48 protein-coding genes (1 of these 48 running past the window's edge) are annotated in these 57,671 nt (G+C 34.8%); 3 read left to right on the forward strand and 45 right to left on the reverse strand.

The genetic code is table 11. The features are described 5' to 3' along the window. From C1Y58_RS20170 to C1Y58_RS20185, 4 genes are all read right to left on the reverse strand, one after another. Positions 1-751 (reverse strand): alpha/beta hydrolase (locus tag C1Y58_RS20170; RefSeq protein WP_105618192.1); only part of this gene is annotated, 751 nt, incomplete at its 3' end. Between the two features lie 39 nt (positions 752-790). Beyond that, positions 791-2,173, reverse strand: coding sequence for a family 4 glycosyl hydrolase (locus C1Y58_RS20175; RefSeq protein ID WP_105618193.1), 1,383 nt, complete (start codon positions 2,171-2,173; stop codon positions 791-793). An 11-nt stretch (positions 2,174-2,184) separates the two neighbouring features. After that, positions 2,185-3,120: a carbohydrate kinase family protein gene (locus C1Y58_RS20180; RefSeq protein WP_105618195.1), complete on the reverse strand. Its 936-nt coding sequence runs from the start codon at positions 3,118-3,120 to the stop codon at positions 2,185-2,187. Positions 3,121-3,155: 35 nt separating this feature from the next. Next, a complete protein-coding gene (locus tag C1Y58_RS20185) occupies positions 3,156-6,263 on the reverse strand; it encodes an alpha-mannosidase (RefSeq protein ID WP_170311647.1) in 3,108 nt (1,035 codons plus the stop codon). Between the two features lie 315 nt (positions 6,264-6,578). Between C1Y58_RS20185 and C1Y58_RS20190 the strand changes: the two genes are divergently transcribed. Further along, on the forward strand, positions 6,579-7,703 hold the full coding sequence (locus tag C1Y58_RS20190; RefSeq protein WP_105618199.1) for a GntR family transcriptional regulator: 1,125 nt from the start codon (positions 6,579-6,581) through the stop codon (positions 7,701-7,703). Between the two features lie 193 nt (positions 7,704-7,896). Here the strand turns inward: C1Y58_RS20190 and C1Y58_RS20195 are convergent, their stop codons facing one another. The 31 genes from C1Y58_RS20195 to C1Y58_RS20345 form a co-directional block, all read right to left on the reverse strand. Beyond that, entirely contained in the window at positions 7,897-8,748 is an 852-nt protein-coding gene (locus C1Y58_RS20195; RefSeq protein ID WP_105618546.1) for an undecaprenyl-diphosphate phosphatase, read from the reverse strand. 5 nt (positions 8,749-8,753) lie between these two features. Next, positions 8,754-9,503, reverse strand: a complete 750-nt coding sequence (locus tag C1Y58_RS20200) for an ABC transporter permease (protein WP_105618201.1) — start codon at positions 9,501-9,503, stop codon at positions 8,754-8,756. Further along, on the reverse strand, positions 9,496-10,419 hold the full coding sequence (locus C1Y58_RS20205) for an ABC transporter ATP-binding protein (protein WP_105618202.1): 924 nt from the start codon (positions 10,417-10,419) through the stop codon (positions 9,496-9,498). The genes C1Y58_RS20200 and C1Y58_RS20205 overlap by 8 nt, the downstream gene beginning before the upstream one ends. A gap of 70 nt (positions 10,420-10,489) precedes the next feature. Then, positions 10,490-11,395 carry a sensor histidine kinase gene (locus C1Y58_RS20210; RefSeq protein WP_105618204.1) on the reverse strand — a complete coding sequence of 302 codons (906 nt, stop codon included), beginning with the start codon at positions 11,393-11,395 and terminating at the stop codon, positions 10,490-10,492. Continuing rightward, the gene (locus C1Y58_RS20215; RefSeq protein WP_207655791.1) at positions 11,392-12,174 is read right to left on the reverse strand and encodes a response regulator transcription factor; all 783 of its coding nucleotides are present in this window, start codon (positions 12,172-12,174) and stop codon (positions 11,392-11,394) included. The genes C1Y58_RS20210 and C1Y58_RS20215 overlap by 4 nt, the downstream gene beginning before the upstream one ends. Before the next feature lie 122 nt (positions 12,175-12,296). Beyond that, on the reverse strand, positions 12,297-13,511 hold the full coding sequence (locus C1Y58_RS20220) for an aspartate kinase (protein WP_105618206.1): 1,215 nt from the start codon (positions 13,509-13,511) through the stop codon (positions 12,297-12,299). Then, complete coding sequence (locus tag C1Y58_RS20225) at positions 13,505-14,725, reverse strand: cofactor-independent phosphoglycerate mutase (protein WP_105618208.1); 1,221 nt, start codon at positions 14,723-14,725, stop codon at positions 13,505-13,507. Before C1Y58_RS20225 ends, C1Y58_RS20220 begins: the two co-directional genes overlap by 7 nt. Before the next feature lie 15 nt (positions 14,726-14,740). Then, positions 14,741-15,979 (reverse strand): homoserine dehydrogenase, encoded by a 1,239-nt coding sequence (locus tag C1Y58_RS20230; RefSeq protein WP_105618210.1) that lies wholly within the window; start codon positions 15,977-15,979, stop codon positions 14,741-14,743. Positions 15,980-15,984: 5 nt separating this feature from the next. Next, positions 15,985-16,428 carry an ACT domain-containing protein gene (locus C1Y58_RS20235; protein ID WP_105618212.1) on the reverse strand — a complete coding sequence of 148 codons (444 nt, stop codon included), beginning with the start codon at positions 16,426-16,428 and terminating at the stop codon, positions 15,985-15,987. Positions 16,429-16,760: 332 nt separating this feature from the next. Next, positions 16,761-17,222 (reverse strand): chemotaxis protein CheW, encoded by a 462-nt coding sequence (locus C1Y58_RS20240; RefSeq protein ID WP_105618214.1) that lies wholly within the window; start codon positions 17,220-17,222, stop codon positions 16,761-16,763. A 105-nt stretch (positions 17,223-17,327) separates the two neighbouring features. Continuing rightward, positions 17,328-18,444 (reverse strand): peptide chain release factor 2 gene (prfB, locus tag C1Y58_RS20245; protein WP_170311657.1). Its coding sequence is split into 2 segments (ribosomal slippage): positions 17,328-18,368 and positions 18,370-18,444, totalling 1,116 coding nucleotides; the frame shifts between segments, so codons are not numbered across the junction. Positions 18,445-18,589: 145 nt separating this feature from the next. Further along, positions 18,590-21,166, reverse strand: a complete 2,577-nt coding sequence (gene secA / locus C1Y58_RS20250; protein WP_105618552.1) for a preprotein translocase subunit SecA — start codon at positions 21,164-21,166, stop codon at positions 18,590-18,592. A 148-nt stretch (positions 21,167-21,314) separates the two neighbouring features. Continuing rightward, positions 21,315-21,842 (reverse strand): hypothetical protein, encoded by a 528-nt coding sequence (locus tag C1Y58_RS20255; RefSeq protein ID WP_105618217.1) that lies wholly within the window; start codon positions 21,840-21,842, stop codon positions 21,315-21,317. A gap of 317 nt (positions 21,843-22,159) precedes the next feature. Continuing rightward, on the reverse strand, positions 22,160-22,696 hold the full coding sequence (hpf, locus tag C1Y58_RS20260; protein ID WP_105618219.1) for a ribosome hibernation-promoting factor, HPF/YfiA family: 537 nt from the start codon (positions 22,694-22,696) through the stop codon (positions 22,160-22,162). A 560-nt stretch (positions 22,697-23,256) separates the two neighbouring features. Further along, positions 23,257-24,741, reverse strand: a complete 1,485-nt coding sequence (locus C1Y58_RS20265; protein ID WP_207655792.1) for an alpha-L-fucosidase — start codon at positions 24,739-24,741, stop codon at positions 23,257-23,259. 274 nt (positions 24,742-25,015) lie between these two features. Next, positions 25,016-26,473, reverse strand: a complete 1,458-nt coding sequence (locus tag C1Y58_RS20270; RefSeq protein ID WP_157950215.1) for a DUF4340 domain-containing protein — start codon at positions 26,471-26,473, stop codon at positions 25,016-25,018. Further along, complete coding sequence (locus tag C1Y58_RS20275; protein ID WP_105618222.1) at positions 26,473-27,927, reverse strand: GldG family protein; 1,455 nt, start codon at positions 27,925-27,927, stop codon at positions 26,473-26,475. Before C1Y58_RS20275 ends, C1Y58_RS20270 begins: the two co-directional genes overlap by 1 nt. A 13-nt stretch (positions 27,928-27,940) precedes the next feature. After that, complete coding sequence (locus tag C1Y58_RS20280) at positions 27,941-28,807, reverse strand: ABC transporter permease (protein ID WP_105618224.1); 867 nt, start codon at positions 28,805-28,807, stop codon at positions 27,941-27,943. Next, complete coding sequence (locus C1Y58_RS20285; protein ID WP_105618226.1) at positions 28,788-29,756, reverse strand: ABC transporter ATP-binding protein; 969 nt, start codon at positions 29,754-29,756, stop codon at positions 28,788-28,790. Before C1Y58_RS20285 ends, C1Y58_RS20280 begins: the two co-directional genes overlap by 20 nt. Positions 29,757-30,122: 366 nt before the next feature. Further along, entirely contained in the window at positions 30,123-30,929 is an 807-nt protein-coding gene (locus tag C1Y58_RS20290) for a nitroreductase family protein (protein ID WP_105618228.1), read from the reverse strand. Positions 30,930-31,035: 106 nt separating this feature from the next. Beyond that, positions 31,036-31,593 carry a TetR/AcrR family transcriptional regulator gene (locus C1Y58_RS20295; RefSeq protein ID WP_105618230.1) on the reverse strand — a complete coding sequence of 186 codons (558 nt, stop codon included), beginning with the start codon at positions 31,591-31,593 and terminating at the stop codon, positions 31,036-31,038. A 123-nt stretch (positions 31,594-31,716) separates the two neighbouring features. Beyond that, positions 31,717-32,439 carry an amino acid ABC transporter ATP-binding protein gene (locus C1Y58_RS20300; RefSeq protein WP_105618232.1) on the reverse strand — a complete coding sequence of 241 codons (723 nt, stop codon included), beginning with the start codon at positions 32,437-32,439 and terminating at the stop codon, positions 31,717-31,719. Continuing rightward, entirely contained in the window at positions 32,426-33,139 is a 714-nt protein-coding gene (locus tag C1Y58_RS20305) for an amino acid ABC transporter permease (RefSeq protein WP_242985445.1), read from the reverse strand. Before C1Y58_RS20305 ends, C1Y58_RS20300 begins: the two co-directional genes overlap by 14 nt. Before the next feature lie 23 nt (positions 33,140-33,162). Next, positions 33,163-33,984 (reverse strand): basic amino acid ABC transporter substrate-binding protein, encoded by an 822-nt coding sequence (locus tag C1Y58_RS20310; RefSeq protein WP_105618234.1) that lies wholly within the window; start codon positions 33,982-33,984, stop codon positions 33,163-33,165. Positions 33,985-34,286: 302 nt separating this feature from the next. Beyond that, on the reverse strand, positions 34,287-34,925 hold the full coding sequence (locus tag C1Y58_RS20315; protein WP_105618236.1) for a lactate utilization protein: 639 nt from the start codon (positions 34,923-34,925) through the stop codon (positions 34,287-34,289). Positions 34,926-35,162: 237 nt separating this feature from the next. After that, the gene (bglB, locus tag C1Y58_RS20320) at positions 35,163-36,212 is read right to left on the reverse strand and encodes a beta-galactosidase BglB (RefSeq protein ID WP_242985446.1); all 1,050 of its coding nucleotides are present in this window, start codon (positions 36,210-36,212) and stop codon (positions 35,163-35,165) included. 5 nt (positions 36,213-36,217) lie between these two features. Further along, the gene (locus tag C1Y58_RS20325; RefSeq protein WP_157950216.1) at positions 36,218-37,159 is read right to left on the reverse strand and encodes a sugar phosphate isomerase/epimerase family protein; all 942 of its coding nucleotides are present in this window, start codon (positions 37,157-37,159) and stop codon (positions 36,218-36,220) included. A 1-nt stretch (position 37,160) separates the two neighbouring features. Then, complete coding sequence (locus tag C1Y58_RS20330) at positions 37,161-38,804, reverse strand: hypothetical protein (RefSeq protein ID WP_105618242.1); 1,644 nt, start codon at positions 38,802-38,804, stop codon at positions 37,161-37,163. Between the two features lie 116 nt (positions 38,805-38,920). Further along, positions 38,921-40,549, reverse strand: coding sequence for an extracellular solute-binding protein (locus C1Y58_RS20335; RefSeq protein WP_207655793.1), 1,629 nt, complete (start codon positions 40,547-40,549; stop codon positions 38,921-38,923). 96 nt (positions 40,550-40,645) lie between these two features. After that, positions 40,646-41,536: a carbohydrate ABC transporter permease gene (locus C1Y58_RS20340; protein WP_105618244.1), complete on the reverse strand. Its 891-nt coding sequence runs from the start codon at positions 41,534-41,536 to the stop codon at positions 40,646-40,648. 15 nt (positions 41,537-41,551) lie between these two features. Further along, complete coding sequence (locus C1Y58_RS20345) at positions 41,552-42,511, reverse strand: ABC transporter permease (protein ID WP_105618246.1); 960 nt, start codon at positions 42,509-42,511, stop codon at positions 41,552-41,554. A 271-nt stretch (positions 42,512-42,782) separates the two neighbouring features. Here C1Y58_RS20345 and C1Y58_RS20350 point away from each other — a divergent pair, with 271 nt between their 5' ends. Further along, on the forward strand, positions 42,783-45,125 hold the full coding sequence (locus tag C1Y58_RS20350; protein WP_105618248.1) for a helix-turn-helix domain-containing protein: 2,343 nt from the start codon (positions 42,783-42,785) through the stop codon (positions 45,123-45,125). A 242-nt stretch (positions 45,126-45,367) separates the two neighbouring features. On the opposite strand, the gene C1Y58_RS20355 is transcribed toward C1Y58_RS20350, so the two are convergent. From C1Y58_RS20355 to C1Y58_RS20375, 5 genes are all read right to left on the reverse strand, one after another. Then, on the reverse strand, positions 45,368-47,137 hold the full coding sequence (locus tag C1Y58_RS20355; RefSeq protein ID WP_105618250.1) for an NADH-dependent [FeFe] hydrogenase, group A6: 1,770 nt from the start codon (positions 47,135-47,137) through the stop codon (positions 45,368-45,370). A gap of 52 nt (positions 47,138-47,189) precedes the next feature. After that, positions 47,190-48,983 (reverse strand): NADH-quinone oxidoreductase subunit NuoF, encoded by a 1,794-nt coding sequence (locus tag C1Y58_RS20360; RefSeq protein WP_105618252.1) that lies wholly within the window; start codon positions 48,981-48,983, stop codon positions 47,190-47,192. 22 nt (positions 48,984-49,005) lie between these two features. After that, positions 49,006-49,404, reverse strand: a complete 399-nt coding sequence (locus tag C1Y58_RS20365; RefSeq protein WP_105618254.1) for a (2Fe-2S) ferredoxin domain-containing protein — start codon at positions 49,402-49,404, stop codon at positions 49,006-49,008. Positions 49,405-49,422: 18 nt separating this feature from the next. Continuing rightward, entirely contained in the window at positions 49,423-49,902 is a 480-nt protein-coding gene (locus C1Y58_RS20370) for an NADH-quinone oxidoreductase subunit NuoE family protein (RefSeq protein WP_170311650.1), read from the reverse strand. Positions 49,903-50,031: 129 nt separating this feature from the next. Further along, positions 50,032-50,751 carry a PHP domain-containing protein gene (locus C1Y58_RS20375; protein WP_105618256.1) on the reverse strand — a complete coding sequence of 240 codons (720 nt, stop codon included), beginning with the start codon at positions 50,749-50,751 and terminating at the stop codon, positions 50,032-50,034. A 520-nt stretch (positions 50,752-51,271) separates the two neighbouring features. Here C1Y58_RS20375 and C1Y58_RS20380 point away from each other — a divergent pair. Beyond that, the gene (locus C1Y58_RS20380) at positions 51,272-52,102 is read left to right on the forward strand and encodes a tetratricopeptide repeat protein (RefSeq protein WP_105618258.1); all 831 of its coding nucleotides are present in this window, start codon (positions 51,272-51,274) and stop codon (positions 52,100-52,102) included. A gap of 151 nt (positions 52,103-52,253) precedes the next feature. Here the strand turns inward: C1Y58_RS20380 and C1Y58_RS20385 are convergent, their stop codons facing one another. From C1Y58_RS20385 to C1Y58_RS20405, 5 genes are all read right to left on the reverse strand, one after another. Further along, a complete protein-coding gene (locus tag C1Y58_RS20385) occupies positions 52,254-53,708 on the reverse strand; it encodes a leucyl aminopeptidase (protein WP_157950217.1) in 1,455 nt (484 codons plus the stop codon). A gap of 248 nt (positions 53,709-53,956) precedes the next feature. After that, positions 53,957-54,739: a TrmH family RNA methyltransferase gene (locus tag C1Y58_RS20390; protein WP_105618262.1), complete on the reverse strand. Its 783-nt coding sequence runs from the start codon at positions 54,737-54,739 to the stop codon at positions 53,957-53,959. A gap of 10 nt (positions 54,740-54,749) precedes the next feature. Beyond that, entirely contained in the window at positions 54,750-55,424 is a 675-nt protein-coding gene (locus C1Y58_RS20395) for a potassium channel family protein (RefSeq protein ID WP_105618265.1), read from the reverse strand. A gap of 59 nt (positions 55,425-55,483) precedes the next feature. Then, entirely contained in the window at positions 55,484-56,878 is a 1,395-nt protein-coding gene (locus tag C1Y58_RS20400) for a TrkH family potassium uptake protein (protein ID WP_105618267.1), read from the reverse strand. 125 nt (positions 56,879-57,003) lie between these two features. Continuing rightward, positions 57,004-57,671, reverse strand: the final stretch of a protein-coding gene (locus C1Y58_RS20405; RefSeq protein ID WP_105618269.1) for a homocysteine S-methyltransferase family protein. The gene runs 1,705 nt beyond the window's last position; 668 of the gene's 2,373 nt are visible here — the last part of the coding sequence; its start codon lies off the right edge, out of view; the stop codon is at positions 57,004-57,006.

The raw sequence follows: 57,671 nt of genomic DNA on the forward strand, positions 1-57,671 counted from the left end.
TTTGATCCTCTTTAAATGATGTTACATCATTTGCCAAGGCAATACCATGAGGTCCTCTTTGATAGATCAATGACTCAAATGGGATCTTATGTTTATGAAGTTCTAGTCCAAAAACAAGGATGTGTTTAACCAGTGGATCATCATAGGTCCCCCACATAAAAGTTGGCACCGTATCTTTATCCACTTGTCTCTCTAAGGACACTTTATCTTTAAGCTCCTGACTAGGATTTTCACCAATAAAACGGTTGTAGAAGTAGATGAGGTCATCATCTTCCACTGTAATAACAGGATAGGCTAAAATCACTCCGTTAGGTTTGTGATTAGAATCCTTACCTACTAACTCTTTGAAGTAATCTTTATTCCAGCAAACACCTAAATTAGCTGCTAAATGCCCACCAGCAGAAAAACCGCAGACAATGATCTGATCTGGATCGGCATTAAACTCTTCAGCATGGTCTCTTACATAATTAATAGCTTTCGCTAACTCCAGCAGTTGTGTAGGGTACTGTGCTGGAATGACAGAGTAATTGAGTACAAAGGCATTAAACCCTTCAGACATGTACTTTAAAGCAATGGCTTCACGCTCTGTCTCCCATAAGACCTCATAACCACCACCTGGACAAACGATGACAGAAGGCTTTTTATAAGCTGGCTTCATCTCAATGGTATCTGGTATGTAGCAAGCTAAACTGGGTATAAAATCGGTATAATTGCATCCCTCTACAGGAATTTCTTCTACTCTATAGATCATGGATTCATCTTTCCTTTCGATTGGAATTCTTGCATCCTTTTAATGCCACTTGGCAGTATAAACTTGATATTTATCAATGAACTGATCAACAATTTCCTTCGCTAAGCTATAAGAATTCACTAATGGATGTATCGTTAAGGCTTTAATGGCTTTCTCACGTGATGTATTAGTGATTGCTTTTACAGCTGTTCTTTCGTATAACTTCATTATCTTCATCAAATTTACTTGCATAGCATGTATATCATCCACTGGTACTGGAGTAACTTTGCCTTTCTCGATGATACATGAGATTTCAACTACATCAGTATCTTCTAGCTCTTTGATTGCTCCATTATTAGGAATGGATAATACCATTTCACATGCTTTTCCACCTACAAAGGCTTTAATGAAGTTAAGTGCTACACCTGCATAGCCACCTTCATCAGGCTCATCGATAAACTGATCAATAGTCATCTTTTCTAAAAGATCAATTCTTTCAACTCCCGTCTCAATGAGACCATAGCTGTTCTCTCTTTCCATGTAATGTTCCATGTATATATCAAAGGCTTCGTCGTAGTTTTTCTCTACGTCTATCCCTTTTAACTTCTCAAACATACGTGCATTAATATCTAAAATAGTTTCTCCACGAGTGCACTTAGCAGACTTGATTTTATCTACTTTTCTCTCTCGATAGTAGTAGTATTGTAAGTAATCATTCATAAGGGTATCACCCATGATTTTAACTAATTCTCTATCAAAAGAACGCATATCTGTGCTATTGTAGACGGCCTCATCATTTAATAGCTTGTCCATGACGTCTACACCATTAACTTTAGCATCTTTGAACCAAGAAAGATGGTTAAGGCCATAGCACTTAACAGAAAACTCTTCCGCTGTTGAATCTACTGCTCTTATCATCTGCTTAATGAACTCACTTGGCGCATCACAAATACCATATACATTATTATGCCCTGCATCTCTTAAGGCTTGTGTAACAAGACCTGAAGGGTTAGTGAAATTGAATATTAATGCATTTTCTTTAGAGACCTTTTTAATTATATCACAGTACTCTAATAAAGTTGGTATAGAACGCATGGCCATACCAAAACCACCAGCTCCAGTTGTTTCTTGACCAAGCACACCTAAATCAAGACAAACCCTCTCATCATAGGTTCTGCATACATCACCACCGACACGGAGTGTGGTAATAATAAAGTCTGCGTCTTTAAGAGCTTCTTCAGCATCCGTTGTATAATCAAATTGGATGTCACTATTAATTCTTTCTGAGATGATCTTAGAAAGACCTCCAAAAATATTTAGTTTCTCACCATCATTATCCATAAAGACAACTTCTGTAATATTGGCAATATGGGCATTGGATACAATCGATTTAGCTAAGAAGGGAGAACGTACACCGCCTCCTCCAAGTACAACTAGTTTCATGGTATTCTCCTTTATATTGATATATTTTCTTTATTTAAAAATGCTTTTAACTCTTCATAAGAAGGAACGCCTGAACTACCACCATATTGTTCAACACTCTTAGAACCAACAGCGTTACCAATTATGAGACACTTACCTAAATCAAATCCTCGAAGCCATCCAAGGATGAATCCTGCATTAAAAGAATCGCCAGCTCCTGTTGTGTCTACACATGTAGTAACAAATGGACCTGCCTCTGCGAATAACCCATCTCGGTAAGCTATAGATCCGTCTTTACCTTTTTTTACGATAACTGTATTACCACTAGTTGCAAGCGCTTTCAGTGCGGCGTCAGCAGTATCTTTTCTTGTGTAATTAGTAGCTTCTTTCTCATTGGGCATGAAGATATCAACAAGTTCAACAATCTCCATGATCTTATCAGACCACTGTTCTGTATCGTCATAACCTATGTCAAAGGAAACGGTACGACCTAGTTCCTTGACACGCTTGAAGAATTCCACATAATCGCCATGTTTATCAGGCGTATAGCATAGCGCATGTACATGCCCTGCTGACTTAATCACCTCATCAGGAACATCTTTAACATCAAATAATTCATTCGTACCATTATAGGTAATAAAAGCTCTATCTTCACTATTCGTTAGTGCAACAGAAAAACCAGTATTGATATCATTTCTAATAGTTATATGCTCTGTGTGAACACCAGTCTTCTCCAGTTTTCGCACCATCATCTCTCCAAACATATCACTTCCTAAGAAACCATAAACAGCAACGCTCATGCCTAACTTGGCTAAGCCGGATGCACAGATTGCACATCCTCCACCTAAAGCGATGTGTGCATCTTTTGAATGGGTTTCTTCACCCGGGTTTGGTAACCTATCATAATCAATCATCATTATGTCTGGGTTGATATCTCCCACAACTAAAACGTCATATTTTGTATCCATTTTTCTACCTCCAGAATTATAATATATAATTCAAACTATATGGTGTCAAATAAAATTTTAATAGTTTTTATTTCATAAGGCTTAACGTTAAATGTCATCTCATCTTCCATTATTGCCTCTTCTAAATTCTCTTCAAGTATATTACAAAAAGCGTAATTCTTTATAGGATAATAACTCTTGATCTTTACTTTTTCCTCTCCTCCTCCATACTCATGGAGTCTAAGAATTAAGTGATTAGAGTCTTCCGCTTTCTTGATTGCATCAACTTCTACATATTTCCCATCAATTTCTAATAAACTGCGATTAAGGCTACTCTTTCTACCCTTTATAGCATGAAGCTGATTGTTTAACTTAAGAGCCTCTGTATGGGTATCACCTTCTAAGAACCCGCCTTTATGTGGGAATAAACTGTAGGTAAAACTTTGACAACCTATATCCGCATGCGTATCTGGGTGAATCGATGACTTTACAAGTGATAAGCGGATTTTATTATCTTGAACATCATGCCCATACTTACCATCGTTGAGAAGGCTAACACCATAATCTCTTTGAGATAAGTCCACCCAATTAATGGCGCATACTTCAAATTTTGCTTTGTCCCATGGAGTGGTTCTATGTGTAGGACGCTTGATATTACCAAATTGAATATCACAAGTTACTTCTCTTGCAAAAACATCTACTGGGAAATTAACTTTAAGTAGCTTCTCATGTGTATACCATTGAACCTCTGTTACAAAATCAATCCTACCTGTATACTCATATACCTTAAGATCTTGAATAATTCTAGAATCACCGTAAGCATATTCAAATCTCAAGGTTGTCATTAGATTACCATTATCAATTAAGGTCACTTTAACAAGCTGGTCTATTGTCTCCATGGTACCTATGGCATCGTCAAGAGTATCTAACTCTATTTCCCAAGCTTCATAACCATGAGGTTTATCTTCAAATACTTGAAATTGATTCCCTGCTTGACCCGATTTGATGACTTCTTTTTTGTGCTGCTTATCATATACTCTTGTCAAGTTTCCATTTTCATTCCATGTTATTAGATATCTTTTATTTTCTAATGTTCTTTGATCTATATCAACTTTTGATAACTTATTACTTAATTGTACTTCTTCACTAACTCTAAAATTAGTAAAAGCAAAAGGTGTTAAATCATCAATCATTACATATGTACCATCATTTGTAGTTTGAGATTTAAGCACTCTATTATTTTCATCTTTAAACACTTTCTCTTCTTTTATACCTTCAACGAAAATAAGATGATTTTCCCTATCTTTAAGTGGATTAAAAACTGTATAAGTATCAGATGTCTGATTAGTAACATTCTCAAGCACTCCGGAAACGCTTTCAGTCACGATAGAGTCACTTTGCTGATAATCTTCTATAGCATCTACATTGACCTCTCTAATACTACTTCCAGGTAATATATCATGAAATTGATTCGTTAAAAGAATTTTATAACCTTTTTCTATTTCATCCTGCTGATAAAGATTGAAGTTACTCATCCCAACAGCTGCTAATGAACTTAATATTTCACAAGTTCTATACTTATTTTCTAATAGCCTATTCCATTTCTTGATAAGCCCCTGAATGGTATAGGTTCCCCTGTGAAACTGCAAATAAAGCTCGTCATTCCACACTTGTAAGGGTTGATTAGAATCATTTATCTCTTGATTTAATCGGTCAATATAATTCTCAATAGTGCTTGGCTGTACTGTTGGTAGTGTAGGTATTAGGTTAGTTACTGGTATGGATTTAACCATCTCCACATTAGCTCCACCACCACCATCACCGTAACCATAAGCTACTAATAGTTCTTTGCTTATTTCTTTACTTTTATAATTCTCCCAAGTACCTAGTAGACTCCTACTGTCAATTAATGCATTGTAAACATAATGTCTATCTCCATATGGATGAGGTGTTGTGATAAAATGGCATAGAACTTCGCTTCCATCCATACCTCTCCAGATAAAAGTATCATCTGGCATTCTGTTGTATTCATTCCAACTCATTTTAGTTGTAAAGAAATAATCAATACCTGCACTTTTGAGAAGCTGTGGTATGCTCCAATTGTATCCAAATACATCAGGCAGCCATAAGAATTTATGCTTAGGATCATAACCAAACTCATCCTTGAGAAATTTATCACCGTAGAGAATCTGTCTTACTAGACTTTCGCCGCCGGCCATGTTGAGGTCTGATTCAACCCACATACCACCGCCAATTTCCCATGAACCATCGGCTACCTTTTCTTTTATTTTAGCATACAAATCCTGACTCTCTTCTTTGATCCATTGATAAAGCTGAGGTTGACTTTGAAAAAAATAATAGTCTTCTGAATCATCCATCATTTTAATCATGGTATTGAAAGATCGGATAGCTTTTTGTTTCGTATGCTTAATCCGCCATAACCACGCTAAATCAATGTGGGTATGTGCCACACAATTCATAGTAGTAGGGTTGATCTTCGGATATTGTTTTAATGCTTCTTCTATACAGTTAATAGATTCATTTACACCAACATCATTGTATATTTTAAATGCTTCTATAATGATCTTTTCATATAGATACTTATGTGCATCAGTATCTTTCAGTTCATCCATAGCTTCAAAGAGATGCTTTAAGTATAGATAATATGTATCATGTTCTCCATCAAATAATGAAAAAGATATTTTATTATAATGATGAATTTGCTCTACAGGCTTTCCTCCACCTTCTAGGCCAGACCAAACTTGTAAATAAAAAGTTGTCCATTCTTTATTAAAATCTTTAAAGATGACTTCTTTGTGATTTCTATCTACTGCTTGAAAGCGCTTTCCGTTAACGTAAAGCAATGCTTCCATGCCACTTTCAAACCAGAGTCCTGTTCTTCCTATGTCAAAATAACCAATAACTTCTTGTCCATAAAACTCCTCTGGCAACTTTACATCCACTTTTATCCAGTAGTTTTTATCTCTTCCCCTAAAGGTATCCCCGACTTTAAATGGCATATACTCTAGTCCCATTGCTTCATCTAATTCCATCACATTATCTGAAGCCTTAGATATTCCAATCTCATGGACCTCTATTTGTTGGACAAATCGCTTTTCATATATTTGTGCTAAATTATTTCGTAATTTAATGATTTGATACAACGTGATTTCTCCTCGCATATACAGATTATTAACTCTATTACTAATACTAATTTTATATCTAATATAACTTATTCTCTAAAATTTTATACATATACACTAAATATATAATCAATTTTATAACTTATCTTGATTCAATAGTAGCATTTTTTTCTTCATGAGTCAAGATTAATCGAGCTTATTTATCTAAAAAATCACTGGTAATTCATGAATTTTCTATATCTAATTTTCCACAAAAGCATTGAAACATACCTAATTTTCATTTATAATAGAATTAGTTATACCTAATCAACAATAATATGCAATAAGGAGTTCTAAATGGCGAACAAATTTTTATACATGAACGTATATGATTCAATTAAAGATAAAATTCTCACTAAAGAATATCATGCAGATGATAAGCTACCTACAGAAGTAGAACTAGAAAAGATCTATCAAGTGAGTAGGATTACAATCAAAAAAGCTTTAAAGACTTTAAAAGAGGATGGTCTTATATATAGTAGACGGGGCAGCGGTAGTTATATAGCTCCAGACGCTTTGTCATCTCATGAAAACATCATAGAAAGTACCGATGAAAACAAAGTCATCACAATGATACTGCCCTTCGATATGGCAGACTCCAATTTTGTTAACACCATTAACGGTGCTTCTAAATATCTTTCTGATCAGGGTTATTACCTCAACGTTAGGAGTCATATTAGCAGTATAGAAGAAGAAAGAGATATTATTAGTAATAGCTATGATAATGTTGCAGGTATTTTACTGTTTCCAATGTCAACGAATGAAAATTTTGATATCCTAAATCAATTATATATAGAAAAGTTTCCTATTATCATGCTAGATAGATATAATGAGTGCATACCTGTTAACTATGTTGTCACTGACAATTATACTGGGGGCTATGATGCTACTTCCTACCTTATTGAGTTAGGCCATGATAAAATTGGTTTCGTTTGTGATGTGGGACTTGAAAAATTCACTACTCTGAGAAATAGATACTTAGGCTATTGTAAGGCTATGGAAAAACATGGTGAGTTAGTAAATGACTCTATTTTCATCGGATTCAACAAAGGTTATAAACATGATAAAAGTGAAGAGACCTATAGAGGAATTGTGGAATCACTGATTAAAAACAACGTGACTGCTGTTTTTGCTGCTAATGACCTATTAGCATCCTATTTAATAACAGAAGCTACACGTATGGGTTATCAAGTGCCAGAAGATCTATCTGTTATCGGCTTTGATAACGACCCTACTCTTTCCCGATTTTTCTTTAAGCCTGTAACAACAATGGAACAAGCTTTTTATGAAATGGGAAAAGTTGCAGCTCAAAATCTAGTTAATTTAATAGAACACGAAGCTAAAAAAGTGAGAATAACACTTCCTGCTACATTGATAGTAAAAGATACATGCAAGCGTCTTGCTGGTTCTTATAAAGGTTGATGAATAATTATAAGAAAGAAAATATAGACCAATATACGGCAGCCATACTTTAGTTAGTATGACTGCCGTTTTTGTCTTACAATACTATTTAATTAAATGTAACTTAATATAATCTGAGATAGCAGTATTCATCACTACTTCAACAACCTTTGGTGTGAGTCCAAGACAGTTGCTACTGTTCATTTCTTATTGCTTATCTGAATGCAAACACCGATAAGACAAGGATACCAAGTGCAATCCGATACCAGCCAAAGACCTTAAAATCGTGCCTTTTTATATAAGTCATCAAGAATTGAATGACAAAGACTGATACTAAAAATGCCGTTATCATGCCGACCAATAGAATGATAAGTTCTGTGCTAGTAAATGAAAGTCCAAATTTGATGAGTTTCAGCAGACTTGCACCAAACATTGCTGGTATGGCAAGGAAAAATGTAAATTCTGCTGCCACTGTTCTTGAGACGCCAAATAGTAGTGCTCCTACAATAGTTGACCCAGATCGAGAAGTACCAGGGAATATTGCTGCGATCAATTGAAAAATACCTATAATAAAGGCCAGTCGATAGGTGATTTCGGTCAAACTATTTATCTTTGCAGTTTTTGCTTTGTGTTTGTTTTCAATGATGATAAACATCACACCAAAAAAGATTAGTGCAGCAGAAACAGTATGATAGTTGTAAAACAGTTCCTCAAACTTATCGCCAAAGAATACAGCTATAGCCGCAGGGATACAGGCAACAAGGATCTTGAACCATAAGACGAAGATATCTGCCTTTACATATGATAGTACGCCTTGCGATGTAAGGGGATGATGGTTATCATCTTTGCCAAAAGGAAAAATCTGCTTCCAGAACAATACGACTACCGCCATAATTGCACCTAACTGAATCACCACTTCGAATAGGCTCCAAAACTCTTCAGTAGCATCTAATGCAACAAACTCATTCAACAAGATCAGATGCCCAGTACTACTGACTGGCAGCCATTCTGTGATGCCCTCTACAATACCAAAGAGGATTGCCTTAAGTATTTCAACAAAATTCAAATCCATTACTTGATATCCTCCTTTTGAAAATAAACTATACTGGCAACGAACCCAAATATGGAAACAGATAGAATTAATCCAATTACCAATGCATAAGAAAAACCTGTCTGTCCTATTTTGTCGTCAATCAGTAGCGTAATAGCTGTCCACGGAAATACTGCTCCTAAAGCTTCATTTGACAAAGCCACATTCCCCATAACGATGGTCGCAGCAGCAATAATTGGTACTACCAAACCCTTAGTCCATAAAGCCAAAAAGGCAAAAGGTGAACTCATGAGAAACATGAGAATACCACCAAGTAACATTTTTCCAAAGTATGGTATTGCAACTGCAAGACTAAATTCAGCAAGACCAAACAGTACTTTATAAAGAGCTGCTAAAATAAACATACCTGCCCAGGAAACGATTGTAAGCGTCATAATCCAAATAAATAGCATAATAAACTTGCTAAGGATAAAAGAGATTTTTGACACCGGAACAGTTAGGATTGTTTTTAAGGTCTTTTCCGTATGCTCCCGGCTGAATAGATAGGCTGCAATGACTGTGTAGACAATTAATCCAAACAAGATCATGATGTATAGATTACAGCCATTATAGAAGCCCATCAGCGTGATCGGCAGTTCTGGATGTGAAAAATGAATCTTAATCCCATCAGCAATCATCATAAAAGGCGTTACCAACGCGCCTAAAAAACTAATCAGCAGCATTTTGGAACGTTTTAGTTTTAGTAGTTCACAATAGATGAGATTAACCAATACCGCCACCTCCTATCAGCCGCGAAAAATAGTTCTCTAGTTTTTCTGAGCTTACATTAACTTTTGTTACTAACAAATCATTTTTAACAAAGCAACAGGTGATTTGGCCCCTCTCCTCAATGCAGTCAAATACTCGTATAATTTTGTCATTACAAACAGTATAATCTGAAGTATTAAATTGTCTTTCTAAAAGCAAGGCAGCAGTATTCACATCAGAAACCCCAAATTCTACATACTGTCGATTTTGTTTGTTTAGCTGGATCATATCAACTTCCTCTACCAAACGCCCTTGGTGTAACACACCAATAATATCAGCAAGTTGTTCAACCTCATCTAGGACATGGCTGGATATGAGTATGGTAACACCCTTTTCCTTACAAAGCATTAAAAGGAATTTTCGTATTTCATGAATACCGATAGGATCAAGTCCGTTTATGGGTTCGTCAAGTATTAACAGCTCTGGCTCGTGCATGATGGCAGCAGCAATTCCAAGCCTCTGTTTCATACCCATAGAATAATTAGAAAACACTTTACTTTTTTCTTTGTCCAGTCCAACTATTTCAAGGGCGTGATTAATTGTGTCTTTGCGGTGTTGTCCACGTAGACGGGCTAAGATTTGTAAGTTTTCTCCACCAGTTAAATTTTCATAAAAGCCAGGTTTCTCAATGATAGAACCAATTTTGTGATAAGTCTTTTCAGGATTTTCACAATGTGCTTTGCCGAACAGCAGAACTGTCCCAGCAGAAGGACGAACCAGATTAAGCAACATCCGCATCGTTGTGGTTTTGCCGGCTCCATTTCTCCCCAGTAGTCCGTATATTTTCCCTTTTGGCACATGCAGGTCTACATGATCTACTGCAAGTTGCTCTCCAAAATGTTTTGTCAGCCCAATTGTTTCAATTATATATTCACTCATTTTTTTACCTCCTGCTTTTTATTTTAACAGTCAAAGCTGACAAGAACCTTGCTCAAATCTTACTTTTTTCTTACTTGGAAATTGGCAGGCGGATTTGAAATTTTGTCCCCTCATTTTTCAAGCTTGATACAGAGATTTCACCATGTAGGTTTATAACAAGTTCCTTAGTGATAGCAAGACCCAAACCACTACCCTTATCAGATCGGGCATAATCGCCTTTATATAGCCGTTCAAAAATGTGAGGCAACTGGTCGTCGGGTATTATTTTGCCGTTGTTAATTACTGATATAAAAGCTCTATTCGATATGTGTTTTATCGTAAGAGAAATTTTAGTGCAATGTCCATGGTCTATCGCATTTTGTATCAGATTATTAAGAATTCGTTTGTAAGCCATAGGATCAATTGATACCAATAAATCATCATCGTCAATATCCGCCGAAAGTGTAATTGCTTCACGTTCAAATACAGGTAACCATTCAATCATAACCTCTCGTGTCAGTTCATTGATATCAAGTACTTCAAATATAAACTTCCGTTCATTAGAACTGAGCTTAAACCATTCAAAGAGCATATCCAGATACATTTTCAAGTCGTTCGCCTTACGAAGCACCACCCCGATATATTCTTGTTCCTCCATTTGGTCTAAAACACCTTTCTCGATAGCCTCCAAATAACCAAGCAGAGAGGCAAGAGGAGTTCGTACATCATGGGACAGACTGGTTAATATTTGCTTGTTGGCTTCATTTGCTTTTTTTAACTGCGCAATCTGGGCTTGATTTGAGTCAATTATTCCGTTAATTTCATAGCTGATATCTGCTATCCGCCCCTTGCCTTTTGTAAAAATCTTATCTTGTTCACCATGTTGTATACCTCTCAAGATATCAAGCCAGTTTTTTTCATGCTTCTTCATTCGATAGATGTATATAAATTGTCCAACACACAAGCAGAACAAAATTGTAATCATAAATCCTGTCATACTTCATCACCACTAAACTTATACCCAACACCCCAAACAGTCAGAATATAGATTGGCGCTTCCGGATTCGGTTCTATTTTTTTACGCAGCCTCCGAATATGCACCATAATGTTATTGTCATCAAAAGCATAATCATCCTCCCAGACAGAACGATATATTTGCTTTTTGGTAAAGACTTTACCCTTATTGCTACAAAGAAAGTACAGCAAATCAAATTCTTTTGCAGTCAAGTCAATTCTCACATCATTGAGGCGAACTTCACGGGTAGACGGATCAATATAGAGATTTCCCACATCAAGGGTAGGTTCAACCTGTACATCATTGGCATTAAAAACAGTATAACGTCGCAAAAGTGAAGCCACACGCGCAAGAAATTCATTACTGCCGAATGGCTTTGTAAGATAATCGTCAGCCCCCATCCGAAGTCCAGACACTTTGTCTACCTCACTGTCTTTTGCAGTCAGCATTAGTACAGGTACATGACTTACCTTTCTGATATCCGACAATACATCGAATCCGCTTTTCTTTGGAAGCATAATATCCAACACTATGAGTTGATAACTATTTGTGATAGCTTCCGTTAAGCCAGCCTCACCATCGTGGCAAATAGTCACCTGATGACCATCTGTTTTTAAATTCTTCTTCAATAAAATACATAGGTCTAAATCGTCATCTATAATAAGAATTTTGTTTTTCACGTTTTTAACACTCCTTTCCTGCTTCGTTCTTCTATTTTCGAGCTTTATGTTTTTCCTCGCAAATACTCTACTAGTGTTCATTATACTTCTCCCACCTGAATGATACAAGAATTTATGCGAATAATAGCATTCTAAAAGAATTTTTCTAAGAAAAAAATGAACCTCTCATTTCTGAAAGGTTCACTGTCTTCTTCATTGTTTTTCTATTTAATTAAATGTAATTTAAAGTTATCATGAATGGCATTCATGGCTACTTCTACATCATCTTCATCTATTAAAACGGAAATTTTTATTTCAGATGTTGAAATCATGTGTATGTTAACATTAGCGTCATAAAGTGCCTCAAACATGGTTGATGCAACACCTGGATTACTTGCCATTCCAGCTCCTACTACCGATACCTTAGCTACTTTATCTTCAACAACTACTTCTCTTGCCGCTAATACTTCTAAGTTATCTTGAATAACTTTTTTTGCATCTTCTAAGCTATCCCTTGATACCGTAAAGGAGATGTCTTTGGAGCCGTCTCTTCCAATAGATTGTAAAATAATATCAACATTAATGTTATGTTTACCCATTAACCCAAAAAGCTTAAACGCTCTACCAGGTTCATCTTTAATTCCAATGACAGCTATTCTTGCCACATCTTTATCTGCTGCTATTCCGCTAACTAGCATTTTTTCCATATGCGATACCTCCCTAACAATCGTTCCTTCTGCAGTACTTAAACTGGATCTAACAACAAGTTCAACATTATACTTTTTAGCCAACTCTACAGATCGGTTGTGTAAAACTTTTGCACCTAAAGAAGCTAATTCTAGCATCTCATCATAAGATATTTCCTTCAACTTACATGCGTTTTTTACAACACGTGGATCAGCGGTATAAACTCCTTCAACATCTGTATAAATTTCACATTTATCCGCTTTTAACTCTGCCGCTAATGCTACAGCTGTTGTATCAGATCCACCTCTACCAAGAGTTGTTATATCATCATAGCGATTAATTCCTTGAAATCCTGTAACCAGTACAATATTTTTACGATCCAACTCAAAGCGTATACGTTCATCATCTATTCTTTTTAACCTTGCTTTTGAATAGGCTGAAGTGGTACGCATACCTACCTGAAAAGCATTCAATGATACAGCTTGATAACCCAATGTATGCAAAGCCATTGCCATTAAAGCAACAGATTGTTGCTCGCCTGTTGTTAACAACATATCCATTTCACGTCTTGATGGTTGTGGCGTTATCTCTCTAGCCTTGGCGATTAACTCATCAGTTGTATCACCTTGTGCTGATAAAACGACGACAACATCATGACCTTTCTCATAGTCTTCAATCACCCTTCTTGCCACATTGAAGACACGCTCTTTATTCGCTACGGAACTTCCTCCGAACTTTTTTACTATTAGCAAGATCTTTTTCCTCCTTTAACAAAGTAGTCCATTAAAGTATAACCCTCATTAAAAACTAGTTCTTCTTTAGCTACAGAAATCTCATTGTAAGCACGCATGTTCTTAGCACTTACTTCAATACTACTATCATATATAGCAAAAGGTACAGGAGAATCTGTATGTGTACAACATCTTATAGGTGTTGCATGATCTGGTAATAACAATATTCTAAATTCTTGCCCATTTAATTGCGCCAAAAGATTTCCAACAATTTGCTCATCAATTAACTCTATAGCTCTGATTTTTTGATGCAACTCACCTGCATGACCACATTCATCAGGCGCTTCAATATGAATATACACGAAGTCTTTTTCTTTTAGACATTGTACGGCCGCATTTGCTTTACCGATAAAATTGGTGTGGATATTTCCGGTGGCTCCTTCTACAGCTATGACCTGTAAATCAGCTCCTAATGCCATACCGTTAAGTAAATCAACCGCCGATATCATAGCACCATCTAAATCATACTTATCATGAAACCTATCCAAAACAGGTTTGGTTCCTTCACCCCATATCCATAAAGAGTTAGCTGGCAATAGACCTTCTTCCATTCGCTCTCTATTAATAGGATGATCTTTTAAAAGCTCAAAGCTTCTTTTCATAATGCTTAATATTATATCAGAATTATCACCCTTTGGTAAATGATTTTTTATATTCTGATTTCGAATATCATGAGGTGGAATAAGTTTTACATCAATACTCCCTTGATTCCATAGTAGAATATGCCTGTAACTTACTCCTGTATGGAATTGTTTCATCTCATCATCCAAATGTTCTTTGAGATAATTAATAAGTACTTTTGCCTCTTCTGTTGATATTTCACCACCACTGTGATCTAATAACTTTTTATCTTCGTATGTAACTTCTTCAGATAACGTCACTAAATTGGCACGAAATGTTACGTCACCTTCTTTTAAGCTGATGCCTTGACTTAAAGCCTCTAATGGGGAACGCCCCGTATAGTATTTCTTTGGGTCATAACCAAGAACAGATAGATTGGCTGTATCACTTCCTGGAGACATACCCCTAGGTATTGTTTGAACCATACCTAATTCACCATTCTGTGCTAAAAAATCCATGTTGGGTGTAAGGGCGACTTCTAATGGCGTTTTACCATTTAATTGATCAATGGGTTCATCTGCCATACCATCGCCCAATACAACGATATACTTCATCTAATCGCCTCTTTCTTAAGACTCAATACGAATAAAGTTTCTAACTTCTTTAACGTCTTTACTATTAGTTAATTTCTCAACTTGTAACTGCATCTCTTTTTCTTTCATAGGTTCAGTAGTAATAGCAAATTCATCATCTAATTCATCTAATCTGACGATGTGTTTTACATCAAACAACTCTTTTACAGTAGCCATGGCATCATCATAGCTATCGTAAGCCACACGAATAAAAACCTTAGATGGTACATCTTCTATCTCCATCAAATCCATTTTCTTACGACTCCATATAGACATAATGTTTCGCTCTACATGTTTAACAGCATCTACCACGTCTGCTACAACTGCACTAGCTGTTGGTAACTTTCCAGCACCCTTACCATAAAACATAACATCGCCTATGACATTACCTTTAACAAATATGGCATTAAATACACCATTAACTGTAGCTAATGGATGTTCTGAATCTAACAACATTGGGCAAACTCGCGCGTAGATATGATCGTCTACCTTTTTACTTGTAGCCAGTAATTTGATTTCATGATCTAACTCTTTAGCATATGCTATATCTTCTTGACTTATTTTTGTTATTCCTTCTGTATAGATATCTTCATAATCTACATGGCGTCCATATGCAAGAGAAGATAAAATGGCTATTTTCCTACAAGCATCGTGACCTTCAACATCTGCCTCCGGATTCCGCTCTGCATATCCTTTATCTTGAGCTTTCTTCAATACCGTGTCAAAATCCATACCATCAGATTTCATTTTAGATAAGATATAGTTGGTTGTTCCATTGAGAATACCTGTTATTTCAAAAATCTCATCAGCAGTTAATGACTGATTAAGTGGACGAATAATAGGGATACCTCCACCAACACTTGCTTCAAATAGGAAGTTAATGTTTTTCTCACGAGCCAATCTTAACAACTCAGCACCATGTTTTGCTACTAATTCCTTATTGGATGTAACGACTGATTTTCCACTTTCTAAAGCACGTTTAACATAGGTATACGCTGGCTCAACGCCACCCATTACTTCAACAATAACCTTAACATCATCATCTTCTAAAATATTTTCTATATTATTTGTTAAAATACCATTAATCTCTTCATCATCAAATTGACGTATATCTAAAATATATTTAACTTTAATCTCTTTACCTGCTCTTTTACTGATACTATCTAAGTTGGTCTTCAATACTTCTACTACACCAGACCCAACTGTACCGTAACCTAAAACCGCTATGTTTACCACACGAATCACTCCCTAGCTATAATTTTTATTTTATGAACGCCTTTTAACTCTCCTAGAGTACTAAGAATTTCACTCATATCTTCTGATGTACCCACTAATTCAATACTTATGGTCAAGTCAGCAATACCATTGATAGGTATAGATTGGTGAATCGTTAAAATATTACATCTGGATCCAGCAATATTGTTTAATACTTTTGATAATACACCTGGCTCATCATCTAATTTTAAAGCAAGAGTTATAGTTTTCCCTCGACTGTATTCATAAAAAGGGGAAATCGTATCCTTATACTTATAAAATGAACTCCTACTAATTCCAACCATATCTACAGCTTCCTGCACTGTTAAAGCTTGTTGGGATTCAATTAATTTTTTCGCCTCTACAACTTTAAGGAATACTTCTGGTAAAGCACTGTATTCCACAATATAGTATTTAGTCTTGTCCGTCATATAACATCACCTGTTTCCCTGTCATAAACATCTGTATTTTTAAGATAAACTATATCATATATCGAATGAATTTTCAACAAATTTCAGAATTTAATACAATTTAAATTGATATTAGTACGTAGCATCTTCTTTCTACAATTATTTATACATCTATTGAGCAAAAGTATCTCCGCTACATTATCTTTAAAGAAGTTTGTGTCGTTAGGAAATTTCCATAGTCTCAATTAACAGTTTAATTGATTGAATTATACGGCTTTCCTATAAGATAGCAAAAAGACGCTACAAGTCTTTAATACATTCTTATAGCGTCTTCATATTTAATATTATTCAGTTTACATTGTTGATACAGCAGCTTCTTTAGCAGCCTCTAGTTCTTCTTCTGAAAGAATTAGATCAATATCAAGAAGAATGATCATTCTTTCATTGACTTTTGCTATACTTCTTATGTACTTGCGTTCAATGCCTGTTATAATTTTAGGAGCTTCTTCAATTACATCATCTTCAATATTAATGATTTCAGATACAGAGTCTACAATGAAACCAACCTGCATATCATTAGCTTTAGTGATGATGATCTTCGTTTCACCATCAACAGCTTTTTCTTCAAGATTAAATTTCTTTCTTAAGTTGTAAATAGGTAAGACTTCACCTCTAAGATTAATGACCCCTTCAATATAAGTTGGCGTATTGGGTATTTTTAGAATTTCTTGAAACTTTTCAATACCATATACTTTCATAATTGCCACGCCGTATGACTCATTATCTAAACGAAATACTACTTGTTGTGTCGCCATATTTTTCCTCCTCGCTAAAGCATTTTTTTAGTTATAGGAATATATATCGCAAGTCATAACAATAATCATTGCGATATATCGATTCTAATTCTTAATCATTGGTTATTACTTGTTATTTAAAGATTGCAGATAAATGAGGTAAGCATTAATGAAATTATCAATGTTCCCATCCATAACAGCATTCACATTACCCACTTCTTCACTGGTACGATGGTCTTTAACCATATTGTAAGGATGAAAAACATAGGATCTAATTTGACTACCCCACCCTATCTCTTTCACTTCACCTCTTACTTCTTCTAACTTACTCATTTGCTCTGCTTGTTTTAATTCATAAAGTTTTGCTTTTAGCATACGCATAGCACGCTCTTTATTTTGTCGTTGTGAGCGTTCATTTTGACATTGTACCACAATATTAGTTGGTAAATGGGTAATTCGGATAGCAGAATCTGTCTTATTAACATGTTGTCCACCAGCACCGCTTGCACGGTAGGTATCAATCCGTAAGTCATCATCATTGATATCAATATCAATATCTTCAGTTATTTCAGGCATAACGTCTAAGGATGCAAAAGATGTATGACGTCTACCAGAAGAATCAAAAGGAGATATTCTTACTAAACGATGAACGCCCTTTTCAGCTTTGGCATACCCATAAGCGTTTTCACCATTTATTTGAATCGTAACTGATTTAACACCAGCCTCTTCTCCTGCTAGATAATCGAGAACTTCAACCTTAAATCCACGCCTTTCAGCCCATCTGGTATACATCCGTAATAACATTTCCACCCAATCACAGGCCTCTGTACCACCTGCTCCTGAATGCAGTGTTAAGATAGCATTATTGGCATCATATTCACCAGATAGCAACGTTTTAATGCGTAACTCTTCATAAAAGCTAATAAAAGCTGCCAGGTTCTCTTTTGCTTCAGAAACCAATTCTTCATCATCATCTTCAAAAGCCATCTCAATTAATGTTTCGGTATCTTCGTACAAAGACTTTAGCTTTCTTAAACTTTCTTGCTTATCTTTTAAACTCTTGATCTCTTGCAAAACCTTTTGAGAATTTTCTGGTTGATTCCAAAAATCCTGTTCCATTGTCATTGCTTCTAAATCACTAAGCCTTGCTGCTACACCAGCTGGGTCAAAGTGAAACACTCATTTCATCCACTTTACCTTGATATTTTAATAGATCGCTTTTAAGCTGTTCTAAAATTAACATCATTGACACCCTCTCTATAAGGAAATTAATATACTTCCTGCACTATAAAACAATAACCTATAGAAAGTTCCCTCTCTATAGGTTATTATAGCTTTCTTAATAATTAATTTTACCATTATTAACGCATTTATTCAAGCCTAGTTTCTTACTCTCCTCTACCACAGCAATGCTTATACTTCTTACCACTACCACAAGTACAAGGATCATTTCGACCTACTTTAGGTTCCACTCTCTTTTTAGGCTGACGCTTACTTGTCGTATCATCACCACGATTTGTTGAAGTAACCTTAGCAACCCGTTCTCTTTGAGGTTGATGAGCAACTCGTACATGGTAAAGACCCTTTACTGTATCTTCTTTAATGTGCTCACTCATTTCATCAAACATATCAAAGCCAACAAATTGATACTCTACTAACGGATCTCTTTGACCATAAGCTTGTAAACCAATACCTTGACGCATTTGATCCATGTTATCAATGTGATCCATCCACTTTTTATCAATAACACGAAGAAGGATAACCCGCTCTATTTCACGCATTTGTTCAGCGCCAATTTCCGTTTCTTTTTCCTCATAAAGCTTGTTAGCCTCTTTTAAGATTCTATCCTTAAGCTCTTCTTTTGTGATCGTTTCTTTTTCTTCATCAGTAATATCAATTTCTTCAAGTGGAATAATAGATAGTAAATGTTCTTTTAAACTAACAAAATCCCAATTATCTGCATACTTCTCTTCACCTGTATACATAGTGATAGTAGAATCAACAATGCTATCAATCATACCCATTATCGTATCGCGAAGATCTTCACCTTCTAATACCTTACGACGCTCAGAATAGATAACCTCTCTTTGATCATTCATTACTTTATCAAAATCTAATAAACGTTTTCTTATAGAGAAGTTGTTACCTTCAACTTTCTTCTGTGCATTCTCAATGGCTCTTGAAAGCATTTTATGCTCTACAGGTTCATCCTCTGGAAGTCCCATGGATTCAACGATACCCTTCATTCTATCTGAACCGAATAAACGCATAAGATCATCATCTAAGGAGATATAGAATCTTGATTCACCTGGATCTCCTTGACGACCTGCACGACCTCTTAACTGATTATCGATACGTCTAGATTCATGCCTTTCTGTACCAATAATTTTAAGTCCTCCTGCTTCAATAACACCTTCACCTAATTTAATATCCGTACCACGACCTGCCATATTTGTAGCAATAGTAACAGCACCTGGTTGGCCTGCTTGAGCTACGATTTCAGCTTCCCTTTCATGATACTTAGCATTAAGAACCTGATGCTTAACACCTTTACGCTTCAGCATCTTACTTAACTCTTCAGAATCATCAATAGTAATTGTCCCTACAAGAACAGGTTGTTGCTTTTCATTAGAAGTTTTAATTTCTTCCACAACAGCATTGAATTTAGCAGCTCTTGTTTGATAGACAACATCCGAGTGGTCTTTACGAATAACAGGTTTATTCGTTGGTATAGCAATAACGTCCATACCATAAATATGTCTAAACTCCTCTTCCTCTGTTAAAGCTGTACCCGTCATACCTGCTTTTTTCTCATATTTATTAAAATAGTTCTGGAATGTAATAGTCGCCAATGTTTTACTTTCTCTTTGAACTTCAACACTCTCTTTTGCTTCAATGGCTTGATGTAACCCTTCTGAGTAACGACGTCCTGGCATTAAACGACCAGTAAAACCATCAACTATTACGATTTCTCCTTCATTAATAACATAATCTTGATCACGATGCATAAGATTTCTAGCTTTAAGAGCAATTGTCATGTGATGTTGAATCTCCATATTCTCTGGATCTGCTAAGTTCTCAAGTCCAAAGAATTGTTCAACTTTCTTAACACCCTCAGCCGTTAATGTAACTGATTTAGCTTTCTCATCAATAACGAAGTCGCCTTCTTCTTGCACCTCTTCTTGCATAATTTGCGCTAACTTTGATTGGTCACCTATGATTTGACCCTTTTTCATTCGCATAGCTAACATATCAGCTGCTTTATAGAGTTTAGTCGACTTACCTGAACTACCGGAAATTATCAATGGTGTACGAGCTTCATCAATTAAAACAGAGTCAGCCTCATCGATAATCGCAAATCTCAAATCTCTTTGAACCATTTCTTTTTTATAAATAACCATGTTATCTCTTAAATAGTCAAAACCAAACTCATTGTTTGTACCATAGGTAATATCACAACCGTAAGCTTCTCTTCTCTCATCATTGTCCATATCGTGAAGAATACAACCTACATTTAAACCAAGGAACCTATGCACTTGTCCCATCTCTTCTGAATCACGATGTGCTAAATAGTCATTGACTGTTACAACGTGTACCCCTTCGCCAACAAGACCATTGAGGTATGCAGGTAAAGCAGATACAAGGGTTTTACCTTCACCTGTTTTCATTTCCGCTACACGTCCCTGATGAAGTACTACTCCACAGATTAACTGTACACGATAAGCACGTAACCCTAAAACTCTCTTAGCTGCTTCACGAACAACAGCATATGCTTCTGGCATTAAATCATCTATAGTTTCACCTTTTGCTAATCTTCCTTTAAACTCTGTAGTTTTTGCTTTCAATTGTTCATCTGAAAGTTTTTCCATTTCCGGCTCTAAACTTTCAATATGGTCAACCACAGGGTTAACTTGCTTCAATTCTCTTTCACTATGTGTTCCAAATATTTTTTCTAAAAACTCTATCACAATAGTCACCTACCAATATTTTATTCCTAATAGCCTTTTCAAGCATTATGTGGCTATCTTCCCTTTATCAATTAATTTTACCATTTATATAGTTACTATTCAAGTAGCGCGGCTTTACTCAAAAACCGCGTCATTGCAGGCCTTATTAAGCCTCTTCATACCACCTTGCTTGGTCTCGTATTTGCAACTTCTTTTTACTCATATCTGTGAGTAATTGAAGTATATGAGTATCCGAAACAGGCATTTGTACATTCTGCTCATGGTTTTCATCAATATTAGGAACCACAACTCTTGTTTCATTAACAATTGGTATTAATGAATTGGATTTTGTTAGTTCTAACCTTTTATACAACATCGGCTTTGCAGCAAGCTGTATTCCCTCTTCTTTTGCAACGGCTTCTTTGTATTCTTGTAGCACTGCAAGAGCTTTAATGATCTCCTCCTTGTTGGAGAAGAACTTAAAACCATCTAGTAAATCTTCTTCTGTAAATAACCCTTCTTCAAGATGTCTCACTAACTCATCAAGCTGTTTGATCACCATCTTCTCTCTCATGTTCTTATAAACCATTAAGAAATCTTCTTGGGTTATACTCTGAATAGAGAACAATAACATCAGAAGTCCTGTTGCAAGAAAAAATACTCTGGTGAAGCCAGAATGTTTTTCTTTCCTCATCGTGTCACCTCTATATAAATAACTCTTCTTATTCTTTATTTTAATATTACTCTTTATTATAACATCATTTTGTACTTTTTTATAGAAAAATTCTTAAATCAATTATAACAGATAGTTATGTCTTTATTATGTCTTTTTCATTAACATACAGAGTTTATCTTATCAACTAAGATAAATAAATACAACTAGAAATATATACATATGTATTTTATGAGATTGTAGAAACTACGCCTATTTTAGTAAGTTTATAAATAATAAGGGCAGTTGCTTTTAAACAACCGCCCTTACTGTTTATATTATTCTCTTATCATCGTATTTTAAAATTCTGGTTCAATTAATCCATATGTTCCTTGTTTCTTTCTCTTATAAACGACGTTAACTTCTCCAGTGTCTCCATTTCTAAATACAAAGAAATCATGGCCTAATAATTCCATTTCAAGGCAAGCATCTTCTGGATACATAGGTTTTAATGCAAAACGCTTACTTCTAACTATTTTCATTTCCTCTTCTTCTTCAACATCTGTAATAAGGAAATTTAAATTCTCTTTGAAAGGACTATCCACTTTATGTCTATTATTTAATTTCTTTTTATGTTTAACCAATTGACGCTCAACCACATCAACAACTTCATCTATAGCAGTATACATATCTTCTGATTGGACTTCTGCTCGAATGACGGAGCCTTTAATCGGTATTGTTACTTCTAATATATGGCGTAATTTTTCAACACTCATTGTTACGTATACTTCTGTGTCATCCACAAAAAGTTTATCTAATCGACTTAGTTTTGACTCTACTTTCTCTCTAAGAGCTTTCGTTACATCAATATTTCTACCAGTAATAATAAAACGCATGAAACCAACTCCCTTTTATCTCCCTTACCACTTATAATAGGAGAAATATTTTGAATATTTGGTATTATTAAAAAAATTGGTGTGACTTAAGATGTGGTATAACAATATTTTAATTTGTTATATATATTATATTCTCCATGTTTTAAAAAAATCCTTCTAACTTTTTTAATTTTAAATAAAGTTAAAAGAATGTTAACAAATGAATAAATATACTTTAAATTTAATATTAATTCATCTCGGTTATACTTTAAACACTCATTCACTCTGTGGATAACTCATATATTTTATAATATTTATCCACTTCATAAAAATAATTTTATGTGGATAATGTGTATAAGTTTGTGTATAACCCATTTTTAAAAGCTATTTTACCGGTCCCACATGTGTATAAACTGTATTTATTGTTTTAAAACCAAAATTAATAAATTTAAAAATCGTCTGACAATTTACGCATAATAATTCATCCACTTTCATACATTAAAGTCATAATGAACTTTAGTTCCGTACTCGTTAATTCGTGAACTATATTAGACCACTGAATCAAATCAGTGGTCTATTTTTTAATTCTTTAAGGTAAGCTTATAAACGTATGCAATGTCACAAGGCTTTTTCTCTGGAACTTGAATTTTAATCTCTTCACTATCTTGGGACCAAATGATAGTTTCATTACAGCCGAGTAATTCCACCTTCTCTACTTCTATTCCCTCTGATGATAATGATTGAATGGTTGTATACCCGCCTTCAGCCCATGCAAGATTAATTGCGTACAGAAGATTACCCTTTTTAGTAAATCTAAAGTCTTTAGCAGTATAGTTTATCTTATCTTCATTAAAAGAACCACCTGATGACATGATTTCACCTTCACCAAAGGTTATCCATGGTCGCGTTTCATAAATAGCTTCACCATTAATCGCCATCCATTCCGATATACCTTCAATAACATGCATACTTGTTTCATCAATTGTTCCATCAGCTCTTAGAGGAACATTAAGTAGAAGATTACCGTTCTTACTAACGATATCAACCAACATATGTATAACCTGTTCAGCTGTTTTATAAGACTGATGTCTATTATAATACCAACCGCCTAAACATGTATCCGTCTGCCATGGAACATCTTTGATATCACTTATTACACCTCTTTCTAAATCCTGTACCCCAATACCCTCTTCATATTCGCCATGATAGTGACCACTCTTTGCATCACTTTGCACAAAATTTTTAAGGTTATATACAGTTTCAAGTGAACCATTATGTTTTATGCTTGCGTTATATAAGTTGGCTATCATCTTTCTTCCAATATCACCAAAGGGTACTCCTCCGTCGGTATACAATAAGTCTGGACTATATTTTTCAACGATATCATATATTCTTGCATACCAGTTCCAAACAAATTCATAGGATGGGTTAACTGGATAAGACATACTTCTATCAGGATGATTTTCATAATAAAGCTCTGAATATCTCCTGTCATTGCCATCATAAGGTACCATAGCATACTTCCCATCCCTATCAGATCCCTTATTCGTATTAAACCAACTATAGGATCTCTCATGATGAACAGTTACACCAAAATGCAAACCTTCTTCTAATGCTGCCTCTTTCCACATACCTACAATATCATTTTCTGGACCCATATTAACTGAGTTCCATTTATGATATGTAGAGTCCCAACAATCAAAGTTATCATGGTGAACTGCAAGGGCAATAAAATATTTAGCTCCAGCCCTTTTATAGAGTTTGATTATCTCTGATGGATTAAAATTTTCTGCTCTCCATAGTTTAACAATATCCTTATAGCCAAATTCTGAAGGATGGCCATAGTTTTTACAATGATATTTATATTGCTCACTTCCCTCAATATACATATTCCTCGCATACCAGTCACCTTCCCCAGGAACAGCCTGTGGTCCCCAATGTGCCCACATCCCAAATTTGGCATCCCTAAACCAGTCAGGACACTTATATTGTTTCAATGAATCCCATGTTTCCTTAAATGGACCTTCGGTGAAAAAAAATTCACCTTTACTCATTACATTTTTCATTATTATCCCCCTTTGCAAATGATATTATATTGTTTACATTGTACTCTACATTTTTGATCCGTTACCATGGACATTTTTTATAAAATCATGTACTTTTACCTTCCAATACAATGATCACGTCAAGTTCTATCACTATACAAAGACAGTACAAAAGTGGCTAACGCCACGTTAAAACTGAAATAGGAAAGTACGGTACCTTGCGAGCAAAACTCGAACTTTCCTATTCCAAAAAAAGAATAGCCTATCAACTAGACTATTCCTAAAAACATTCATTTTATTCTTCTATAGGCCATTCACCTTCAGCTACTGCATTAAGCATTTCAAACATGAATTCTACTTCATCAGCAGACACCGCATAGTATAAGCCTTCTTCCATTTTGGTTACATAGAAGTTATTATCCTCTGGATAAGTATAGTACTCTACAAATTTTTGAGTGCCATCAGCTAAGTTATATTGAAGGGTTACTTTCTCACTATCGCTTAGATCTAGCTCTTCTCTTACGTCAAAATCTGCAGTAAGACCAATGACTAATTGATAGATATCTCTAAAGGCTTCATCTTCAATGACATTACCAGCAAGGTAGAAAGTCTCTGTTACTTCCTCTTCTTCCTTTCCGTCATCTTTCTTAACCGTATTGTACTCTCTTTCCATCTCAAGGACATACTCCTCAGACATACCAGAAACAATAATTTGATCTACTTCTAAAATATTCACAATATAAATCAGTGAGTCTGTAAGGTCAAATGGATCAAATACTACTTTCTCAAGTAACTCATTATACCTCATACCGTAAATAACGTTCTTATCAGATGGTTTAAAATAAATGAATTCCACATCTTCTTCCTTATAAGTATCACCAAACTGGTAATCCATGCGTAAAACATTACCTTGTTGATCTGGTAAGCTTTCAGCTTTAAAGGTTAAGTTGGGATCATCTAATCCGTATTTCCCTAAATCTGTAGGGTTATCATCCACATACATATCAATACTAACTGTAGGGAAATTAGGAATAACCACTTCTTCAAAGCCATAGGAGTCTACTGATTTAGGTTCATTATAAGGCTGAATCATTTTATGGGTGGAATATGTGTCAGGATTATCCTCTAAAGTAATCTCAATGGTGTCATGATCTTTTAAATCGATATATAAATATGCTAATGCAGTTGGATCTACATTTACAACTTTATCATCTCTCAAATCACTGATATCATAACTTGCAAATCTACCATAATTATTTGATACCGTGTAGACAGTAGGATCCTCTTCCATCATGGCATAATAAGCATATCCTTCTGGAGTTTTATTACCTATAGATAAAGTTTTTGCCGTTCCATCTACTAAAGTTGCCTTAATAGTAGCAAAAGGATCCGCTAAACCATATTTTGATAAATCCGTTTCATCTCCTATTTCCTCAATAAGGCGATCTGCTCTTAAGGAAGTAAACATACTTTCAAAGTTAGATACCAAGTAGGTTTTCATCTCGTAGTCTTCATAACCTGTAATAGACCATTCATTCTCATCAACCTTTACAAAATCAAATTCACCATTGTTATTCTTTAAAGCTATCTTGGTAATATCTTCTTTTGCTATCTCGGATATCATAATGGCTTCTTCTTTAACCGGTATCTCTTCTTCCTTCTTATTATCATTGTAGTAAGTCACTGCAAATAAAGAACCGCAAAGTAATACTAATACGACTACCCAAATAACTAACTTCTTTGAACGATTCATTATAGATGTCTCCTCCTTAACCATACGCTTATACCGTATACGATAACTATAAGTGGTAATAGTATGATAAAGAATCCAGCATATAATAAAGCTTGAGTTTGATCTAATACCAATCTTTCTAGCATTTCACTTTTTGGTAATATAGATATACTATCTTCTTGATCGGATAACCAGTTAGCTCCATTAATCAGGAAATCTAAGTTACCAGTAGAAGCAATTAAACTATCTTCCATAATAGCTGAAGTACTTACAACGACAAGTTTAGATGTAAGTGTGGTATTTTCTATATCATTATAGTTATCTTCAGTAACTGCCACAGCAACATTAAATGGTCCTGGCACATCCCCTTCTTCCATCTCAACAGTTTGAGAATTAGGGTCAGCTTTTAAGTAAGCATCTTTTGTCGTTGTTAAAAGGGGTGTTACATCTGTTTGACTTTTCTTCTGATCAAGTTCACGAATAGCAGCTGCCTGCGGAATAACTACGTTAAGATCATTAGCTGCTAAGCCATCTGTAATATCATGTGATTCTAAATTTGGTAATAAAATATTTGCATAGTATCCCATCATATGAGATTTATCACCTTCTACGATTACACCTGAATCAACAGCTAAACCGTAACGTTTTAGAATACTATTGAAGTTCGGCATATCCGGTGTGTTAAAGTCCACAAAGATAATTGCTCGCCCACCGGCCTCCATATACTCCGTCACTTTTACAGTTTCATCTTCAGTTAAATCCAATTTAGGTGAATTAATCACTATGATATTATCTTCAGCTGCTTCGATCTCATCTGTTAGAAGATTAACTTCCTTTGACTCATAGTTCTGTGATTTCAATTGCTCTGTCAAACTATAGGACAATGAGCTTTCATTATGTCCACTTACCACATAGACCATTGGTAATTCTTCTTTTATAACGTAATCTATTGCAGAAGTTATAGCTTGTTCTGCATCCAAAGTTTGTTGTTGTGTGTATTGGTTATATGCATACATATCGTAAGGAGATACTACCCTAAAACGAGTAGGTGCATTTTCATTCACAACAATTAAACTTCCAGTTTGAATCATTTCATCCGGACCAGTCTTATACTGTTCAACAAAGTTTGGATTTAAGACCGGATCAATGCTTTGAACATTAATGTAATTACTTGCTTTTTCATAATCTTTTAAGATATTCATAATCGTCTCATCTTCGCCTCCAGCTTCATATAAGGCATAGACGGTTATTGGATCTTCATTATTTTCTAACAACGTTTCAGTTGTATCAGAAATAGAGAATATGCTATTTGGTGTTAAATCAAATGTTAAGTTCAATTCAGATACAACCAAATTGACAACGATTAAGATAGCAATCAATATAAACGAAACAACTGCTGAATAGCCACCGTATCTTAATTTTTTAGATTTAAAAGAGCCTTTATTCTCTGATTTTATCTTATTTTCCTTACTCATTGCTTTAACCCCCTTAGCTCCATCTTCTTTTCTCAACAACTTGAATTGTTAAGAATACAAAGATAGTAGTGAATGAAATGTAGTATACAACTGTGCTAAAGTCCAAAATCCCCATATAAAAACCACTACTATAGCGGTTAATAAGAGAGAACCAATCAAGGAAGTTAACAATGATTCCTTCATAAATTGTTGGCTTGATAAAATAACCAACTGCAATACTAGCTAGACCTAGTACACTAATAAGACCTGCTACAATCTTATTTTTTGTTGAGTTATAAATAAATGCTCCAATAGCTATTATAAGAATTGCTAAGAATATAACTGAAGATGTAACATCAGCCGGAGCAATTTGTTTGAAATTATCTATATATAGCATTAGCATAAATACTGCAAAGGTTGCTATAGCTGAAACAACTTGATTTTCAGTTAATGCTGAAATATATAAACCAATTGAAATGAATGTAGCGCCTAATAGAATCATTCCAAAATAAGCACCTATAATTTTCGCCCATGGTAACGTACCAAAAGTGCTTAATGCTAATGGATGTAAAAAAGTTATTACTGTTGGTATAATAAACAATGTTAAGGCTGCTAAGAATTTACCCAAAACATAACCAGAGGTATTGATAGGTGCTGTTAATATCAACTGATCTGTTTTCATTCTCTTTTCTTCTGATAATAGTCGCATGGTTAGTAAGGGGACACCTAATAATAGAATGGTAGTGATATTAGCCAATACATAAGTATAATCTGGTTCACTATAAAAGATATTAATCATAAAAAAATAAAAACCAAACATCACCAAGAAAAATGCTATAAAACCATAAGCAATTGGTGATTTAAAGTATGATTTTAATTCTTTATTGAAGATCGCTAACATACGCTTCACCTGCTTTCTTTTGACCTGTTACTTCTAAGAAGATATCTTCTAGAGATACATCTAAAGATTTCATCATTATAATAGGATAGTCTTTTTCTTTACACACATTAAAAATTGGAATACGAATATCGATTTCATCTTCGCCTTCCACAACGATGTCAACAGATCCTTTTTCAGAAATACGATCAATTTCAGCATATTTAACACCAGGAATTTCTTTAATTGATTTAAGCACATCCGTTTTTGGTCCAACAATTCTTAAAGATAAACGATTCACTTGGTTAATAATGCGTGATAAGTTTTCTGGTGTATCACTAGCAACAATTTTTCCTTTATTAATGATAATGACACGGTCGCATACAGCACTTACTTCAGAAAGAATATGTGAGCTTAAAATAACTGTATGTTCTTTACCTAATTCTCTTACTAAAGTACGAATTTCAATAATTTGTTTTGGATCCAAACCTACAGTTGGCTCGTCAAGAATTAACACCTCTGGATTGCCAACAAGAGCTTGTGCCAAACCAACTCTTTGTTTATAACCCTTTGACAAGTTTTTAATCAGTCGCCCGCGGACATCTTGGATTTTAACTAGTTTATATATACGCTTTTTATTTTCTTCAACCTCTTTTTTGGGTACCTTCTTTAAAGCACAAACAAAGTCAATGTACTCATCTACTGTCATATCAAAATAAAGCGGTGGTTGCTCCGGTAAGTAACCAATCTTCTTCTTAGCTTCAATAGGATTCTCTAAGATATCAATCCCATCAATCATCGCCTCTCCATCAGTAGCAGAAATGTAACCTGTTAAGATGTTCATAGATGTAGATTTACCCGCTCCATTAGGACCTAAGAAACCAACGATTTCTCCTTTTTCTATGTTAAAATTCACATTGTTAAGAGCCACATGCTCTCCATATTTTTTTGTTAAACCTCTGACCTCTATCAAGCGTATACCTCCCATTCTCTAATCTTTCTTTATTTTACTTAATAATCATGAATAGAATATGAATAAATTGTTAAATTCTTACCCTTCAGAATGAACCCTTTTTCATGATTTAATGCAGTTTTCCATCTTACATAGGATACCATGTTTTAACAAGTTTTTAAAGCATACAAGCCTTATTTATACAATTATTAACAATATATTATAAAGTTATGACTTGATTTTAACAGATTGCTCATTTACTTTTAAATCGCTTAGCATATTCACTAATATTTCTCTGTTTTTCTTGTACATGCCGTCTAACCAGTTTATGTACAAAAAGAGGCTAGGAAAATCCTAGCCTCAGACTGTAGATAAAAGGTTATTTTTCTATCTTATACTACAAACATATTCTGTTAACTCGCTTAGAGGAGATATTTGCGGATTCTCTACAACGTAATTACTCTTACCACTGGACATTACGTAATGGGATATTGCTATTCCCATATCCAACATTTGAATATCATAGCCTGCTTTTAAACCATCATAACCCGGTGTTCTTTCTAAATAGAAATGTGCAGTTCCTTCATCATTCATAATAACTCGCCATGGCTGCTTATTCGATGCACTTGGTGCAAGTCTAACCATTTCTAAATGATTTTTAGATCTAGGATCATTCATCTTATTTGTAAAATCATATTTGTAGAATAGGTCATCAAAGTCCTTACGCTTATCTCCTTCAACCATTTTTCTAAAGGCTTTTTCTTTGAGTCCTTGTCTTCTAGCAGCCTTTCCTACCGGGCTTATGATAGGAATAAACTCATCGGATTCTAACTTTTGACTGATAGCCAATTCTTCTCTTTTAAATGTAGCACCCAACCAACAAGTACCTAGACCATAACTTTCTAAATATAGTACAAGATTTTCAAATACAAATCCACAATCCAGTAAACTATCTTTTTCATTTTTACAGATGGCTATTAAGAATGCAGGTGCTTTACTAATCACGCCATATGTCCCTATTTTCCCATTTAGTTTACCATGTGTCTCTTTTAATATAATCCTGGTTTTATTACCATTTGGACCTATCAAGTTTTCTCTTTTAGAAATATACTTATTGATTAGATTGACTTCCTTTTCTGTTAAACTTTCTCCCGAGAAAGTCCGTACTGACTTTCTAGTTAAAATACTCTCCATTTTTTACCTCCCGTGATATCTTAGTAATTATCATTAGAAATGCTCTTTTATCATTCATAGTAGTAGGTAGGTTATTGTGTAAAATATAAGTAACCTTAAAGGCTACTTATGATTTGTCTAAAATACTGAATATAACTTCTTTTACTTTCTCTTTATGACTTTCCTTACTTGCTAATTGGTACAAAACTGCACCTTTTATGGCATATAAAATAAGCTCTGCTGTACCTTCAACATCCTCTACAAGAAAATAACCCTGTTCAATTCCTAAAATTAATGTATCAATAATAGATTTTCTCTCTGCTCTATTGATCTCGATTAAGATATTTGCCATTGAATCAGGAATACTATTGATTTGTGACTGTAAAGATGAAATCGGACAATTGGCTTCTTCGTCAACTTCCAATAATAATGCATCAATCCAATAATTCAGCCGTTCTCTTGCATCATCATATCCTAAGGACTCCTTATACATAGAGAAGCCATTACGTACCAGTTGTTCACATACTGCCACTCCCAATTGTTCTTTTTTGGGATAATGGTGATGCAATGTTGCCTTTGTTATGCCAATGATCTCTGATAAGTCTTTATAACTAAAACTATCATAGCCATATTTCTTAATTAATTTTAATGCTACTTCTATAATCTCTTGTTTTCTATTTTCCATATTTAAATTTTATCATACTAGTAGGTAGGGTGTCAAGATCATTATTCGAAAGACCCTTGATTTTATCAATAGCCTGAGGCTAGGAAAATCCTAGCCTCTCTGAAGAAAATAATATATATGAAATTATAAGACCTTACTTAAGAATTCTTTTGTTCGTGGATGTTGTGGATTATCGAAGATTTGTTCAGGTGTTCCCTCTTCTGCGATAATTCCTTCATCCATGAACAATACTCGTGAAGCTACTTCTTTAGCAAAACCCATCTCATGGGTTACTACTACCATGGTCATACCTTCGTTACCGAGTTGCTTCATAACCTCTAAAACTTCACCAACCATTTCTGGATCTAATGCTGAGGTGGGTTCATCAAAGAGCATCACATCCGGTTTCATGGCTAAAGCTCTAACAATGGCTATACGTTGTTTTTGTCCACCTGAAAGCTGTTTAGGATAAGCTGTTGCTTTATCTTCTAACCCAACTCTTTCGAGTAGCTCCATAGCTTCTTTCTCTGCCTGCTCTTTCGATATTTTTTTCACTTTCATTGGACCTATAGTGATATTATCCAACACCTTCTTATGGGGGAATAGATTAAAGTGTTGAAAGACCATACCCATTTTCTGACGATGACTATTAATGTTTATTTTTTTACTGGTTATATCCGTTCCTTCAAAGATGATCTGTCCATCTGTTGGTTCTTCAAGGAGGTTAAGACATCTAAGAAAAGTACTCTTTCCTGATCCACTTGGACCAATGACGACCACAACCTCCCCCTTTTCAATGGAGTTATTGATGCCTTTTAAGACATGTAGCTCATTAAATTTTTTATGCAAATTCTTAACGGCAATCACTGGCTCTTAACCTCCTTTCAACTTGACGCATAATCGTTGTAAATATTGTAGTGAGGCATAAGTATATGAAGGCTGCCATCAATAATGGTTCTGTTGCTGAATAGGTTTGAGAGATGATGGTATTGGCTACTCTCGTAATATCAAATCCTGCTATAAAGCCAATTACTGCTGTCTCTTTTAATAAGACAATAAATTCACTTACTAGTGTAGGTAGAATCTTAGTAACAGCTTGAGGAATGATGATCAATCGCATGGTCATTACGTGTCCCATACCAAGAGATCTAGCTGCCTCCATCTGCCCCTTATCGATTCCTTGTATACCTGCACGGATAATCTCAGCTACGTAAGCGCCACTATTAATTCCGAAAGCTATGGCACCTATGAGCAGCTTTGGCAAGCTAGAACTTGCAAATACCACTAAGTAGATGAACATGATTTGTATCATCGCAGGCGTTCCACGAATAATATCTGTATAGAGGGTAGCAAGGAAGCGTAGCAACTTATGCTTAGAAAGCTTACATAAAGCTACAACGATACCTATTACTAGTCCAATGATTAATGCTAAGAAGGTTAACTCCAATGTGAAAATTGTCCCCTCTACCCAGTACATATACCTTGGATATCCTCCCATAGGTTCTGGTCCTAGAACCACCTGATAGAAGTTTTCAAACCATTCCATTATTGTCACATAGATGTCCATTTCCCCACCTCAATTTCTAATACTTATTCTACACTTGCATCTTTAAAATATTGATTGTAAAACTCATCATAAGTTCCGTCTTCTTTAATAGTTTTTAATGTATCGTTAACTGCTTTTAACAGTTCTTCATTTCCTTTAGGTACTGCAATAGCATATTCTTCATGAGATAGCGCTTCATCAAGAATAACTGTCCCCTCATTATTAGCAATAAGTTTTTTAGCAGGTTCTTGATCGATAACCACTGCATCTACCTTACCATTCATTAAGTCCATAACCGCTGCATACCCAGCATTAAAACTTTGAACGTCTGATCCTTCAATATCTTTAGCTAACATTTCACCAGTTGTACCAATCTGTGCACCTATTTTTTTATTAACTAAATCATCCGGACCATTGATCTCCGTATTATCTGCTAACTTAATGATCACCTGTGTAGATACAAAATATGGATCAGAGAAATCAACATGTTGCTTTCTTTCTTCTGTTACTGTTAAGCCTGCAGCTACAAAATCAACTTTTCCTGCTTGTAATGCTGGAATCAAAGAATCAAAGGCCATGTTCTCAATGACAAGTTCTTTATCAATTGTACTAGCAATGGCTTCTGAGATATCTATATCAAAACCAACGACTTTATTTCCTGACATGTATTCAAAGGGTGCAAATTCTGCATTAGTTCCCATCACAATTGTGGTTACTTCATCTTCATTAGTTTTCTCTTCCTTTTTCTCAGCTTCTTTTTCTACCACTGTCTCTTTCTCTTCTACTGATGCATTGGTTGCTGAGCACCCTGCTAATGTAAATAATCCTATTATTAATATAATGAATGATAACATACTCTTTTTCATAATTTATTTCCTCCCCAAATAAGTAGTTTTGTATTATTATACATATAAATGAATATTAATTCAATAGTTATTTTAAAATTTACGTATATTTATTCATTTCATGCAAATACGGCATGTATATTAATAATATTTATGCAAAATGCTTATAAATATTTATATTAATTTTGCAACATTACCTTGTTTTTCTTTAATTTCACCCTTAATGTCAAGTGTCTAGACTAAAGAAAGTATATTTATACAAAGAAAGAGAATGAATATGCACTCATCCTCTTTCTTTCCCCTATTGATAGATACTGAAGCTTTTAGTAACCTACTTCGTCAGCAACCATTATAATATGTATACGGTTTTTAAATTTCATTCCATGGTGAATAATTGTTGTATAGTTACACATACGATCTGGTATTTGACAGTCTTCACATTCACCTGATTCTATACAAGGTGTTTTATGCCCAATCCTCTTTACATTAAGGGGGGCAATATCCTTAAGTCTTTTGAATCCATCTTCAATAGTAGGTACAATTTTGTTAACCCCTGCAATAATAACTACTTCTTTAGGACCAAAAATCATACCTGCTACTCGATTACCAGTACAATCATTATTGATTAATTCACCATTCTTTGTTATTGCATTAGTCCCAGTAACAAGATAATCAGCTAACATGGATTGGCGCATACACTCTACTGTATCTGGCCAAGAAGGTTGATTATAGCGATCATATAATTCATAAGAACCTTCTCTAAAGAACTCCACCAATCCCATTTCATTTAATGTTATTGAACCACCGAGGGCAATTGATGCTTCCTCTGGTATGATATCATTAACGATCTTTTTTGCCTCATTTAAATCATTGGCTAGATAAGCATCGTAATGTTTTTCTTTTAATTTATTGACCATTTTTTCTGCTTTACATGTATAATGCCATTTTCTTATTTTGTCCATAACTAACAACTCCTCTAACTGTATTCTCATCCTATTTCCATTATAGATATAAACAACTTTCTCATGTACCTGAATCTAAGTTTTCCTAACATCCGCAGATTTTTACCAAATATACCTCAGTATTATGAAAAGACCCTCATACTTTTCTATATGTACAGGGTCTTCACATTTCCTTTCAATTATTATGAGTATTGAAGTCTGGTATTAACGTAATGGGCGCATATTGTGTAACCATCACTATTCTCCTTTGAGTGAATTAACTACTTCTACAAGAAATAAAAAGAGCAAACCTTGTCCATAGGCTGTTGGACAAATCTCTATTTCTTTATAATGTTGGTCATTCATCCCTATAGCTGTTCCATAAGACACCTGATTGACGATGCCGTCTTCATCCACACAATCCAATAGTCCCTTTAAAGCCCTGTTTACTATCTCATTATATCGGTTATCAATATAGCCTAATTGTAGCGCTCTTAAAATACCATAACTGAACCCAGCTGTTGCAGAGGCTTCTAAGTAGGTCGTTGGGTCATTTATAATCGTATGCCATAACCCACTTTCATCTTGGTGACGATCCAACTCTTTAATCTGTGCCCTCAAGGTATTGAGAATATAATCTTTATTAGCACCTTCTAACTCTAAAATATCAATGAGTTCAACAGCTCCAGCTGTGAACCAACAATTTCCTCGTGCCCAGAAAACTTCACCAAAATTATGACGTCCATCAAAACTCCACCCATGATACCATAAACTTGTTTTTTTATCATACATGTATTTAATATGAATAAGAGCTTGGTGAATGGCTTCTTCAATATAATCCTTATTATCAAGCAACTTCCCCATCTTGCCTAAGAAAAGTACCGTCATAAATAAGGTATCCGCCCATAACTGTTCTTTATTTTCTAAATGAGTCGTGACATGCTGAAATCCACCTTCCTCAGTACGAGGTAAGTCATTGTATACCCAGTGTGCCCAATTCTTGCATATCTCCAGGTATTTCTCTTCGCCTGTTATTTCATAGATATGAGCTAATGTTAATAATGGGGCTGTTGTATTTATGTTACGGATGGGTAGTCCTTTTTCTATTTGCTCATCATACCAATTGATCATATATTGCAAGTATTTATTTTCTCCTGTATAGGTATAAAACTTATATAACCCATACATGGCTACACCTTGGGGCCATTCCCATAAGTTAATGTCCATATGATCATTATCATCTGACACAGGACTTATTAATCGGTTGATAACTTTTTCTGCCGTTTTCAATACATGACTCTTGTCCACTTCCATCACCTCATTAATTTATCATAAAGGATACTGGTTCCTTTGATGATGTCTTCTTTACTATTCTTGCAGCCTAATTCTAATACTTTCAGTTCCACATTTTTTATAATAGGTAGAAATTCATCTATGCAATCACTCTTCATGTAGGGTGCAAAATGATCATTGACACCTATTGCATCATGGATATGGACACCTACTATTTTATCTTGAAGCTGGTAGAGCTCATCTCTATTATGCAAGCCCAAATTCTCCATCATGACACTATGTCCTGTATCTAACCAAAACCCTAAACGATCGGAATTCAAATGGTCGATAATATACTTAGCTTCATTATATGAGGGAATTTGATAACACATCGCTCGGTTTTCTATACCTAAGATAATCTTATAATTCTTTTTTTCTATATGATTTAATAATAACTCCATACAATATATAATAGACTTCATGTTCTGATTCATGGTCTTATCACGAGTAAGTACCATCTCTTTAAATAAAACATGATAATCTTCAGATTTTCTTTTTCCTTGTCTATACAGCTCTTTTAATTGCCTATCGTACACCATCAATTCTCTTGGTGTTGTTGCAATATGCGTAACCACAGCTTTAGCACCTAATTGATGGGCATGATCTATGGTATTGATGGTGGCATGAACTGCCTTACTTCTCAACTCTTCATCATCATAAGCAAAGAAAATGGAGTCTGTATCTAAACGTTGGTCTTGGGTATAAGGAAAGACATTATGTAAACTGGTTACTTCTACCTCACCTGATTCTATTATTGGATACATGGACTTTAATATTTCTTTTGTAATTTTATAATTAAGCTCGGCTTTATTAAAACCTAAGCCAATAATCTCCTCTAAAACATCTCTACCTGTATAATTCTTATGCCATGCATTTCTCCAGTTCCATGATGTCGAAAAACTTAAGTCATTGAATTTACGCATTTCAAATACCAACTTTCAATCCTTTGAATCCTCTAATATGAATAATTCTTTCGCTTTCAGTAAAATCAGTGAAATACAGATAAAAAGCATTTCTATCCCTCAGTGCTGCATCGTTCTTTCCTTCAACAAATTGATGAGCACCAAAGGCTGGTCCGATGGAAATACTCTGAATACCATTCTTAATCAATACATCCCCACTCTTGGCAATAACATATTGCTCACTCTTGGCTTGACAAGCAAATCCATTATTTTCTACTGTATCACCATTGATGACAGCCATTTCCAAACTATAAGGTAGACGATCACAACCATCAGCTTTAATGACTAAATCAATTCCACCTGCTACCTCTTTTACATCTATTTGAATGTTTAAATCCTTACTTCTTATTAATTCTCTTTTGTCATGATCCATCTGCCACCAATCAGTTGTTGGAGGCGCTTCGTCGAATGGTCTATAGTACCACCCATTGGATGAATAGTTCATTTTGAAACCATCACCCGTGTCCTTTAACTCCATTGCCTTAAAAGCTCTTGTTGCAAAATAAGAAGCAGAAAGCTTAAAAGCCACACGGATATTGCCTTGTTGAAAAAATAGAAAATCATTAGAATCAGCAACTAGGCTATAACTTGTATCTTTATTTCTCACTCTTACAACACCTGATTCATCAAAGTAGCGACGATAAGATGCTAACTCTTCTTTTTCTCCCAACTCTACATGGCGCAAGTCTTCGTTAAGCATGAGATAACTTAGACAGCTAGGTGCCATATCTCCTCTATCTAGAATCCCTTTAAAGATAAAGGCCGCCATCTTTAAAAACTCTCCTATTCCTAGCTTACTACCCATATACAAATAGTGGTAAAAGTAATTACTTGGATAGACAACTCGCCCTTTATCTTGCCTTGTTGAATTATTCGTAAATACGCTGCCATCGGGCTCGATGTAGGCTAACATCATCTGCAAATTTCTTTTTACATATTCTAAATACTGTGGATCATTAAGCTCCTCGCTAATGGTTATCAAGGCTCCATTATTAATAACGTTATAGCCACCACTTGACCGCTCAGCATATTCTCCATAAGCATTACAGTCAATTCCTTCATTGAGGTATTTCTTTGCCTCTATCTTGAATGAATCTTCACCAGTCATATTGTAGACAGTTAGCAACATAGATGCGATAGCCCATCTGTGATTAGGTGTATGAAAACCACCTTCTAACATGCCTTTAGCTCCATCTACAATGATTTGATATAGAAGTTCTCTTACCTCTTGCAATGCATTAGCCTTTACCAATAATCGGTACACAGGAATCAGACCTTTGATGCAGAAAGCAGTGTCAGGAGCAGAATAAAAATTACAGTCGATTAAGTCAAAGAGACCGTTTTCTCTTTGCATTCTTCTTGCATAATTTAACCCTCGTTTGATACTCTCTTCTAACTTTAATTGATGATAATATTGACTTTTTTCATTAAGGTATAAAGCTATTCCCTCCGCTACAGCATTTAATGTACTTTTGGGTTCAACATATCTGTTACTGATAACTACAGCTCCATAGTCTTGACTATCGGTATCAAGTATCTGACTATATAATAAATACTCAACTCGTTTTTCGCTGTCTCTTAATATTCTCTCATAATAGCTTTGCATTTTTTAATACCTCTCTATTTATATTGAATGTTTTTTAGTAATCTTAATGTAAATCTATTTACTGTTTTATTTACTGAGAGAGGATGACATGAGTCATCCTCTCCATAAAATAATCTCTATTTTTTATTAGCAGTGTACCATTCATTAACTTCTTCTTCTACTTCAGTACCACCAGCTGCATTGTATTTTTCTACGAACTCTTCAAAATAACTAAGTGGTTTATCACCAGCAATCATACTAATGTAAGCTTCTTCTCTAATTTTCTTAAGTTCTGCACTGTATTCATTCATCTTAGGTGTAGCTACTTGAATAACAGACTCAATACCATTTAAATGGAACCCTTCTTCATAAGCCCATTCAGCTTGAGTATTAATTGGTTTAAAAGGAACTGTCATGTTTAGATTAGCACCAATCTCATAGCTATAGTCTGTATCTTTGTATTCATCTAATGTAACTGCTTCACCTTTATCTTTATTTACCCACTCCCAATGCTTTCCTCTAATACCTTTTGTAGCAGTTGTTCTTACCTCAATATCAGGATTTGCACTTACATAATCAAGAATCTCTAAGATTTTCTCCATCTTACCTTCTTCTTGAGCTGCATAGACACCAATACCATAGAAGTTCATAAGACGATTGTACTGTCTTGTTCCACTGATACCAGTAGGTCCAACTGGTGGTTGACCGAATACAATCTCTGCATCAGGTTGAACAAGCATTAATTCTTTATAAACAGCGCCTGCTTCAGTAGGTACTTCATTCCCTTCAGCATCTACCATTGAGAAAGCACCTTCTGGTGTCCAGTGATAAAAGTTTCCTTTATTAGTCATTCCAATTCTTCCATTAACAAATGAATGTGATATAGCCCAGTAACCACCAGTATTTTCACCAGTAATAAACTCTGGATCTAAAACCCCATCTTCATACCACTTGTTAAGTAACGCAACGGCTTCTTTCATTTCTGGCATTGTACCTGTATAAACAGCTTTACCATCTTGTTCAATCCAATAATCCTTATGTGGTACCCCACCAAATGCTCCAAATATTGCAATCATACCATCTTGAGAAAGACCATAAGTATCATTGATACCATTACCATCTGGATCTTCCTTAGCAAACTTATACATTAAATCTTCGAACTCTTCTAATGTCTCAGGGACTTTATCCACTCCTACTGCTTCCATCCAATCTTTACGATAGATGATTGGTAATCTAAAGATATTGGTTGGGTTAACTGATGCAATACCATAAAGCTTTCCATCAACTTTACCGAAATCTAAGAATCCTGGTGCATTTTCCTCTGTCACTTGTACAATATTTGGTGCGTATTGATTAAGTGTATCTTCAGGAATTTCTGCAAGAACACCTTGATTCACATAACCTAATAATTGATCAGGTTTTCTAACTCTGAAAAGGTCAGGTACCTCACCTGCTGCAAGACGTACATTTAACATCTCTTCATACTTGTTGTGTTCTAAATTCCAAACATCGATATCTACGTTAAACATGTCTTCAAAGTACTTAAGCATTTCCCCATCTGGATCAGTTGGTGCCTTTTGGTATGCTGTCCAAGAAATCTCGTATCGCTTTTCCTCTTTCACATCACCATCTTTATCTTTAGCCTCTGAACCTTCAACTTTAGTTGTTGAATCCGTTTTTTCTGTACTCTGATCATCTGAGCTACATCCAGCAAACAAAGACATAACCATGATCATGGCAAGAATTAAACTTATTACTTTTTTCATTCAAAACCCTCCCTTTAAAATCTTGATAATCCCCCACGTTTCTACATTAATTTTAACATGAGGTGTTTTATGAGCTCAACCTATAATGGTTGGAACTTATCCCTTTAATGAACCCACCATAATACCTTTAACAAAATACTTTTGTATAAATGGGTAGACAATAAGTATCGGAATAGTGGTTACCATAATGGTAGCTGCCTTTACTCCTTCAGTAGTTACAGCAGCAGCTTCAACCTCACTCTGTCCAGATAAATCCATAACTTGTTGCGTACCTTCCATAACAACTCTTCTCATGATAACCTGTAGTACTTGCTTACTTGGATCCGTGATATAGAGTAAACATTGGAACCATTCATTCCAATGCCATACAGCAATCCATAAAGCTATAGTCGCAATGATAGGCTTACATATAGGAAGTATAATACTAACAAGTATTCGAATATCGTTAGCACCATCGATTTTTGCAGACTCTTCAAGACTATCCGGTAAAGACATCATATAATTTCTAACAATAGTCATATAGAAAGCATTAACTAAGTTGGGTAGTACAAGAGCATTAATTGAATTCATTAAACCAAGATTCCTTACTAACAAATAGTTAGGAATCAAACCACCACTAAAGAACATGGTGAATACAACAAGTGCTGTCCAAAAACCACGATTAGGAAAATACTTTCTTGATAGAGGATAAGCCAAAGTGAATGTAAATAACACACTTAGTAGCGTCCCTAAAATTGTCTTATAAATGGTTACTAAGAATCCTGATGCAATGTAATTAGAACTAAACACCCTTTTATAACTTTCAAAACTAATTTCAGGTGGTATTAAGTATAACTGAGTTAATGGAACATTGGCACTAGCCAATGACATCGATAAAAGATATACAAAAGGATATAATGTAGTCATACAAAAAATAATCATAAATAAGGTATTTGTAGAATCAAATATTTTTTCACTAAAAGACGTTTTTATTTTATTGCCAGCCATTTCATCACCTCATTCCTACCATAATCCATAATCATTAATTCTTCTTGCAATATAATTGGTACCAACTACTAAACCAAAGGAAATAACGTTCTTAAATAACCCTACTGCAGTGGCAAAGCTGTATTCCATGTTGACAACCCCTCTTCTATAGGTATATGTACTTAATACGTCTCCTACGGAATAAACAGCTGGGTTATATAAGTTAAATACTTGATCAAAATTATCATTGACCACTTTACCAGTTGCGAAAATGATCATGATTGTTATAATAGGAATTAATGATGGTATCGTGACATGGATAACTTGCTTAAACCTACCTGCACCATCAATCTTAGCAGCCTCATAAAGAGCTGGATCTATACCACTAAGAGCTGCAAGGTAGATAATGGAGTTCCACCCTAGCCCCTTCCATACTTCTGTTGATACTAAAACAGTTCTAAACCAATCAGTATCTGCTAAAAAGTAAATAGGTTGACCGCCTAAAGCCTTTATTAAAATATTAATAGGTCCAATGGATGGTGATAAAAATTGCATAAACAAACCACCTAAAACAACCCATGAAACAAAGTGGGGTAAATAACTAATGGTTTGCACTACCTTTTTGAACTTCATTTTTCTTACTTCATTTAATAAGAGTGCGAAAATGATTGGAGCAGGAAACCCAATGACTAATTGATAAAAACTGATTACTAAAGTATTCCTGAATACTTGCCAAAAACTTTCCATGGCAAACATCTTTCTAAATGTATCCAGACCAATCCAAGGACTTTCATGGATACCTAATAAAAATTTATAATCTTTAAATGCGATTTGCAGACCGTACATAGGAATGTATTTAAAAACAATAAAGAATATAATACCTGGTAGAAGCAGTAATAGAAGATATCTATTTTTCCAATACTCTCTAAAGAAATAATTTATTTTTGTTAATAAGGTATTCTCTGGTAATTTCTTTTTCGTGTTTACTACCTGCATATCTATCCTCCTTCTGAAATTTGGCGCCTACCAGAAGCATAAATTATTTTCATCTTCCTTTCAATCTCAAATATCAGTTAACATATCGTAATTTAGAAATCCCCAATACTTATTATCAGAAGTCATAGCATTTACCTGTTTTATAGGGATGAGAGTCATAAATATGACTATAATAATACTATTTCCTAAAACTTATATTTCCTTATATCATTCTTTGTTTTATACTTATTAGTATAAGTACATAAATTCATAACAGAAGGTTTGATTGAATATGACAATAAAAAAGCGATTTTCTTCTATATACTATAAATTTATATTTTCATTTTCATTATTAGCTTTTATGCTGACCATTATTTTGACAGCTACAACTTACTACTATTTTTCTAAAAATTATAAAGACGAGTTAGAGCTTGTACATGAAAAAATGTTGCAATACACATCCAATATTATTTATGAAGAAATAATTGAAGAAACCCAGAGAATTTTTTTGCAATTAGTTAATGAACCTGTTAATAGTGTGCCCTTTGACTATTTTATCTCTCATCCTATTAAGGGAAATAACTATAAAGTAAATACTTTATATGACGAATTCCAAAGGCTTACCGTTGTTCACTCTGACCTCATAGATGCTATACATATCTATTATGTTGATAAAGAACTGTTGATATCATCATCTATCGGGATTAAAGAGAATACACCTATCAATCAAAAGATATTTAATGGTTTAGATTGGCTAAAGGACATCCAGCAATCTAATGATGTATCAAGTTGGTTACCTACAAGGGTCGTCTATGCTAATAAAACTGAAGCTGTAGGTAGAGATCAAACACATCTACTGACTTACACCCGTACATTCCCCTTTACTTCTACAGGCAATAATGCCAAGTGTTTTATCGCTATCGACATCAAAGAAGAAGCTATAGCTAAGATTTTAATAGACTCCCTACCAGCTGATTATTCAAGCACCTATGTGATAAATAATAAAGGGCAGGTTATAAGTGCTGTTGATAAAAGCAATCTCTATTCATCTCTTTTCAATTTAGATGACTTAACAATTGATTTAGAATCAGGCAGCTATATCAGTCGTACTATTAAGCTTGGGAATAAAAGTAACCTAGTAGCTTTAACACCTATCCCCTATACAGACTTTAAATTAATTAATGCCATGCCTCTATCCAGTTTCTATAATAAATCACGACATATAGAATTAATGATCCTTATATTAGGTAGTATTTGCTTACTTTTAGGTATTATTTTTGCTATAACATTTAGTTTTAGACTTTATTCACCTTTACGGAAACTAACGAATACCATAAAGAAAAGCACGGAGATAGATTTAGTTGATAAGCATAGTGAGTATGACTTAATTACCAATGTAATGAATAATCTCAAGGGGCGTGTCCATGAACTAAATGAGTGTCTTGAAGAAAATCAACCCATTATTAAGCACACATTGGTGCTAGATCTCTTAAATCATATAATAATCAGTGAACAAGAGTTGGAAGAACGTTTAAAACTCTTCAATATATCTTTCAATTATAATCATTATGCCTGTATTCTTGTTGACCTAAGCAATAATGCGACTTGGTCAAAACTTGAACAGGATCAAAAACAGTTAATTAAATATGCCATTATTAATGCCGTGGAAAATATTAATGATTCAGAATATCTAGCCTTAAGTGCCGAACTATCGGATTCACAAATTGGTATAATAATAGGTATCCATGAAAGTGATTATGGGATACTCAACGTAATCTCTACAGAAGTACTAAAACTTATACAGAATAATGTGCTGATGAATTCTACTATAGCCTTTGGTTCTATAGTTAATCATATTCTCGATCTCCATACTTCTTATAAACATGCTAATAAACTATTGGGCTATCATTATTTCTTGCCAGAAGAGCATGTTTTAGACTGGAGTATGCTTTCCATAAGAGAAAATAGTAATCTACATTTAGACAGTCAGTATCTAGCAACTTTCTCTGAATTATTGTACAGCAGAGACCTTAATGGAATTGTTAACTTTTTCGATCAACTCATGGATCAATTGATAGAGAAAGAACTCTCAGTTGATTATTGCAACAGAGTATTATTAGATCTATTACGAAAATTATCGACTTATACAAACGAAATGAAGTATCGATTGAATCAAAACTATAATCATCATCAGATATATACTTCCTTTAGTGAAATATCAGATATCTATGCATTCAAAAGATGGATTATAGCATACATCACTGAGCTCTTTGGATTTATTGATGAAAAGGATCAATCAAAAAATGCGGATTTGGTTAAACGAGTTCAACATTATATGGAAGAACATTTAGGAGAAGATATAGGTTTAGATATGATTGCAGAACAGGAAAAGATTACTCCTCGTTATCTTAGTAAACTGTTTAAAGAAGAAACGGGCATTAACTATTCAACTTATTTAACAGAATTACGAATGAAAAAAGCTAAGGAACTGCTGATGAATGATCACATGACCGTAGACCAAATTGCTCATGCTGTTGGTTATCGTACTTCCTCCTACTTTATACAAGTTTTCAAAAAGACCTATGGTTATACACCTAAAAGTTTTAGACAGCAGTTTATTGATGGACAAGGATAGCTAACTATTACCTCTTATTTAATAATTAATCTATTGATCCTCGAAATAACTAACTAGAAATATCATAACTTTAATAGTAACGCATAAGAAAAGTGACTAGCGTCACTTTTTAAGTATATGAATGAAAGTATGATTCTTTGCCAGCAAAATGCGAACTTTCGACACTATAACAAAAAGCTCTCTATATCGCATAGAGAGCTTTCTATTTATTCATATCATTTTATTTTCTATTGATTTAGTAATTATACGCGCTCTTTCTTGTTGTAGTGAGTGTGTAATAAGTGATGCGCTTTTTCACTACCTGGCTTAGTAAGATACTCTTCGTATAATTTGACGATATCAGGGTTCTCATGAGACTTACGAATAGCTTTTCCTTCATCTTCTTTTAATAAACCTTGAGTACGCTTCTTAATTACTTCAATTTTACCATGATGATATGGTTGGCCACCACCATTGATACATCCACCAGGACATGCCATGATTTCAATAGCATGTAAGTTTCTTGGATTACCATTCTTTACTTCTTCAAGAAGCATTCTTGTATTACCAAGACCTGAAGCGATACCAATATTAAGCACTAGCTCACCAAAAGCTACTTCTGCAACACGGATACCTTGCTCAGCAGTTGCATCTCTTAATTGATGGAATTCAACTTTTTCAAGTTTCTCACCAGTTACCCACTCATATGCTGTACGTGTAGCAGCTTCGATAACACCACCTGTTTTACCGAAGATAACACCAGCACCAGTAGATTCACCTAATGGATTATCAAAATCTTCTTCAGCTAAGTCAGCTAAATCAAAGTTTGCTCTTTTGATTAAACTAGCTAATTCTCTTGTTGAAAGTGAGTAATCTACATCAGGGTTTCCATTCACAGAGAATTCATCTCTTGTTGCTTCATACTTCTTAGCAAGACAAGGCATAATGGACACTACTACCATCTTCTCACGAGGTACGCCAATTTTTTCTGCGAAATATGATTTAGCAATAGCACCAAACATTTGTTGTGGTGAACGAGCACTTGATGGGATATCTAATAACTCAGGAAATTGAGTTTCGATAAAGTTAACCCATGCTGGACAACAAGATGTTAATAATGGAAGTGGTACATCTTCACCATTTAAGTGACGAGTTAAACGATCTACTAACTCAGTAGCTTCTTCCATGATTGTTAAGTCAGCTGCGAAATCTGTATCAAATACATAATCAAAACCCATTTTTCTAAGTGCAGCAGCCATTTGGCCTGTAACGATTGTACCTGCTTCGTAACCAAACTCTTCACCAAGAGCAACACGAACTGCAGGAGCTGTTTGAACAACAACTACTTTATCTGGATCAGCTAGAGCTTCAACAACTTCCCAGCTGTGATCTTTTTCTGTTAACGCACCTACTGGACAAACTTGTACACACTGTCCACAGTAAGTACATGTAGAATCTTCTAATGGCACTTCGAATGAAGTAGAAACAACAGCATCGAATCCTCTATTGATACCTGATAATACACCAACTGTTTGAACTTCATTACACATTGTCTCACATCTTCTACACATGATACATTTATCCATATCACGAATGATAGATGGTGATAAATCTTTCACATATTCAGATTGAGCTTTACCAGTGATTCTTACATCTCTAACTCCAAATCTGATTGCTAAGTCTTGTAAATCACAGTTACCTGATTTAGCACATACTAAACAATCTTTTGGATGGTCTGATAATAATAATTCTAATACTGTCTTTCTTGCTTCTAAAACACGGATAGTGTTTGTTTTAACTACCATACCTGGTACTACTGGAGTAGCACAAGCAGGTGCTAAGTTTCTTCTGCCTTCTACTTCAACAACGCAGATACGGCAAGAAGCAGCTTTATTTACCATCTTAATGTCATGTAAATCTAAGTGACACAAAGTAGGTATATCTATATCAATTTTGCGGGCAGCCTCTAATACAGTACTACCAGCAGGCACTTGAACTTCTTTGCCATCGATTATGATTTTTACCTCTGACATTTTAGCCTACACTCCTTTTACATAAAATTTAGTGTTTTATATTAAACGGACGTTATCTCTTGATAATAGCTTTGAATTTACAGTTATCCATACATGCACCACATTTGATACATTTCTCTTGATCAATAACATGTAATTTTTTAACTTCACCGGAAATACAGTTTGTAGGACAAACTCTAGCACACTTTGTACATCCGATACATTTATCTTCAAGGATGAAGTATTGTAATAATGATGAACATTGTCCTGCTGGACATTTCTTATCATTAACATGAGCTTCATATTCATCCCAGAAAGCTTCCATCGTAGATAGTACAGGGTTAGGAGCAGTTTGACCTAAACCACATAATGCTGAATCTTTGATAACACGACTTAAGCGTTTCATCTCATCAAGATGAGCCATTGTACCTTTACCTTCAGTAATTAATTGAAGTAACTCAGATAAACGTTTTGTACCTACACGACAAGGTGTACATTTACCACAAGATTCTTCTTCAGTAAACTCTAAATAGAATTTAGCTACTGCAGGCATACAGTCATCTTCATCCATAACGATCATACCACCAGAACCCATCATAGATCCTTTAGCGATAAGGTTATCGAAATCGATAGGAGTGTCTAAGTCTTTTTCTGTTAAACAACCACCTGAAGGTCCACCAGTTTGAACAGACTTAAATTTCTTGCCATCTTTAATACCGCCACCGATATCATAGATAACTTCTCTTAAAGTTGTTCCCATTGGTACTTCGATAAGACCAACGTTGTTGATTTTACCAGCTAAAGCGAACACTTTTGTTCCTTTAGATCTTTCTGTACCAATTTTGCCATACCACTCTGCACCTTTTAATAAGATAACAGGTACGTTAGCAAATGTTTCTACGTTATTAACGTTAGTTGGTTTACCCCAGTAACCTGATTCAGCTGGGAATGGAGGTTTTGTAGTTGGCTCACCACGCTCACCTTCCATAGAGTGGATAAGAGCTGTCTCTTCACCACATACGAATGCACCAGCACCGTAAGTTAATTCAATATCAAATTCAAAACCAGTACCTAAAATGTCAGTACCTAATAAACCATATTCTCTTGCATCATCAATAGCTTTCTCTAAACGTTTGATTGCTAATGGATACTCAGCACGAATATATACGCGACCTTTAGATGCTCCAATAGCATAACCGCAGATAGCCATTGCTTCTACAACTGAATGAGGGTCACCTTCTAAGATAGAACGGTCCATGAATGCACCTGGGTCCCCTTCATCAGCATTACAAATAACATATTTTTGGTCCGCTTCGTTTTTCATAGCGAATTCCCACTTAAGACCAGTTGGGAAACCACCGCCTCCACGGCCACGTAAACCTGATTCTTTCATAACATCGATAACTTGTTGAGGAGTCATTTCAGTTAACGCCTTACCAATTGCTTGATAACCATCTCTTGCTATGTACTCTTCAATGTTATCAGGATCAATGAAACCACAGTTTCTTAATGCGATACGCATTTGTTTTTTATAGAAATCCATATTTTTAGAGTCAGAAACTCTTTCACTTGTTTCTGGATCTTCGAATAATAATCTCTCTACTTTTCTACCTTTTACAATATGTTCAGCAACAAGTTCTTTAGCATCCTCTGGCTTAACTTGTACATAGAAAGTATTATCTGGTAACATTTTAACGATAGGTCCTTTTTCACAGAAACCGAAGCAACCTGTTTTAAGAACCTGAACATCTCCGTCCATACCAGCAGCTTTAACTTCATCTCTTAAGTTATCTACTATTTGAGCTGCATCTGCTGATAAACAACCTGTACCGCCACAGACCAATACGTGCATCTTATAGTTGGACATCTTTTCTGGCCTCCAATCTTATTTATTCATCAATAGTTTTATGAGTTTTAGGGATAATTCCGTCGATTAACTCACCATTTTTGATTGTTTTTTCGATAACATCTTTTGCAACTTCTTGAGTTACATTGCCATAAACTACAGCTTCTTTACCAGGTAAAGTTACTTCAATTGTTGGTTCTGCATAGCAGTATCCCATACAACCTGTTTGTGTTACAACTACGTTATCTAAGCCTTGTTTTCCTGCTTCCTCGATTAAAAAATTCATGATTTCTCTCGCGCCAGATGCAATACCACAAGTAGCCATTGCAACTTTAATTTGAACTAAATCATCAATGTTTTCACCTTTTACTCTTAAATCTACTTTTGATTGTGCAGATTCTTTAATTTTTAATAATTCATCTAAAGATTTAATTTTTGCCATGATTTACCCTCCTAAGAATTATTCGCACTCTGCGATAATATCTGAAACCATGTCAGGTGTTACTCTACCGTATACCTTTTCGCCAATCATTACTACAGGCGCTAACCCACAAGCACCAACGCAACGTAAAGCGTCAATAGAGAATTGACCATCTTCTGATGTTTCACCAGTTTCGATACCAATTTGTTTTTTGAACTCATCAAGTACTTTCTCAGCACCACGAACATAACAAGCTGTTCCCATACATACAGCAATGCTATATTTACCTTTTGGAGTCATTGAGAAGAATGAGTAGAATGACACTACACCAAATACTTTTGACACTGGTAACCCTAATTTTCTAGCTACGAAGATTTGTACCTCTTTTGGTAAGTAACCAAAGATATCTTGAGCTTTGTGAAGAACACGAATTAACTCACCTTTTGTACTAGGCATAGAGTTAATATACTGCTCAAGTTCTTCATACATTTCTTTTGACAACCCTGTGCACTCTGCCATGTCTGTCCCTCCTTGAAAATTTCCTAATAATCTAGAAATTTGTTTTACAAATTCCTTATTGGTTGAATTCAACCACTTAGAATATAAATATTTAAATAATATATGTGGAGCGCATAAAGCGCGTCTTACCTACTTAATATCTCTTTTACTTCTCAAATAATGAATAATACCTTGAACACTGAGTTCTTCTACTTCAATGAAACGATGTTGAAAAATCAAAGCCTCTAAATCATGAGCGTCCGAAGATTGAATCATATTAAAAGATTTGTACTCTTCTTGATATTTGTCAAAATCATCAACGTATTTAGAAACTTCTACAGTTGTTACAGGCAATTGGTCAGGTATTAATCCTAAATTTGAAAGTATACTATAACTTGGACGATCAATATGGGCTGGAACCGCAACCCCACCCAATTTATCGCATATGTTAAATAACTCATCTATAGAAAGATTAGCAGCAGTAGATAAAAACCTGTCGTTCTCACCCACCACCGAATCATTTTCATCGAATATCAGTTGATCACCAAAAATATTCGTTCTATTTTTAATGTTTGGCAATGCGCTATAGACAATTTCCTGCACATTGTATACATCAGTTATCTCTGAAAAAAAACACACCATATGAATTTCTTCTCTTGTCTCTATTTCCATAGCCGGAACCACAATGATATCTTGTTCATTAGCTAATTCCATAACAACTTTAACGTTTTCACAGCTATTATGGTCAGTAATTGCTATAGCATTAAGATCACATATCTTCGCCATATTAACAATATTATTTGGAGACATATCCACATGACCACATGGTGATAGTGCCGTATGAATATGAAAATCATAGTAACATTTCATACAATCATACTTTCATCATAAATTTTTCAGATTCAGTGAAATTTTTAACAACAACTTATAAAAAAAATCCCATTCCTTGTCATTAGCATTTTTCACTATACACATTATAGCAAACAACATTCTATATGTAAACAACAAAAATTACTATTTTAATAGGAAAATATAAACTTTTATCCATAATCAATAACCATTATCTTTTATTCATTTTAATTAATAATCGTTTTCAAAATTAATTACATTTTATTGAATTTATACAAAACCTTTGGTTTTACACCGAGACTTTTTCGTATACCTGAGCTTATCTACACGATATCCTTCAAGTACCTTAAACAGTTCATAAACCCACTATATTTTGTCATTAATTTCTATATTTTGTCATTGTAATCACTCTTACTTTGTTAAAAAAACCGCAATTCCTAGTAATTTACTAGGAATTAACTGACCGTATTGCTTCTATCTGATCTTTTGTGGTACAATGTGTAATAGAACTTTTTTATACTAAATCAGTGGAGGTATCTGCATGAATTTTAAAAAACCTAGCAGTAAAATGATACATGCTATATTCATATTTGCTATTTTTATTGGACTAATGAGTTTATCACGACCCTGGTATGAATTTATACTAGCCTATTTAGCTTATTTTATATTATTCTTTCTTATTTTTCTACCAACCTCTATAGGTAATATGGGTTATTTTATACAGATCTTATTTCACAAGCAAGAACTTGCTAATAAATATTATGAAAAAGCCATTAAAATGGGAACAAAAAGTAATTATGCATTAACTGCTTATGGTTTAGAACTTCTTAGAGGTAATCAACCCAAAAAGGCATTACCCCTATTTCAGCGTAACTTAGAACTTAAATCAACTAAGCCTATTTTTATTAAATATACTGAGATGAACTTAGCAACATGTTATTGGAAATTAGGAGACATCGATAAGTCTATCGAAATACTAGAAGACATGCATGAAAAGTATGAAGTTTTTAATGAAGACTTCTATACAACATTAGGATTTATGTATTTTTTAAATGATGATTTTGATACATCCTTGGAACACACCAAGCAAGCTTTGAAAAAGAATCGTGAACACGGTCCTGCCTATGATAATATGGGTCAAATTCACTACCAGATGGGTGATTTAGATAAAGCTATTAAGTACTTTAAAAAGGGTCTAAAGTATAAAAGTACAATGGCTGATAGTAAGTACTTTCTTGGTCTCATTTATGAAGAACAAGGTGACTATGAACAAGCAGCAGAATATTTCAAAATGGCACATGAAAGCAATATTAATGGTTTAAATACTGTTACACGAGAAGAAGTAGATATGAAATACAATGCTTATAAGTAAACTATAGCAGCTAGTATAAAAATGGCTAATGCCACGTTAAAACTGAACTAGGAAAGTACGGTACCTTGCGAGCAACACACAGTACTTTCTTACACTATAAAAAAGGAGTTAATGGAAATTTCCATTAACTCTTTTAGTTTGCTTTATTTAATTAGCCTAATTTAGCTACTTCGTATAGCATTCTTGCACCAAAACCTGTTGCCCCTTTTGTATAATAGTGCTTAGCTTTCTCTACAGCTGATGGTGCTGCAATATCAATATGAGCCCATGGTGTATCTCCAACAAACGCTCCAATGAATAAGCCTGCAGTAATCGTACCTGCTTCTCTACCACCAATATTACGTAAGTCAGCTATTGGTGAATCTAATTGTTTTTTATAAGCTTCATCATGTGGCAATCTCCAGATCTTTTCACCAGATTTTTTTGAAGCTTGATCAACACGTCCATAGAAATGATCATTGTTACTTATGACTCCTGCCCGTTCTGTACCTAAGCTTATTGCTTGTGACCCTGTTAATGTTGCTATATCAACGATTTCATTTACATTTTCTATTTCTTTTGCATAATGAACCGCATCTATTAGGGTCAATCTTCCTTCTGCATCCGTATTTTCAACAAGGATGGTCTTACCACCCATACTACCAATAATATCGCCTGGTTTATAGGCTTTTCCTGATATCATATTTTCACAAGCAGCTACGATTGCTACCACATTAACAGGAAGTTTGGCTTTCGTAATGGCAACCATTGCACCTATTACTGCTGCAGAACCACCCATATCTGTCTTCATATTCACCATTCCGGTTGTAGGTTTTATAGAATATCCACCTGCATCATAGGTCAGACCTTTTCCAACTAGTCCAAGAATCTTTTCATTTTCTCCCGCACCGTAGTAACGCATAACAATTAAACGAGGACCTCGCTTAGAACCTTTGGCTACTTCTAGAAAAGCTTCCATACCTAATTTTTCAATCTCTTCCTTCTTAAATATTTCAGTTTCAAAACCATGCTCTTCCCCTAAATCTTCAACTATTTTAGCTAATGTCTTAGGATATAATTTATTAGCTGGTTCATTCACTAAATCTCTAGCAATAAAGGTAGCTTCAACCAGGATATCACTTTCCTCTGCTTGGTCACTGAGCTCTTCAATATCGACCTCAGGTACTAAAGCATACATAATTTCTTCTAAGGTGTAGTCTTTACCTTTACTTTTATAGTTGTTAAAGCTATAAGAAGCTAGCATAAGCCCTTCAGTGATTCCTTGATAAAAGCTCTTGTTGCTTAAAGTAGCTTGTTCAGTATATAGCACTGTTACATTATTAATAAATTTTTCTTTTAATGGCTTAAGTCCTTCTCCTGAACGACGGCGTACTTCTTCAACGTCTAATTTACTTTCCTCGCCAAAGTCAACTAAAACAAGAAGCTTGACTGCCCCCTCCATGAGGTGTAATGCACTTACTTTCTTTTCTGTGCGCTTTTGTTCTTCAATCAAGTATTCTACTTCTTTACGTATTCCTTCTGGTATCTCTGTCTTCAATTTACCTTTAAACACGGGTACTAATACTGCCTCACTTGTAATAAAATCTCGATGTAGCTTTAATTTCATAAGATCACCTCTTTCTTTAGACTTGTGGTTCATATATTTAATAATTATTTTATATACTATTTGTTAGATACTATTCTAACATATATTCAGTTTATATTCAATAGCGAACAAGCTCTCCTCTTATATATATACAATTAGAGCTGTTGGCATACATTTTAAAATCCATTATTTACAGTATAAGCTTTTTAAAGTTGATATTTGGGCACTCAAAAAGGAGTCTTTCGACTCCTTGTTATTTTACTCGTATTTTATTTTAGCCGTTGTCGTACAACTTCATATGTCAATATGGATGCTGCTACAGCAGCATTTAAAGACTCTGCTGATCCGGGCATAGGTAATTTAATATACTGATTAGATAGATCAGCTATTTCATTATCAAGCCCTTTACCTTCATTACCTATAAGTATAGCAGTTCCTTTTTTGAAATCAACTTCATATGGATAGGAGGCACCTTTTAAATGAGCTGCATACACACCTATTTCATATTGTTGCAATGTTTCTATTGTCTTCTTTATATCCACCTTTGAAATAACTGGTAGATGAAATAAAGACCCCATAGTCGCTCTGACAATCTTAGGATTATAGACATCAACAGAATTTGACGATAAAATAACACCATCTGCACCTGCTGCATCTGCAGTACGAATGATAGTTCCTAAATTACCTGGATCTTGCAATTGATCTAAGAGTATTAAAAATGGCGATTGGTTATTGAGCGTATCTTTAACATCCCATTCTTTTTGATGAACAACAGCTAATATGCCTTGTGGTGTAACCGTATCTGTTAGGTATTCAAACACCTTATCTCCTACAAGGATCCTCTTACTTTTTGAATGAAAATCTTGTAGCTCTTCTTTTACCATTCCATCACAGTTTTCAGTATAGATCAAACTATCTAATTGCCAGCTGGTATCAATTTCACGAATAGCTTTTATTCCCTCGACAATAAATAACCCTGTTTTTTTACGTCCCTTTGCACTTTTAAGGGATGCTACTTGCTTTATATAATTATTCTGTAAGCTAGTGATCATTGAGTCCACCCTATCGTTTTGTTGCTTGATTACTTATTTTCTGTAAGTCTTTTTGAGCACCAATTACCACTAAAACATCACCTTCACGGAGTTTTTCATTAGCCCCTGGTGTAATGTTAATATCTTCACCTCTTCGAATTGCCATAACGTTGATACCATATGTTGCACGCATATCGATTTCAAGTAGGTTTTTTCCAATCCATTCATTAAGAGCAACAATCTCAACTATAGAATATTCACTGGATAACTCAATGAAGTCCATAATATTATCTGATGTTAGGCTTGTAGCGATGCGATTTCCCATTTCTCTTTCTGGGAAAACTACACGATCAGCACCTATCTTTTGCAACACTTTTTTGTGAATCTCATTTTGAGCTTTTGTTAATACGTAGCCAACACCAAGTTCTTTTACTAATAAGGTAGTCATTATACTTGACTGCATATCTTGACTAATAGCAACAACTGCTACATCAAAGTTTCCAATACCTAAAGATTGAAGGGTATCCACATCTGTTACATCCGCTTGTACTGCATGAGTAACAAATTGAGAAACCTCTTGTACAATATCTTCATTTTTATCTATCGCTAATACATTATGTCCGTAATTAGCTAAGGTTACAGCAATACTCTTACCGAATTTTCCTAACCCAAAAACTACAAACTCTTTTTTCTTCACTTTAGCCATGATCTATTCCTCCTAAAGATTCATCTTACAACACAGATATCAATTTATTCCTCATGAATTTATCCTACCATAACTCTTTCTTCAGGCTTTTTGATATTATTATTAGCTCTTCTACCTCTCATGGTGAATGCTAAAGCCATTGTTATTGGTCCTAAACGTCCAATGAACATGGTTACCATCACCACTAACTTCCCAAAACTTGTCAACTCAGATGTTAAACCTAAACTTAAACCTACTGTACCAAAGGCCGACATAGCTTCAAAGAAAACATCCATGAACTCTGCATTTTCAGAAAGACTTAATAAAGTTGTTACTAAGACCACAACACCTAAAGAGATAACTACCACTGCAATAGCCTTACGGATGACGCCTTCTGGTATTGTCCTATTGAACGCTTCCGTTCTCTCTTTACCTCTTACTGTTGATATAATGGTTAAGAGAATAATACCGATAGTTACTGTCTTAACACCACCTGCTGTACCTGCTGGCGATCCTCCAATAAACATAAATAGAATGGTCACAAACTTAGATGCATCGTTCATTTCAGCTAAATCCATAGAATTAAATCCTGCTGTCCTTGTGGTTACTGACTGAAATAAGGATGCTATTAATTTTTCATATAGGCTCATATCACCCAGAGTACTCGGATTACCAAACTCTGCAATGAAAAAGAAACCCCATCCAATTAAGATTAAACTGATACTGATTACTAATACTAACTTCGTATGTAGAGATAGCTTATATACACTTTCCCTAAAAGTTAGACCACGTTCCCTACGTCGTTTATTATTTTGAAGAATATTAATCCAAACAGTAAAACCTAAACCACCTAATATAATTAAAGCCATCACCGTAATATTAACAAGAAAATCATTATAGTATGGCGTTAAACTACTACCTATAATATCAAAACCTGCATTACAAAAAGCAGATATTGAATGAAAAATGGAATAAAAAAGCCCCGTTGCTACTCCGTATTCTGGAACAAATCTGAAAGCAAGGAAAAGAGCCCCGATGGATTCCACCAAAAAAGTACCTATCACAACACTACGAACTAATTTTACCATGCCAGATAAGTTATACTGATTCAATGCTTCTTGAATAACTAAACGCTCTTTTAACGTGATCCGACGACCCATGATGATAAAAAACGCAGTAGTTAATGTCATAAATCCTAATCCACCAATCTGAATAAGTATAAGAATGATAGTCTTACCGAACATGCTCCAATGTTCAAAGGTATTGACCACCACCAGCCCCGTAACACATACAGCTGAAGTAGACGTAAATAGAGCATCTAAAAATCCAATACTATGTCCTTCTTTACTTGCCACAGGTAGATTAAGCAAAAAAGCTCCTAAAATAATAATAACTAAAAACCCTAACACCAAAATCTGCGTAGGTCTGATTTGGAATCTTATCCGACTTCGTAAATTACCTAAATAATATATCATTCGTTAGCCTCCAATTACTGTGTCCCTCACTAAAAGCTATAACTGTTTCAATATACCCTAGAACCATATTTTACTATACCATATTTTATCCCATAAGTATAGAAAATATTAGAAGCTAAACTGCATCACATTTCTAAAAGTGCTTTAGCTACTTTTATAGCCTCATTAGCATCCTTTGAGTAACCATCTGCACCTATCTCATCAGCATAAGACTGAGTAATAACAGCTCCTCCTACCATTACTTTCACTTTTAATGAGTCTTGCTGCAGTGCTTTAATGACATCTTCCATCATCACCATAGTCGTTGTCATTAAAGCAGATAAACCTAATAGCTCAGGTTGATGCTTCTTAACAGCCTCAATAATATGATCTATCTTAACATCTTTACCTAGATCTATGACTTCAAACCCATGGTTTTTAAACATTAATGCAACAATATTCTTACCTATATCGTGTATATCACCTTGAACTGTTGCTAATATAATTTTAGGCTTTACTCTTATTTCTGTATTTAGTTCAAGCAAAAGAGGTTCTAATAAACTGAAACCTTCTTTCATGGCACCTGCACTCATGATCAGCTGAGGTAAGAAGTAAACTTGCTCATCAAAAAGCTGACCAACTTCATTAATGGCTGGTATCATCAGCTCATTAACGATTTTATTGGGTTCAATTCCATCATCTAGGGCTGCCTGAATAAGGTCTTTGATCTCTTTGTCCTTCCCATTAAGAACAGCCTCGTATATATCACCTTCTGTATTGTTGCTCACTATCTTCTCTTCTCGACTGGTTTGTT

Origin of the sequence: Vallitalea okinawensis (assembly GCF_002964605.1) — a bacterium.
Lineage (GTDB): Bacteria > Bacillota > Clostridia > Lachnospirales > PQDH01 > Vallitalea_A > Vallitalea_A okinawensis.

What these genes read in the sequence shown, in the direction of transcription:
- C1Y58_RS20180 (WP_105618195.1), bottom strand. Translation starts at nt 3,120, where the DNA reads ATGGATACAAAATATGACGTTTTAGTTGTGGGAGATATCAACCCAGAC.
- C1Y58_RS20365 (WP_105618254.1), bottom strand. Translation starts at nt 49,404, where the DNA reads ATGGCAAAAATTAAATCTTTAGATGAATTATTAAAAATTAAAGAATCT.
- C1Y58_RS20215 (WP_207655791.1), bottom strand. Translation starts at nt 12,174, where the DNA reads ATGAACACTAGTAGAGTATTTGCGAGGAAAAACATAAAGCTCGAAAAT.
- C1Y58_RS20335 (WP_207655793.1), bottom strand. Translation starts at nt 40,549, where the DNA reads ATGAAAAAAGTAATAAGTTTAATTCTTGCCATGATCATGGTTATGTCT.
- C1Y58_RS20290 (WP_105618228.1), bottom strand. Translation starts at nt 30,929, where the DNA reads ATGGAGAGTATTTTAACTAGAAAGTCAGTACGGACTTTCTCGGGAGAA.
- C1Y58_RS20355 (WP_105618250.1), bottom strand. Translation starts at nt 47,137, where the DNA reads ATGTCAGAGGTAAAAATCATAATCGATGGCAAAGAAGTTCAAGTGCCT.
- C1Y58_RS20280 (WP_105618224.1), bottom strand. Translation starts at nt 28,807, where the DNA reads ATGTTAGCGATCTTCAATAAAGAATTAAAATCATACTTTAAATCACCA.
- C1Y58_RS20275 (WP_105618222.1), bottom strand. Translation starts at nt 27,927, where the DNA reads ATGAGTAAGGAAAATAAGATAAAATCAGAGAATAAAGGCTCTTTTAAA.
- C1Y58_RS20330 (WP_105618242.1), bottom strand. Translation starts at nt 38,804, where the DNA reads ATGCAAAGCTATTATGAGAGAATATTAAGAGACAGCGAAAAACGAGTT.
- C1Y58_RS20385 (WP_157950217.1), bottom strand. Translation starts at nt 53,708, where the DNA reads ATGAAATTAAAGCTACATCGAGATTTTATTACAAGTGAGGCAGTATTA.
- C1Y58_RS20380 (WP_105618258.1), top strand. Translation starts at nt 51,272, where the DNA reads ATGAATTTTAAAAAACCTAGCAGTAAAATGATACATGCTATATTCATA.
- C1Y58_RS20360 (WP_105618252.1), bottom strand. Translation starts at nt 48,983, where the DNA reads ATGTCCAACTATAAGATGCACGTATTGGTCTGTGGCGGTACAGGTTGT.
- C1Y58_RS20175 (WP_105618193.1), bottom strand. Translation starts at nt 2,173, where the DNA reads ATGAAACTAGTTGTACTTGGAGGAGGCGGTGTACGTTCTCCCTTCTTA.
- C1Y58_RS20190 (WP_105618199.1), top strand. Translation starts at nt 6,579, where the DNA reads ATGGCGAACAAATTTTTATACATGAACGTATATGATTCAATTAAAGAT.
- C1Y58_RS20345 (WP_105618246.1), bottom strand. Translation starts at nt 42,511, where the DNA reads ATGCAGGTAGTAAACACGAAAAAGAAATTACCAGAGAATACCTTATTA.
- C1Y58_RS20235 (WP_105618212.1), bottom strand. Translation starts at nt 16,428, where the DNA reads ATGACGGACAAGACTAAATACTATATTGTGGAATACAGTGCTTTACCA.
- C1Y58_RS20270 (WP_157950215.1), bottom strand. Translation starts at nt 26,473, where the DNA reads ATGAATCGTTCAAAGAAGTTAGTTATTTGGGTAGTCGTATTAGTATTA.
- C1Y58_RS20375 (WP_105618256.1), bottom strand. Translation starts at nt 50,751, where the DNA reads ATGAAATGTTACTATGATTTTCATATTCATACGGCACTATCACCATGT.
- C1Y58_RS20295 (WP_105618230.1), bottom strand. Translation starts at nt 31,593, where the DNA reads ATGGAAAATAGAAAACAAGAGATTATAGAAGTAGCATTAAAATTAATT.
- C1Y58_RS20310 (WP_105618234.1), bottom strand. Translation starts at nt 33,984, where the DNA reads ATGAAAAAGAGTATGTTATCATTCATTATATTAATAATAGGATTATTT.
- hpf (WP_105618219.1), bottom strand. Translation starts at nt 22,696, where the DNA reads ATGCGTTTTATTATTACTGGTAGAAATATTGATGTAACGAAAGCTCTT.
- C1Y58_RS20305 (WP_242985445.1), bottom strand. Translation starts at nt 33,139, where the DNA reads ATGGACATCTATGTGACAATAATGGAATGGTTTGAAAACTTCTATCAG.
- C1Y58_RS20395 (WP_105618265.1), bottom strand. Translation starts at nt 55,424, where the DNA reads ATGGCTAAAGTGAAGAAAAAAGAGTTTGTAGTTTTTGGGTTAGGAAAA.
- C1Y58_RS20370 (WP_170311650.1), bottom strand. Translation starts at nt 49,902, where the DNA reads ATGGCAGAGTGCACAGGGTTGTCAAAAGAAATGTATGAAGAACTTGAG.
- C1Y58_RS20350 (WP_105618248.1), top strand. Translation starts at nt 42,783, where the DNA reads ATGACAATAAAAAAGCGATTTTCTTCTATATACTATAAATTTATATTT.
- C1Y58_RS20225 (WP_105618208.1), bottom strand. Translation starts at nt 14,725, where the DNA reads ATGAAGTATATCGTTGTATTGGGCGATGGTATGGCAGATGAACCCATT.
- C1Y58_RS20205 (WP_105618202.1), bottom strand. Translation starts at nt 10,419, where the DNA reads ATGAGTGAATATATAATTGAAACAATTGGGCTGACAAAACATTTTGGA.
- C1Y58_RS20315 (WP_105618236.1), bottom strand. Translation starts at nt 34,925, where the DNA reads ATGGACAAAATAAGAAAATGGCATTATACATGTAAAGCAGAAAAAATG.
- C1Y58_RS20325 (WP_157950216.1), bottom strand. Translation starts at nt 37,159, where the DNA reads ATGCGTAAATTCAATGACTTAAGTTTTTCGACATCATGGAACTGGAGA.
- C1Y58_RS20210 (WP_105618204.1), bottom strand. Translation starts at nt 11,395, where the DNA reads ATGACAGGATTTATGATTACAATTTTGTTCTGCTTGTGTGTTGGACAA.
- C1Y58_RS20340 (WP_105618244.1), bottom strand. Translation starts at nt 41,536, where the DNA reads ATGGCTGGCAATAAAATAAAAACGTCTTTTAGTGAAAAAATATTTGAT.
- C1Y58_RS20240 (WP_105618214.1), bottom strand. Translation starts at nt 17,222, where the DNA reads ATGGCGACACAACAAGTAGTATTTCGTTTAGATAATGAGTCATACGGC.
- C1Y58_RS20265 (WP_207655792.1), bottom strand. Translation starts at nt 24,741, where the DNA reads ATGAAAAATGTAATGAGTAAAGGTGAATTTTTTTTCACCGAAGGTCCA.
- C1Y58_RS20390 (WP_105618262.1), bottom strand. Translation starts at nt 54,739, where the DNA reads ATGATCACTAGCTTACAGAATAATTATATAAAGCAAGTAGCATCCCTT.
- C1Y58_RS20255 (WP_105618217.1), bottom strand. Translation starts at nt 21,842, where the DNA reads ATGAGGAAAGAAAAACATTCTGGCTTCACCAGAGTATTTTTTCTTGCA.
- C1Y58_RS20400 (WP_105618267.1), bottom strand. Translation starts at nt 56,878, where the DNA reads ATGATATATTATTTAGGTAATTTACGAAGTCGGATAAGATTCCAAATC.